39 protein-coding genes and 1 other RNA gene are annotated in these 42082 nt (G+C 40.5%); 28 read left to right on the forward strand and 12 right to left on the reverse strand.

Annotated elements, in window-relative coordinates:
* Positions 1–147: 147 nt before the first annotated feature.
* A complete protein-coding gene (locus tag F1E73_RS10855) occupies positions 148–1248 on the forward strand; it encodes a peptidylprolyl isomerase (RefSeq protein WP_086477366.1) in 1101 nt (366 codons plus the stop codon).
* 131 nt (positions 1249–1379) lie between these two features.
* Here F1E73_RS10855 and F1E73_RS10860 read toward each other — a convergent pair whose 3' ends face one another.
* Together F1E73_RS10860 and F1E73_RS10865 are read right to left on the reverse strand one after the other, a co-directional pair.
* On the reverse strand, positions 1380–1838 hold the full coding sequence (locus F1E73_RS10860) for a CBS domain-containing protein (RefSeq protein WP_086477367.1): 459 nt from the start codon (positions 1836–1838) through the stop codon (positions 1380–1382).
* Between the two features lie 128 nt (positions 1839–1966).
* Positions 1967–3427 (reverse strand): aminoacyl-histidine dipeptidase, encoded by a 1461-nt coding sequence (locus tag F1E73_RS10865; protein ID WP_150451912.1) that lies wholly within the window; start codon positions 3425–3427, stop codon positions 1967–1969.
* 72 nt (positions 3428–3499) lie between these two features.
* Between F1E73_RS10865 and F1E73_RS10870 the strand changes: the two genes are divergently transcribed.
* The 15 genes from F1E73_RS10870 (at position 3500) to F1E73_RS10940 (ending at position 24985) form a co-directional block, all read left to right on the forward strand.
* The gene (locus F1E73_RS10870) at positions 3500–4567 is read left to right on the forward strand and encodes a DUF3810 domain-containing protein (RefSeq protein WP_086477369.1); all 1068 of its coding nucleotides are present in this window, start codon (positions 3500–3502) and stop codon (positions 4565–4567) included.
* Between the two features lie 138 nt (positions 4568–4705).
* Complete coding sequence (locus F1E73_RS10875; RefSeq protein ID WP_150451913.1) at positions 4706–7657, forward strand: amidohydrolase family protein; 2952 nt, start codon at positions 4706–4708, stop codon at positions 7655–7657.
* Positions 7658–7670: 13 nt separating this feature from the next.
* Positions 7671–8969, forward strand: a complete 1299-nt coding sequence (locus tag F1E73_RS10880) for an amidohydrolase family protein (RefSeq protein ID WP_150451914.1) — start codon at positions 7671–7673, stop codon at positions 8967–8969.
* A gap of 189 nt (positions 8970–9158) precedes the next feature.
* Complete coding sequence (locus F1E73_RS10885) at positions 9159–9968, forward strand: TrmH family RNA methyltransferase (RefSeq protein WP_086477372.1); 810 nt, start codon at positions 9159–9161, stop codon at positions 9966–9968.
* Between the two features lie 59 nt (positions 9969–10027).
* Positions 10028–11260 (forward strand): M48 family metallopeptidase, encoded by a 1233-nt coding sequence (locus F1E73_RS10890; RefSeq protein WP_086477373.1) that lies wholly within the window; start codon positions 10028–10030, stop codon positions 11258–11260.
* A gap of 44 nt (positions 11261–11304) precedes the next feature.
* Positions 11305–13509: a RelA/SpoT family protein gene (locus tag F1E73_RS10895; RefSeq protein WP_086477374.1), complete on the forward strand. Its 2205-nt coding sequence runs from the start codon at positions 11305–11307 to the stop codon at positions 13507–13509.
* A 42-nt stretch (positions 13510–13551) separates the two neighbouring features.
* The gene (locus tag F1E73_RS10900) at positions 13552–14007 is read left to right on the forward strand and encodes a Fur family transcriptional regulator (RefSeq protein WP_086477375.1); all 456 of its coding nucleotides are present in this window, start codon (positions 13552–13554) and stop codon (positions 14005–14007) included.
* A 16-nt stretch (positions 14008–14023) separates the two neighbouring features.
* Positions 14024–15295, forward strand: coding sequence for an adenylosuccinate synthase (locus tag F1E73_RS10905; RefSeq protein ID WP_150451915.1), 1272 nt, complete (start codon positions 14024–14026; stop codon positions 15293–15295).
* Positions 15296–15408: 113 nt separating this feature from the next.
* Positions 15409–17136 (forward strand): OstA-like protein, encoded by a 1728-nt coding sequence (locus F1E73_RS10910; protein WP_150451916.1) that lies wholly within the window; start codon positions 15409–15411, stop codon positions 17134–17136.
* Between the two features lie 128 nt (positions 17137–17264).
* Positions 17265–18449 (forward strand): aspartate aminotransferase family protein, encoded by a 1185-nt coding sequence (locus F1E73_RS10915; RefSeq protein ID WP_150451928.1) that lies wholly within the window; start codon positions 17265–17267, stop codon positions 18447–18449.
* Between the two features lie 96 nt (positions 18450–18545).
* Positions 18546–19946 (forward strand): tetratricopeptide repeat protein, encoded by a 1401-nt coding sequence (locus F1E73_RS10920; protein WP_150451917.1) that lies wholly within the window; start codon positions 18546–18548, stop codon positions 19944–19946.
* Positions 19947–19974: 28 nt separating this feature from the next.
* Positions 19975–20892 (forward strand): DUF368 domain-containing protein, encoded by a 918-nt coding sequence (locus F1E73_RS10925; RefSeq protein ID WP_150451918.1) that lies wholly within the window; start codon positions 19975–19977, stop codon positions 20890–20892.
* Positions 20893–20906: 14 nt separating this feature from the next.
* Positions 20907–21926, forward strand: coding sequence for a DUF368 domain-containing protein (locus F1E73_RS10930; RefSeq protein WP_150451919.1), 1020 nt, complete (start codon positions 20907–20909; stop codon positions 21924–21926).
* Positions 21898–22650, forward strand: a complete 753-nt coding sequence (locus F1E73_RS10935) for a shikimate dehydrogenase family protein (RefSeq protein ID WP_150451920.1) — start codon at positions 21898–21900, stop codon at positions 22648–22650. The genes F1E73_RS10930 and F1E73_RS10935 overlap by 29 nt, the downstream gene beginning before the upstream one ends.
* Positions 22651–22801: 151 nt before the next feature.
* On the forward strand, positions 22802–24985 hold the full coding sequence (locus F1E73_RS10940) for a DUF349 domain-containing protein (protein ID WP_086477382.1): 2184 nt from the start codon (positions 22802–22804) through the stop codon (positions 24983–24985).
* Between the two features lie 392 nt (positions 24986–25377).
* On the opposite strand, the gene rny is transcribed toward F1E73_RS10940, so the two are convergent.
* From rny to F1E73_RS10960, 4 genes are all read right to left on the reverse strand, one after another.
* Entirely contained in the window at positions 25378–26943 is a 1566-nt protein-coding gene (rny, locus tag F1E73_RS10945) for a ribonuclease Y (protein WP_086477409.1), read from the reverse strand.
* A 53-nt stretch (positions 26944–26996) separates the two neighbouring features.
* A non-coding RNA gene (ssrS, locus tag F1E73_RS10950) (6S RNA) lies at positions 26997–27106 on the reverse strand.
* Between the two features lie 54 nt (positions 27107–27160).
* Entirely contained in the window at positions 27161–27457 is a 297-nt protein-coding gene (locus F1E73_RS10955) for a cell division protein ZapA (RefSeq protein ID WP_086477383.1), read from the reverse strand.
* Positions 27458–27472: 15 nt separating this feature from the next.
* A complete protein-coding gene (locus F1E73_RS10960; protein ID WP_086477384.1) occupies positions 27473–27763 on the reverse strand; it encodes a hypothetical protein in 291 nt (96 codons plus the stop codon).
* Positions 27764–27959: 196 nt separating this feature from the next.
* Here F1E73_RS10960 and F1E73_RS10965 point away from each other — a divergent pair, with 196 nt between their 5' ends.
* Together F1E73_RS10965 and F1E73_RS10970 are read left to right on the forward strand one after the other, a co-directional pair.
* On the forward strand, positions 27960–29651 hold the full coding sequence (locus tag F1E73_RS10965; protein ID WP_086477385.1) for a M23 family metallopeptidase: 1692 nt from the start codon (positions 27960–27962) through the stop codon (positions 29649–29651).
* Between the two features lie 207 nt (positions 29652–29858).
* Positions 29859–30512 (forward strand): hypothetical protein, encoded by a 654-nt coding sequence (locus F1E73_RS10970; protein WP_086477386.1) that lies wholly within the window; start codon positions 29859–29861, stop codon positions 30510–30512.
* Here F1E73_RS10970 and F1E73_RS10975 read toward each other — a convergent pair.
* Positions 30509–31657, reverse strand: a complete 1149-nt coding sequence (locus F1E73_RS10975; protein ID WP_150451921.1) for a cysteine desulfurase family protein — start codon at positions 31655–31657, stop codon at positions 30509–30511. The genes F1E73_RS10970 and F1E73_RS10975 overlap by 4 nt on opposite strands.
* Before the next feature lie 135 nt (positions 31658–31792).
* Between F1E73_RS10975 and F1E73_RS10980 the strand changes: the two genes are divergently transcribed.
* Positions 31793–32302: a hypothetical protein gene (locus F1E73_RS10980; RefSeq protein ID WP_150451922.1), complete on the forward strand. Its 510-nt coding sequence runs from the start codon at positions 31793–31795 to the stop codon at positions 32300–32302.
* Between the two features lie 25 nt (positions 32303–32327).
* Here F1E73_RS10980 and F1E73_RS10985 read toward each other — a convergent pair whose 3' ends face one another.
* Complete coding sequence (locus tag F1E73_RS10985; protein WP_150451923.1) at positions 32328–32870, reverse strand: Smr/MutS family protein; 543 nt, start codon at positions 32868–32870, stop codon at positions 32328–32330.
* Positions 32860–33069, reverse strand: a complete 210-nt coding sequence (locus tag F1E73_RS10990; RefSeq protein ID WP_086477390.1) for a hypothetical protein — start codon at positions 33067–33069, stop codon at positions 32860–32862. Before F1E73_RS10990 ends, F1E73_RS10985 begins: the two co-directional genes overlap by 11 nt.
* Positions 33070–33157: 88 nt before the next feature.
* Here F1E73_RS10990 and F1E73_RS10995 point away from each other — a divergent pair, with 88 nt between their 5' ends.
* The 4 genes from F1E73_RS10995 to F1E73_RS18125 are packed head-to-tail and all read left to right on the forward strand — an operon-like array spanning position 33158 to position 34502.
* Positions 33158–33430 carry a DUF2752 domain-containing protein gene (locus F1E73_RS10995; RefSeq protein WP_086477410.1) on the forward strand — a complete coding sequence of 91 codons (273 nt, stop codon included), beginning with the start codon at positions 33158–33160 and terminating at the stop codon, positions 33428–33430.
* Positions 33431–33439: 9 nt separating this feature from the next.
* A complete protein-coding gene (locus F1E73_RS11000; protein ID WP_086477391.1) occupies positions 33440–33778 on the forward strand; it encodes a CCC motif membrane protein in 339 nt (112 codons plus the stop codon).
* A gap of 36 nt (positions 33779–33814) precedes the next feature.
* The gene (locus F1E73_RS11005; protein ID WP_086477411.1) at positions 33815–34096 is read left to right on the forward strand and encodes a CD225/dispanin family protein; all 282 of its coding nucleotides are present in this window, start codon (positions 33815–33817) and stop codon (positions 34094–34096) included.
* Complete coding sequence (locus tag F1E73_RS18125; RefSeq protein WP_176328493.1) at positions 34086–34502, forward strand: DUF2752 domain-containing protein; 417 nt, start codon at positions 34086–34088, stop codon at positions 34500–34502. Before F1E73_RS11005 ends, F1E73_RS18125 begins: the two co-directional genes overlap by 11 nt.
* 59 nt (positions 34503–34561) lie before the next feature.
* On the opposite strand, the gene rocD is transcribed toward F1E73_RS18125, so the two are convergent.
* Positions 34562–35806 carry an ornithine--oxo-acid transaminase gene (rocD, locus tag F1E73_RS11015; RefSeq protein WP_150451924.1) on the reverse strand — a complete coding sequence of 415 codons (1245 nt, stop codon included), beginning with the start codon at positions 35804–35806 and terminating at the stop codon, positions 34562–34564.
* 369 nt (positions 35807–36175) lie between these two features.
* On the opposite strand from rocD, the gene rlmD reads away from it, so the two are divergent.
* From rlmD to F1E73_RS11030, 3 genes are read left to right on the forward strand one after another with little or no spacing between them, the layout of a single operon-like run.
* Positions 36176–37591: a 23S rRNA (uracil(1939)-C(5))-methyltransferase RlmD gene (gene rlmD / locus F1E73_RS11020; protein WP_150451929.1), complete on the forward strand. Its 1416-nt coding sequence runs from the start codon at positions 36176–36178 to the stop codon at positions 37589–37591.
* 10 nt (positions 37592–37601) lie between these two features.
* Positions 37602–38147 (forward strand): DUF6452 family protein, encoded by a 546-nt coding sequence (locus F1E73_RS11025; protein WP_150451925.1) that lies wholly within the window; start codon positions 37602–37604, stop codon positions 38145–38147.
* Entirely contained in the window at positions 38128–38934 is an 807-nt protein-coding gene (locus F1E73_RS11030) for a DUF6048 family protein (RefSeq protein WP_086477394.1), read from the forward strand. The genes F1E73_RS11025 and F1E73_RS11030 overlap by 20 nt, the downstream gene beginning before the upstream one ends.
* A 1-nt stretch (position 38935) precedes the next feature.
* Here the strand turns inward: F1E73_RS11030 and F1E73_RS11035 are convergent, their stop codons facing one another.
* Positions 38936–39166 (reverse strand): hypothetical protein, encoded by a 231-nt coding sequence (locus F1E73_RS11035; RefSeq protein WP_150451926.1) that lies wholly within the window; start codon positions 39164–39166, stop codon positions 38936–38938.
* A 32-nt stretch (positions 39167–39198) separates the two neighbouring features.
* On the reverse strand, positions 39199–40362 hold the full coding sequence (locus F1E73_RS11040) for a THUMP domain-containing class I SAM-dependent RNA methyltransferase (RefSeq protein WP_086477396.1): 1164 nt from the start codon (positions 40360–40362) through the stop codon (positions 39199–39201).
* Between the two features lie 90 nt (positions 40363–40452).
* On the opposite strand from F1E73_RS11040, the gene F1E73_RS11045 reads away from it, so the two are divergent.
* Both F1E73_RS11045 and F1E73_RS11050 read left to right on the forward strand, forming a co-directional pair.
* Positions 40453–41124: a ZIP family metal transporter gene (locus tag F1E73_RS11045; protein WP_086477397.1), complete on the forward strand. Its 672-nt coding sequence runs from the start codon at positions 40453–40455 to the stop codon at positions 41122–41124.
* Positions 41125–41553 carry a DUF4268 domain-containing protein gene (locus F1E73_RS11050; protein ID WP_150451927.1) on the forward strand — a complete coding sequence of 143 codons (429 nt, stop codon included), beginning with the start codon at positions 41125–41127 and terminating at the stop codon, positions 41551–41553.
* The last annotated feature ends 529 nt before the right edge of the window (positions 41554–42082 follow it).

The raw sequence follows: 42082 nt of genomic DNA on the forward strand, positions 1-42082 counted from the left end.
GAAGGGGAAAGCGCCACATTTTTAATACCCTCTTCCCTAGCCTACGGCTATCACGGGGATAAAAATAAAATTGGGACCAACGTCCCTATCAAAACCACAATTACCATCTTAAAAATCAATAAAAGTTCTAATTAAAAACCACAAGAAATGAAAAAAGCATACCTATTATTACTAATCCTATCCTTAGCACTCTCTAGTTGTAAATCTAGTAAGCACGCCGAATTGGGCGATGGGATATTTGCCGATATTAACACTACCAAAGGAGATATAATTCTAAAATTGGAATATGAAAAAACACCGATAACGGTTGCTAATTTCATATCCCTTGCCGAAGGAAACAGCCCATTTGTAAGTGACAGCCTAAAAGGAAAGAAATATTATGACGGTCTAATTTTCCATAGAGTTATAAAGGATTTTATGATTCAGGGAGGAGATCCAACCGGTACCGGTAGAGGAAACCCAGGCTATAAGTTCGTAGACGAGTTTAACGATTCCCTTAAACACGACAAAGCGGGCATCCTGTCTATGGCCAATTCCGGACCTACCACCAACGGAAGTCAATTTTTCATCACGCACAAAGAGACGCCATTTTTAGACGGAAGACACACCGTATTTGGAAATGTCGTTGAAGGCTTAGACGTTATAGATTCTATTGCCAATGTAGCAACTGGAGAAGCAGACAGACCTGTAACCGATGTTGTAATGAATTCCGTAGAAATTATTAGAAATGGCAAAGAAGCCAAGAAGTTTGACGCCGTAAAGGTAATGAGCGATTACTTTGCAAAAGAAGAAGAGAAAATTAAAGCCAAGGAAAAAGTAATTAGCGATATGGTGGCAGAGTTTTCCGAACAAGAGCCACAAGCCAAGGAACTACCCTCTGGATTAAAGGTATATACCATTAAGGAAGGCGAAGGGGAGAAACCTACCATTGGACAAAAAGTAAATGTTTTTTACGCAGGATATTTATCGGACGGTACTTTATTTGATAGTAACTACGAAGAGGTAGCAGTAAAATACAATGCTTTTAATCCTGCCAGAAAACAAGGTGGAGGATACCAAGCCATCCCTATGGATTACAGTCCAGAGGCACCGTTGATTGCCGGTTTTAGAGAAGGTTTATTAAATATGAAGGTTGGTGATAAGGTACGTCTTTTCATCCCCTCCCATTTAGGGTATGGTGAAGCTGGCGCCGGAAATGTAATTCCACCTAATGCAGATTTGGTATTCGATCTAGAAATTACCGAATAATCCAAATAGCCACTAGGCAAAAATATTAAACCGCCACTGGAATGTGATTCAATCCAGTGGCGGTTCTTTTTTATAAATTAATAATGATTCCTCTGGGTGAAAACATATCCCCATCAGGTTCCTAAACGCACTTACCAGTTTTGGGATTTTAATCTTAAAGTAGCTCTTAAAATATCTTTCTGCGAGATTTGCCCCACCAATTTTCCATTTTCAACAATGGGAAAACGCCTGCGTTTTTCATTCAAAAACTTATTGGCGGCATCAAAGATATTCATATCGCCATCAATGGTTTCCACATTTTTTATCATATGGCTTTCCACCGTTCTATTGGCGCTTGGTAGATTGTGGTATCGCTTCTCACTGATATGCTTTATGCAATCTCCTTCAGAAATAATCCCTACCAATTCATAGCGGTCATTTACCACTGGCCCTCCGGAAATCTTATATTTCAACAAAGCCTCAATCACCTCTTCCACGGATTGCTCCGGTTTAAAGGTAATTAACTTAGTGGTCATATAGTGGCGCACACGTAATAGCACCTCTTCCGGTGCTTTTTCGCTTCTAGGTCCTTGATAATTTTTAACTGCCATACTTAAAGTGTTTCTAATGTTACTACACAATATAGCAAAATTCGTCTATAAAACCTAGTTATTAATCGATAAAGGAGCCTCCATAGGAGCCCCCTTTATCATTTATCCTTACTAAGTCTAAACACCGTTTAGCTTTTTGGAATGTCCTCCAAAATACTCAGGGTATACTTCCAGAATTTCTGTACCGATGAAATACTGGCTCTTTCATCTGGGGAGTGGGCACCTCTAATGGTGGGTCCATAACTGATCATATCCACTTCTGGGTAGTGCTGTCCCAATATTCCGCATTCTAGTCCGGCATGGCAAGCCACCACATTGGGCTCTTCCTTAAATAGATCTACATACTTGGCGTGCATTACTTTTAAAATAGCAGAATCCGGATTGGGGTCCCATCCAGGATAGTCCCCACTTAACGTTACTTTATATCCAGCCTTTTCAAAAACCGATTTCAGAGATGCTGCCAACTCTTTCTTCCCAGCCTCTACCGAGGATCTGGTTAGGCATGCTATTTTCAGTTCCCCCTCCTTTACTACCACACTGGCAATATTATTGGAAGTTTCCACAAGGCCCTCCATGAACGAACTCATGGCATACACCCCGTTATGCGCCTCCTGTATGGCATGCAACAGTTGCTCTTGGGCCTTATTGCCCATTACCTTCTGCGGTGATTCTGCAGGTTGTGCAGTTATCGTTAAACTTGGCTCTGTTTCAGCGTATTCTTTGGAGAAACTTTGCACCCAACCTTGAAAATTCTCAGTAAAGGTCCCTACCTCAGCAGCGCTAAGGGTTACCAAAGCGGTGCTCTCCCTAGGAATAGCGTTTCTTAACCCTCCTCCATTTATTTCTGCAATCCTTACACCAACCGCATCGGCAGCTTTCGAAATCAGGGTATTCATAATCTTGTTGGCATTGCCTAAACCTTTATGAATATCCATACCACTATGACCTCCACTTAGCCCCTTTACCGTGATTATAAATGCTTTTGTGTCTTCGTTTACTTCCTCTTCCTTATAGTTGGCTTTGGCGGTAATGTCTACCCCTCCAGCACATCCTATATCTATTTCATCATCTTCTTCCGTATCCAGATTCAAGAGAATTTCACCTTCTAACAATCCTCCTTTAAGCCCTTTAGCCCCAGTCATGCCAGTTTCCTCATCTATAGTAAAGAGTGCTTCCAAGGCTGGGTGGGGAATATCCTTGCTTTCCAAAATAGCCATGATAGTAGCTACTCCCAAGCCATTATCGGCCCCTAGGGTAGTCCCCTGAGCCCTAACCCAATCGCCATCTACATACATCGCTATTCCTTGGGTATCAAAATCAAAATCGGTATCGTTGTTTTTTTGATGTACCATATCCAAGTGGGATTGCAAAATAACCGTTTTGCGATCTTCCATTCCCTTGGTGGCCGGCTTCCTTATAATTACATTGCCCACCTCATCTACAAGGGTGTTTAATCCTAGGTTCTTCCCAAAATCAACCATAAAAGCAATTACTCTCTCTTCTTTTTTGGAGGGCCTTGGCACTGCATTTAGATCTGCAAATTTATTCCATACCGCCTTTGGCTCCAATTCACGTATTTCTTTTCCCATAGTTATCTGTCTAAACCCCAAAAATACAGATAGAAAAATAACTAAGCGAGATTATTGGTTATTTTTGGGCAGATGGAACAGAAAATCAAAAACCTCATCGCCCTATCCCTTTTGCCGCAAATCCTTTTGGTTAAATGGGTGGGCAATTACCCCGGGGTTATAGAAAAATATTACAGTAAAGGCCTATACCCCATACTATCTGGTTTTTGGCGCACCCTTCTGGGATGGATCCCGTTTTCTGTGGGAGACCTACTCTACGCCCTACTCATCTTACTGGCCGTAGGATATCTTATTATAAAACGCAAACAGATCCGTAAAAAGCCACTCCTGTTCTTAAGGGATATAACCATGGTGGCCTCCGTAGCTTATTTTAGTTTTCATTTGCTATGGGGTCTAAATTATTACAGGGAGCCCCTGGCCAAAACTTTGGAGCTAAGAGAGCAACACAGCGAACAAGATTTGGTGGATTTTGTAGATAGATTGGTAGAAAAAACCAATGCAATACATTTTCAAATAACTGGTGACACCACCAAAATGGTAGCGATTCCCTATAGTAAAAAGGAGATTTTCGAGATCACTTTAGACGGCTACCGAACATTGGAAAAGGAATTCCCCATGTTCGCCTACCGCAGACCAAGTATAAAAGAATCCATTTTTAGCACTCCCCTAACCTACATGGGCTATGGAGGGTACCTAAACCCCTTTACCAATGAAGCTCAGGCCAATGGAAGACTACCAAATTTTAGATTCCCCATTATTAGCGGACACGAAATTGGTCACCAACTGGGATATTCTGCCGAAAATGAAACCAACTTTATTGGTTACTTAGTAACCGTTAAAAACGAGGACCCCTATTTTAAATATGCCGCCTATGCCTATGCATTAAGTTACTGCCTTAACGACTTAGCCAAACGGGATCGGGATTTATTTGACCAAGCCTATCAACAGTTAAATCCGGGGGTAATAAAAAACTACCAAGAGGTCTCCAATTTCTGGAATACGCATGAGAATCCCCTTGAACCTATTTTCAAAGCAATCTTTAACACCTTTTTAAAAGCTAACAACCAAACCAAGGGTATACAGAGCTACCATGCGGTGGTAACCCTTTTGGTAAATTACTATCAAGACACTCCCCTTTAACACTTCCTTGAAGTGAAAGAAAAAACTCCCTACCGGGATGGACAACCCCTTGCAAATGTTAAAAAAAACTAAACATTTGACTTTATCGTAAGGGATGGGCTATTTTTAGCGCTACTAATTTAACTAACACGCTTCATTATGAAATTACGCTTATTTGCCCTCGCCACGATGTGGTGCGGTATTTCCTTGTTTGCACAGGATTATTTCCCTAAAAATGATGGTGTTAAGGCAGAAGACCAAAATTATACCGCCTTAACCAATGCCAAAATTTACGTTACCCCTACCCAGGTACTTAACAATGCTACCTTACTTATCCACAAGGGGAAGGTGGTACAAGCGGGGAAATCTGTGAGTTTGCCCAAGAATACAGTATCCATTGATTTAGAAGGAAAGTCTATCTATCCATCCTTTATCGATATTTACTCCGATTTTGGAATAGAACAACCAAAAAGGGAATCTAGCCGCGGACGAACAGCACAATATGAGCCTTCTAGGGAAGGGTTTTATTGGAACGACCATATTATGCCCGAAAACAATGCCATAGGAGTTTTTAAATACGATGATAAAAAAGCTGAAGAACTTAGGAAGATAGGTTTTGGAACGGTTAACACCCACATTCAAGACGGAATTGCCCGTGGTACCGGCGCCCTCATCGCCTTAAACGGCAAAGGAAATGATGCTGAACGGATTTTGGACGACAAATCGGCTCAGTATTTCTCCTTAAAGAGAAGTGTTGAAAAATCGCAATCCTACCCTAGCTCCCTTATGGGATCCTTGGCCCTTTTGAGACAAATGTATTACGATGCAGAATGGTACGCCAAAGGAAACGTGACTACCAAAGATCGCTCCTTGGAATCTTTACTCAACAATAAAGACTTGGTTCAAATATTTGAAGCGGGAGATAAAGACCATATACTACGTGCCAATAAAATAGGCAACACCTTTAATATCCCCTACGTAATCTTAGCTGGGGGTAACGAATATGAGAACATAGCCGATATAAAGGCCACCAATGCCAGTTTAATTGTTCCCATCAATTTCCCAAAAGCTTATGACGTATCCAATCCTTACCAAGCCCAATTAATTAGCTTAAAGGATATGCGACTTTGGAACCAGGCCCCCTCTAACCCCAAAGTTTTAGAGAAAAATAAAATCACTTTTAGCTTAACCCTGCACGACCTAAAGTCACCCGCAGAATTCAAGAGTAAACTGGCCACTGCTATTGAGTATGGACTTTCTAAAACTAAGGCCTTAGAAGCATTGACTACTATACCAGCAGCCACCTTGGGAAAGTCTGCGGAAATAGGTTCCCTACAGCCTGGCAGTTATGCCAACTTCCTAATAACCTCTGGAGATATTTTTGACAAAGGTACTACGCTGTACGAAAACTGGGTACAGGGACAGCCACACATAATCAATGATAGAAATCTTAAAGACATACGTGGAGATTATAACCTAATTGCTGCAGGTAAGGAGTATAGCCTCTCTATTAGCGGTGAAACCAGCAAGCCTAAGGCAGAAATTAAGCAAGCCGGTGAAAAGCGCACCACCAGCATAGATTACGACCAGCAGTGGTTAAACTTAACCTTCCACAATAAAGAAGGAGACAAAGTACACAGGTTGGTAGCTAAGGTAGATCCAGCTTCCAATGATATTAAAGGCAAGCTTATATTGCCTAATGGAACAGAAACTAGCTTTACGGCCAACAGAACTGCGCCACACTCTGAAAAATCAAAAGAAGAAAAGCAAAATCCAAAACCAGAGGTACAACCCGTAACCTACCCCAATATGGGATACGGCTATGCCAGCAAACCAAAACAAGAAACCATCTTGTTTAAAAATGCCACGGTATGGACCAGTGAAGATGCTGGGATCTTAGAAGCCACCGATGTACTGGTTAAAAATGGTAAGATTGACAAGATTGGAAAAGATCTAAAGGCAAGAGGTGCAACCGTAATAGACGCCACTGGGAAACACCTCACAGCGGGGATTATTGACGAGCATACGCATATTGCGCTCTTATCCGTTAATGAAAGTGGACACAACTCTACCGCTGAAGTAAGCATGGAAGATGTAGTGGATCCAGAGCACATAGGAATCTACCGTAACTTGGCTGGAGGTGTTACCTCTGCCCAGCTATTACACGGTTCTGCCAATCCGATTGGCGGAAGATCGGCTATAATAAAATTAAAGTGGGGGTCTAGCGCCGAAGATATGATCTATGACAACTCCCCTAAATTTATAAAATTCGCATTGGGAGAAAACGTAAAGCAATCTAACTGGGGTAGCTACAGCAGATTCCCACAAAGTAGAATGGGTGTAGAGCAGCTATTCATCAATTATTTTGAGCGCGCCAAGGAGTACGACCGCAAGAAGAAAAGTGGGGAGCCCTATAGAGTGGATGAAGAAATGGAAACCCTAGCAGAAATTTTGAATGGGGAGCGTTTCATTAGCTGTCACTCCTATGTGCAGAGTGAAATTAATATGCTGATGAAAGTTGCCGAAAAATTCAACTTTACCGTAAACACCTTCACCCATATCTTGGAAGGATATAAGGTAGCAGATAAAATGAAGGCCCATGGGGCAGGTGCATCTACCTTTAGTGACTGGTGGGCGTATAAGTATGAGGTGAACGATGCCATCCCGTACAACGCAGCTATTCTACAGAGCCAAGGAGTGACCGTTGCGCTTAACAGTGACGACGCGGAAATGTCTAGAAGACTAAACCAGGAAGCGGCAAAAACCGTGAAGTACGGTGGAATGTCCGAGTTGGAAGCTTGGAAAACAGTAACCATCAATCCGGCAAAACTCTTACACATAGATGATAAAGTAGGTAGTATTAAGGAAGGTAAGGATGCAGATCTAGTGCTGTGGAGCCACCACCCATTGTCTGTTTACTCCAAGGCAGAGAAAACCTTGATAGACGGAGCAGTCTATTTTGACTTGGAAAAAGACAAGCAACAAAGGGAAGCCATTAAGGAAGAGAAAGCCAAATTGATCAATTTAATGCTTAAGGAAAAGAAAAAAGGCAACGCCACCCAAGAACCAAAGAAGAGCAATAAAGAAGAATTTCATTGTGACAGCCTTTAAAAACCGATACAAAATGAAAAATATTAAACTTACTATAATTATAGCACTCGTACTGTGTGCCATTCCCATTTATGCCCAACAAACACCAGCATCCGAGCAAAAAACAGGATTTAGCATTGAGGGCGCCGTTGCCCATTTGGGCAACGGGGAGGTTATTGAAAACTCCTTAATCATGTTTGAAAATGGCAAACTCACCTTTGTGGGCGACGCCAACACAAAAATTGCTAGAACCGGTACGGTGATAGATGCCAAAGGACAACACGTATACCCAGGATTTATCGCTACTAGCACTTCTTTAGGGCTAATAGAAGTAGATGCGGTAAGAGCTACCAATGACCGGGCAGAGATAGGGGATTTAACTCCGCACGTTAGAAGTCTTATCGCCTATAATGCCGAATCCAAGGTAGTAGAGAGCATGCGTCCCAACGGAATCCTCCTAGGGCAGGTTGCCCCTAGAGGAGGTACTATTTCTGGATCCTCTTCCGTTATGCAGTTTGACGCGTGGAATTGGGAAGATGCCGTTGTAAAAGTAGATGACGGCATACATCTCAACTGGCCCAACAGCTTTAAGCAGGGCCGTTGGTGGCTAGGTGAAGACCGGGCATATAAACCCAATAAGGAATACCCCACGGAGACGGCAACTATTGTGCGATTCCTCAAAAGTGCCGAAGCCTATGGCAAAAGCACCAATGCGGAGCACCATCCTGCCTATAGTGCTTCCCAAGGCTTGTTTGAAGGCACGCAAAAATTATATGTGAATGCCGATGGCGAGAAAGAAATTATGGACGCCATTACCACTCTTAAAGGATTGGGAATTAAACATGTGGTATTAGTAGGCGGATATGACGCATATAAGATCACTGATTTCCTTAAGCAACATGAGATTCCTGTTTTGGTAAGGGCAACCCACAACCTGCCCAGACACGATGATGATGACTACGACCTGCCTTATAGGATTCCAAAGATCTTGTCGGATGCCGGCCTCTTGGTAGCCATGCAAAACATGAGCGCCATGAATTTCCAAAACAGAAACCTACCGTTTTACGCAGGTCAATTAGTACAGCATGGTATGTCTCCAGAGGAAGCACTGAAACTTATCACCTCCAATCCGGCAAAAATTCTGGGAATAGATCAAGACTACGGAACCTTGGAAGTAGGTAAAAGCGCTACCCTTTTCATTTCTCAAGGGGATGCCCTAGACATGCGCACCAACCAATTGTCTCGCGCCTTTATAGACGGAAGGGACATCTCCCTAGAAACGCACCAGACCAAATTATGGAAAAGGTATATGGGGAAATATGAAAGCAAGTAATCTATTTAGATAGTTATTATAAAAAGGGCTTGGAGACCGTAGGTGATTCCAAGCCTTTTTTTATTGTTCCCTCCTTGCCTCCCCCAACCATTATTTGGCGTACTACTCCATTTCGGTTACCGTATTCTAGGGAATGGAGCGTGGGAATTTGGTCATGATAATTGCCATCAATAGCTTATTTTTGTCACAATGAGCTATACAAAGGAAATTAACAGCGTTCAGAATCCACTGGTAAAACAAACGCTGGTTTTATTGGAAAAATCGAGAGAGCGAAAGAAAAAGGGACGCTTTGTGATTGAGGGAATTAAAGAATTGGAGCTGGCCATAAAGGGCAACTATCAACTAGAAACTCTTTTTTATTATCCCGAATTATTTTCTAGGGAAACTGTTTTGGAACACCTAAAAACGATAGACTCCCCACCCGAATTAATATCCATTTCCAAGGAGGTTTTTAAGAAATTGGCTTATAGGGAAGGAACTGGGGGAGTTTTAGCCATTGGCAAAACTAAAGGCCATTCGCTAGAACAACTAAAGCTAGAGAAAAAGAATCCATTAATCTTAGTTGCAGAAGCCCCCGAAAAACCTGGGAACATTGGGGCACTCCTAAGAACAGCAGATGCTGCGGGATTAGATGCAGTGATTATTGCCAATGCCAAAGGTGATCTCTACAATCCCAACATTATTCGCTCTAGTGTAGGCTGCTTATTCACCACCCCAATTGCCCTAGGTACCACCCAAGAGGTAATTGAATACCTCAACAACAAGGACATCGGCATATACTGTGCAGCACTATCTGCCTCCAAGGCGTATACCTTAGTAGATTTTAAAACCCCTACGGCCATTGTGGTGGGTACGGAGGCTACTGGATTATCGGAGGAGTGGCTACAAAATTCTGACCAAAATATAATCATTCCTATGCAGGGTGAAATAGATTCTATGAATGTTTCCGTCTCGGCAGCAATACTTATATTTGAGGCCATAAGACAGCGAACGCCCTAACGGCAGCCATCAAAAGCTCCTATCTTGCGTTGCAATCCATAAAATTCCATTTAATTAAAATGAACACCCATATTCTTTTCTATAGTATCATTGCCATTCTAATCATCCAGTTTATCATAGACCGGGGATTGGAATATCTAAATGCAAAACGATCCAACGATAGTATTCCACCAGAACTGAACGATGTCTTTGATAAGGAGGAATACCGGAAATCCCAAGAATACAAAAAGACCAATTATAGGTTTGCGTGGATTACCTCCTCGTTCTCCCTAATAGTTACCTTAGCATTTTTAATTTTAGGCGGATTTGAATGGGTAGATTCTATTGCCAGAAGCATAAGTTCCAGCTCCATCGTCACCGCATTGCTATTTTTCGGAATTATTACCATTGGGAATGATATACTCACAACACCATTTTCCTATTACCGTACTTTTGTGATCGAAGAAAAGTTTGGTTTTAACAAGACCACCAAAAAATTATTTTGGTTAGATAAGGCTAAAGGATGGGTCATGACCATTATTCTAGGCGGTGGAATACTGGCCTTAATTATACTATTCTTTGAATGGGCTGGCACCAATTTTTGGATCTACACCTGGATATTGGTGGCCGCAGTGTCCCTCTTCATGAATTTATTTTATAGCAGACTCATTGTCCCTATCTTTAACAAGCAGACTCCCTTAGAAGACGGTAGCCTTAAACAGATGATAGAGGCATACGCCAATAAAGTTGGATTTGAGATAAAGAATATTTTTGTTATTGATGGTTCTAAACGCTCTACCAAAGCCAACGCCTATTTTTCGGGCTTTGGAAGGGAAAAGCGAATTACGCTGTACGACACGTTAATCAATGATTTAGAAGAAGAAGAAATAGTGGCCGTCCTGGCCCATGAGGTAGGTCACTACAAAAAGAAACATATCATTTACAACCTCATTATCTCCCTTTTGCTAACGGGACTAACCCTCTACGTGCTTTCCATATTTATTAATACACCTGGGATCTCGCTGGCAATTGGGGTTACCCAGCCTAGTTTCCACGCAGCACTGATAGGTTTCGGAATTTTATACAGTCCCATTTCGGAAATAACTGGTCTAGTAATGAATATGATGTCTAGGGCTTTTGAATATCAGGCAGACAATTATGCCAAGGAAACCTTGTCTCCACAGCCGTTGATTAGTTCCCTAAAAAAATTATCCAAAAATAACCTCAGCAACCTAACACCACATCCCGCCTATGTTTTTATGCATTACTCTCATCCTCCGCTAATAGCACGGATTAGAAACTTAAAGGCATAGATTTTGTTGTGTTTTGTTTCAGTTTGTATTAAATTTAAGATATGATGACCGAAGCTGCAATAGAACAGGAGAATAAAAAGATTGCCAAGCAATACAAGGAGTTGCTTCGCATAAGCTATCAGACCCTTACCGATGAGGATAAGAAACTGATACGCTCTGCCTTTGACGTTGCCGTGGATGCCCATAAAAACCAAAGAAGGAAGTCTGGGGAAGCCTATATTTTCCATCCCATAGCGGTTGCTAAAATTGTAGCCTCCGAAATAGGGTTAGATGCGGTCTCCATTGCTTCTGCCCTTTTGCACGATGTGGTGGAGGACACGGAGTATACCCTAGCGGATATTGAGCGTATGTTTGGGGAAACCGTAGCTCGTATTGTTGATGGACTCACCAAGATTGCCCACCTTAACAAGGACATGAACATCTCCCAGCAGGCAGAGAATTTTAGAAAAATGCTCTTAACGCTGAATGATGATGTACGGGTTATTATCATAAAAATTGCGGACCGTTACCACAATATGCTCACCATGGATTCCATGCCAGAGCACAAACAGGTAAAAATTGCGTCCGAAACCCTATACATCTATGCCCCCTTGGCACATAGAATAGGGCTATACAATATTAAGACAGAATTAGAAGACCTTAGTCTAAAGTATACGGAACCCGAGGTTTATGCCGATATCTTAAGTAAAATTGAAGAATCTAAGGAAGACCAAAAGGCCTATATAGACGCCTTTTCACAGACTATCAAGGATTCTTTAGACAAGGAAAACCTCAACTATCAAATAAAGGGGCGAATGAAATCTATCTTCTCCATTCGCCGCAAAATGAAGGTTCAGAATGTAACCTTCGATGAAATTTACGATAAGTTTGCCCTTCGAATTATCTATGAGTCGGACCGGCACAACGAAAAGTTTATCGCTTGGAAGATCTATTCCATCGTTACCGATCACTACACTCCCAATCCAGTGCGACTAAGGGACTGGATTTCCTCACCCAAATCTACCGGCTATGAAGCCCTACATATTACCGTCATGGGCCCTAAAGGAAGATGGGTAGAGGTACAAATTAGAAGTGAAAGAATGCACGAGATCGCCGAAAAGGGATATGCCGCGCATTTTAAATACAAACACGGTGATCAAAAGGAACAGGGAATTGAAGGTTGGCTAAATAAGCTTCAGGAAGCCTTGGAGAATGCCAATTCTAATGCGGTAGATTTTGTTGAAGAGTTTAAACTAAACCTATATTCCAAGGAGATTTTTGTCTTCACCCCACAGGGAGAGTTAAAATCGCTGCCCAAGGGAGCTACCCCACTAGATTTCGCATTTAACATCCATACGGAAGTAGGCATGCATACAAGGGGCGCCAAGGTAAACGGCAAATTGGTTCCGTTAAACACCACGCTTCAGAGTGGAGATCAGGTAGAGATCATCACCTCAAAATCTGCCTCCCCAAATCAAAGCTGGTTAGACTATGCTACTACGGCTAGGGCCCGGTCCAAAATTAAATCTTCTTTGCGCGAGGAGAAGAAAATTGCGGCCATGGAAGGGAAGGAAGTACTTAGGCGTAAACTTAAATCCCAGAAAATTAACTTAAACGAGGATACCATTAATAAAATGGTTATCTACTTTAAGCTAAAGACCAGCCTAGACTTGTTCTATAGGGTAGCTATAGGCGCAATAGATAATCAGATGATCAAGGACTTTGCTGCTTCTTATAGCAATGCCTTTATCAGCTTCTTCAAAAATAAGATTCGGAGAACCCCTGCCCCAGTCGATGTTAACAAGGAGGAGATTACCGATAAATTTGACACCCTTGTATTTGGAAAGGAAGAAGATAAGCTAGAATATAAACTTTCTAAGTGCTGTAACCCGATACCTGGGGATGAAGTGTTCGGGTTTGTAAGTGTTAACGAAGGCATTAAGGTGCATAAGAAAAATTGCCCCAACGCCATATCCCTTCAGTCCAATTATGCCTATCGGATCATCTCTGCCAAATGGATCGATTCTTCCCAGGAAGAATTTACTGTTGAGATTAAACTGACCGGAATAGACAACTTAGGATTAATCAGTGATATCACAGCTGTTATTTCAGGGAATTTACATGTCAATATGCGTAATTTAAACTTTAGCACGGACGGAGGTACCTTTACCGGACGGATAACTCTTGTTGTAAAAAACAATATTATACTAAAAAGGGTTATAGAAAAGCTAAAGCAGATCAACGGCATCGATAAAATATCCAGAATTTAAATTTTAACTGTACATTTGTATTTTAATGCAGGGTACTTTTTTATGGGGGACAATAATAATCAAGAAATTGTAAAAGGTGTGTTCACTGCTTTCCTTGAGGAAAACGGACACAGAAAGACACCGGAGCGCTATGCCATTCTACAGGAAATCTATAAAAGTGAGGATCATTTTGATATAGAGTCGCTCTACATCAAAATGAAAAATAAGAATTATAGGGTCAGTAGGGCTACATTGTACAATACCATTGAGCTTTTATTGGAATCCAAATTGGTAAGGAAACATCAATTTGGGAAGAACCAAGCTCAATATGAGAAATCCTATTTTGATAGAAATCACGATCATGTGATTTTAACCGATACTGGGGAGGTCATGGAATTCTGCGATCCCCGTATCCAAGCAATTAAACAAACCATAGAGGAAATTTTTGATATAAAGATCAATACACATTCCCTCTATTTTTATGGGACCCGAAATAAAGAAGAGAACACAAATAATTAATCCAATTACATAAAGAATGGCAGTAGATTTACTACTCGGACTCCAATGGGGAGACGAAGGGAAAGGGAAAATAGTGGATGTTTTAACCAAGGAATACGATATTATTGCACGTTTCCAAGGCGGACCCAACGCAGGTCATACGCTGGAATTTGATGGAATTAAACATGTTTTACACACTATCCCATCGGGTATCTTTCACAAGAACGCTATCAACATTGTAGGCAATGGTGTGGTTATCGATCCCGTTATATTCAAGAAAGAGCTAGACAACTTAAAGAGATTTAACCTAGACATTAAATCCAAACTTCTCATTTCGAGGAAGGCACACTTGATACTTCCTACCCACCGTTTATTGGATGCGGCCTCGGAAACTTCCAAGGGAAAAGCCAAGATAGGATCTACCCTAAAGGGAATAGGCCCCACTTACATGGACAAAACAGGAAGGAACGGCTTACGTGTTGGCGATCTAGAATTTTCTGATTGGAAAGAGAAATATAGAGCTTTGGCTAATAAGCACGAGGCTATGATTGCCTTTTACAACGTAGACATCCAGTACAACCTAAAAGAGTTGGAAACAGATTTCTTCCTAGCTGTAGAGGAGTTGAAAAAACTAACCTTTATAGACAGCGAGGAGTACATATTTAACGCCCAACGTGAAGGAAAAAAGATCTTAGCCGAAGGAGCCCAAGGATCCTTACTGGATATAGACTTTGGAACCTATCCGTTTGTAACCTCTTCTAACACTACTGCAGCAGGTGCCTGCACCGGTTTAGGAGTAGCTCCCAATAAAATAAAGGAGGTGAAGGGTATCTTTAAAGCCTATACCACTAGGGTAGGTAGCGGACCGTTCCCCACCGAGCTTTTCGATGAAAATGGAGAGAATATGGCCCGTATTGGAAACGAGTTTGGCGCTACCACCGGAAGGGCTAGACGTTGTGGTTGGTTAGACCTTGTTGCCTTAAAATATGCCGTGGAAATAAATGGAGTTACAGAATTGATGATGATGAAGGCCGATGTCCTCAGTGGATTCGAAACCTTAAAAATATGTACTGCCTATAATTATGAGGGAACCCAAATAAAACACTTCCCTTACAACATAGAACCAGAACATGTAACCCCGGTGTACACCGAAATGAAAGGTTGGGCACAAGACCTAACCAAGATGAGCAAGGCCGAGGAGCTTCCAAAAGCCCTGTTGGACTACATTTCCTTCTTGGAAAAGGAATTGGAAGTCCCCATCAAAATTGTATCCGTTGGGCCAGACAGGACCCAGACCATATACAGATAACACTAAAAAGCCATCCTAGAGATGGCTTTTTACATACTGCACTTTACTAAATCTATCCCAAACAATATCTTCCTCATTCAAAATATATTATTTTTGATCAAAATTTTAATGATTTGCACAAATATATTCTCTTATTAGTTGCCCTATCTGTCCTTGGGAATGGCTATACACAAGAAACGCCTTCCGATAGTAAACAGATAAATATTGTGTATGGAGGAACCTTTACTAAAAATGAGGACCGATACCCGGGTGCAGCAATTTTCAGCAAGGACGACCAACAGGTACAGTTTGAACATGAGGGCGCAGATCTCTGGTGCGATCTTGCTATTTATTACAGAAATGAGAATAAACTTAGGGCGGTAGGGAACATCCGACTTCAACAAGGAGATTCGGTTCAACTTACCAGTGGGTATATTGATTATAACGGCGACAGCAACCTCGCCAAAGCTTGGGACAATGTAATTCTTAAGCATACAAGTATGACCCTCACCACAGATACCCTTCGGTTTGACAGGAATAACCAGGAAGCCTTTTATCAAGATTATGGCACTGTGGTAGACAGTAGCAATACCCTAAAAAGTAAAATTGGCCGATATTTTACACAATTAAAAAAATCCCAATTCTTAGATAGCGTAAACCTTACCAACCCCCAATTTAAATTGGTCTCTAAGCAGTTGGATTACTATACCGAATCTAAGAACGCCTATCTATACGGCCCTTCCACCATTACAGGGGAAGGATACGAAATATACTGCGAACGCGGATTCTATGACACCAATGTGGAAAGTGGATACGGCATAAAAAACACTCGAATAGATTACAACAACCGCATTATCCATGGGGACAGTGTCTTTTTTGATAAAAAGACCGAGTTTGCCTCGGCCACTAATAACATTATCATCAAAGACACCATTAACAACGGGGTGATTCGCGCCCATTACGCAGAAGTCTACAAGGCGCAAGACTCCGTTTTCGCCACCAAAAGGGCAGTCGCTATAAATCTTGTAGAGCAAGACTCCCTGTACATCCATGGGGATACCCTTATGCTCACAGGAAAACCGGACGAACGAATTTTAAGGGCATTTAAAAATGCGAAATTCTATAAGACAGCGCTAAGCGGAAAATGTGACTCTATTCATTTTGACCAAAAAACCGGCATCACCCAACTGATTACCAGACCCATCATATGGAATGGGGAGAACCAGATGACCGGGGATAGCATCCATCTACTTACCAATACAAAAACAGAGAAGCTAGATTCCCTAAAAGTTATCAATAATGCCTTTATTATTGCCAAGGACACCATTGGAAAAGTTGGCTTTAACCAAGCCAAGGGCAAGGACCTATTTGGGCAGTTTATAGACAACGAACTGCGCATCATAGATCTGGTAAGGAACACGGAAGTAATCTACTACCTCTACAACGACGACCAAGAGTTAATAGGGATAGACAAGACCATATGCAGCGCTATACAGATGACCATGGCAGATAATGAAATAGAGGATATTACCTTTATCACCGAACCAGATGGCGATATCTTTCCCGAAAAAGAATTGCCCGAAAATAGTAGACAGCTGAAGGGGTTTGTCTGGCGAGGGGATGAGCGTATCCTAAGCAAGGATGATATCTTTGACGAAGATGACAACAATCTTATTCTCCCCATTATACAAGGGATCAACAACCCAATTGATGTTGATATTGACCCTACGGAAGCTCTGGAGGAAGAAAAGAAACGCGATTCCATAAATCTCTCTCGCCCAAGAGCTACCCCTCCAGTGGTAAACCCTAAACATCCAAGAAAACAACTAATCCCCATAGAAAAAGATTCTACCGTAAACTAAGTCGCCCCACTCCTTTTATTGGCATTATTAAAATGTCATAAAAGGAAGGTATACATAGAGTGTATAAAATTGAAGGGTATATTTAGAAACTAACGGTTATTGAAAAATGTAAAAAATTAAGTACGATGATGACGAAAGAGGATTTTTTTAAACATCAGGCACAAACGTCCCCACACCCATTGGCTTTGGAAGTTTCCCATGCCAAGGGTAGTTATATTTACGATACCCAAGGTAAGGCCCATTTAGATTTTGTTGCAGGAGTATCTGCTTGCACTTTGGGCCACTGCCACCCAAGAGTGGTAAGTGCTATCCAAGACCAGGCAGAAAAATACATGCACGTTATGGTGTATGGGGAATATGTACAGCAACCAGCGGTAGAATACGCCAAACTATTGGCAGACAACCTCCCCGCCCCTTTAGAGACTACTTATTTGGTAAACTCTGGAACAGAAGCCATGGAAGGCGCCTTAAAGTTGGCACGAAGGTATACGGGAAGGAGCCAAATAATAAGCGCTAAAAAGGCCTATCACGGCAATACCATGGGTAGCCTCAGCATCATGGGATACGAAGAACGAAAGAGTGCCTTTAGACCCTTGATTCCTGATGTGAGTTTTATCAACTTTAATGAGGAGGAAGACCTAAAAATGATCACGGAAAAGACCGCTGCCGTAGTTTTGGAAACCATTCAAGGGGGCGCCGGATTTATACTTCCAGAGAATAACTATTTAGAAAAGGTACGGCAGCGTTGCAACTCTGTGGGCGCCATGCTGATCCTAGACGAGATACAGCCGGGATTTGGACGTACGGGAAAGCTTTTTGCCTTTGAACACTTTAATTGCACTCCAGATATTTTGGTGATTGGAAAGGGAATGGCCGGTGGTATGCCCGTAGGAGCTTTTGTGGCATCACAGAAAATGATGCAGTCCCTACAAGACAGCCCAAAATTAGGGCACATCACCACCTTTGGGGGAAACCCAGTTATTGCGGCGGCCAGTTTGGCTACCCTTCAAGAGCTTACCGAGACAGACCTAATAGCGGAAACCTTGGAAAAAGAACGATTATTTAGATCGCTATTGGTGCATCCCCTCATAAAAGAAATTAGGGGTAAAGGTCTTATGTTGGCCCTGATATTGGAAAACGAAGAAGTGGTAAACAACCTGATCCTAAAATGTGCCGAAAATGGTTTAATACTCTTTTGGCTACTATTTGAACCCAAAGCGGTCCGAATTTCCCCACCATTAACCATTTCCAATGAGGAGATTAAGAAAGGTTGTAAGCTGATTCTTGACCTACTAAACGAATCCCAACAATAATTTGTTAACTATTTTGTTAATAATAAAGCCCCAGTCCATGGGGTTTCAAGTAGTGTAAAGACTATTTTAGTTCCAAATGAATAACAAGAAGATCCTATGCCGTTAGAACCAAATGAAAGATCTGGACAGCCGATTGCCAAGTTTGAATCCATGCTGAAGACCGATGATATCTACTTCTTTGATGCCGAAGACTTTCAGGATATTATTCACCATTATTTAAACAAGGGCAAAATAGCTTTGGCTAAGAAAGCCATAAAAATAGGACTGCAACAACATACCGATAGCGTCTCATTAAAACTACTTTCCATTGAGGTTATGGTTTTTGAAAATAACCTAGAGCAGGCAGAATCCATGCTCGATGAGCTACAGGCAGTGGACAGCAGCAATGAAGAGATTTTTATCCAACGCGCTAATATCTACTCCAAAAAAGACAATCACGAGGCCGCAGTATCTCTATTACAGCATGCCTTAAAGCTTACGGACGATCATTTTGACATTCATTCCCTCTTAGGCATGGAATACTTGTTTATGGACAAGTTTGAAGAGGCGAGGAATAATTTCATGAAGTGCGTTGCCTTAGATGAACACGATTACTCTTCCCTTCACAATGTAGTTTACTGCTTCGAATTCTTAGAGGATTATGATGGCGCCATAGCTTATTTAAACGACTACTTAGAAGGAAATCCCTATAGCGAAGTAGCATGGCACCAACTTGGAAAAATGTATTTCTATAAAGAAATGTACAAAGAGGCATTGGTAGCCTTCGATTTTGCCATTATTTCGGACGACAGTTTCATTGGAGCCTATTTTGAGAAAGGCAAAGTCCTAGAAAAATTAGGTCGCCACAAAGAGGCTATTGAAAATTATGAGACTACCATTGCCATGGAAGATCCCACTTCTTACGCCTATTTAAGGATTGGTAGATGCTACGAAAAATTAGGCGAGCACGAGCAGGCAAAGTCCTACTACTACCGCACCGTACACGAAGACCCTTTATTAGACAAGGGATGGCTGGCTATTACCGGATATTACTTTAGGAGGGAAAATTATGAAAAGGCCCTTCATTACATCAATAAGGCCATTAATATTGACGGTGAAAACGCCAAGTACTGGAAGAAGTGTGCTAAAATCCATGCCGCATTAAAAAATAACGATGAGGCATATTACGCTTATCAACAGGCAGTTGAACTAGGAAACTACGAGTTTGATACTTGGTTCCATTGGGCAGATGTAGCGGTACAGTCACTAGATGTACATGCAGCAATCCAGATCCTCCTTCAAGGACACGAGTTTTACCCGCATAATAGCGAAATGCAATACAAAATGGCAGGGTACTATCTATTGATCAGCGACTACCCCAGGGCGCAATACCGTCTAATAAATGCCTTAAAGATAGACATGGATAAATTACATTTATTCAAAGACGAATTTCCACAGTTCGCCGATTCTGAATGGGTTACAAACTTAATTGAAGATGTGAAAAAAGCTTCCAGATAATTACACTATTTTTGTGGTTTTATCATTTATGGAAAAGCGCAATTTTATCAGTTACCTTATCATCTCATTAAAAGGAATGGCCATGGGAGCCGCAGATGTTGTTCCCGGTGTTTCTGGGGGTACCATCGCATTTATCTCAGGTATATACGAAGAACTGATTACCAGTATCAATAATGTTAACGCCTCACTTTTTAAAACCTTAAAAACCGAAGGGCTAAAAGCGTTTTGGACCCAACTGAACGGCAACTTCCTAGTAGCCCTACTTGTGGGGATAGCCATCAGCGTGCTTTCCCTAGCAAAATTCATAAGCTGGTTACTAGAACACCAACCCATTCCCCTATGGTCTTTTTTCTTTGGATTGGTATTGGCCAGTATTTTTTTAGTGGGCAAGGAAATTAAAAAATGGAATCCGGCCACCATACTTATATTATTATTGGGTGCAGCCATCGCTTATTATGTGACCACTCTTCCCCCCTCGGAAAACATTGATTCCCTCCCTTACCTTTTTCTTTCTGGGGCCTTGGCAATCTGCGCCATGATCTTACCCGGAATATCGGGTGCATTTATCCTAGTATTACTGGGATCTTACAAAACGATATTAGATGCGGTTCACGAACGTGACCTTAAGATTGTCCTTACCGTAGGTTTGGGTGCCATATTTGGGCTACTGAGCTTTGCCAAACTTTTAAAATGGATGTTTACCCATTATAAAAACATTACCCTGGCCTTACTTACGGGATTTATCATTGGCTCTTTAAACAAAATTTGGCCGTGGAAACTAGTTCTGGAAACCAAATTATATGGGGAAAAGCTGGTTGTTTTAAAGGAGGAGAACATCTCTCCCTTTTCCTTTGAAGGCGATCCGCAAATAATATTGGCCATTCTCTTAGCCATCACTGGTTTTTCCCTTATTTTTATCCTAGAGAGATTAGCTGCAAAAAAGTAAATGGCCATCGCTACATGAAAAACCCCAGAACTTTTACGGATAAGTTGTTTTTGGTGATCAAAGGCCTTTTTATGGGTGCCGCCAATAAAGTTCCTGGAGTTTCTGGTGGTATTGTAGCCTTTGTGGGCGGGTTTTACGAGGAATTTATCTACTCCTTGCAAAAAGTAAACGGAAAAGCCTTTAAATTGTTAATAAATGGAAAATTTAAAAGCTTTTATCAGTACACTAATGGACAGTTTTTATCCCTGTTAATTATAGGTATGCTTATCAGTTATTTTAGCATTTCCAAACTACTGGATTATTTCCTAGAACATCAAGAATTATTTGTGTGGGCCTCTTTTTTCGGCATGATCCTAGGCTCTATTTATTATATATCCAAGGATTTTTCCTATTGGGGTAAAAAAACCGTACCAGCAGGTATCATCGGTCTGTTAATTGGGGTATCTATTAGCTTTTTAAATCCGGCGACAGAGAACGACAACCTATTGTTTATCTTTTTCTGTGGCATTATCAGTGTTTCAGGAATGACACTCCCAGGGCTCTCTGGCTCATTTATACTGATACTATTAGGAAACTACGTACTTCTTTTGGTAGACTCCGTAAACGCATTATACGACACTATTGCCGAAGTCTTGATGGGAGATTTCAGCTTCATAGACAATACAAAGCGACTAAACACCCTTAAGGTATTGGGCGTATTTACTGCCGGATCGGCCATTGGACTAGTAAGCCTTTCTCACCTACTGAGCTATGTATTAAAACATTTTAAACACATTACCACTGCAGTAATCATTGGCTTCATCACAGGCTCCTTGGGGGTTGTATGGCCATGGAAACGCAGTCTGTACAAGACAGATGGACAAGGGAATGTTCTTAAAGATAGCAATGACAACCCCATAATTACGAATTATGAACGCTATTGGCCAGATATGACCGATGGAGAGACCTGGTGGGCCATATTTTTTATCATTTTTGGAATTTTTATATTATTAGCTTTGGATTGGTATGGAAAAAATAAACAGAGAAAGGCATAGATACGGACTGATTGGAAGAAACATCTCCTATTCATTTTCCCGTGGATACTTTTCCAATAAGTTCTCGGAGTTAGGTTTGGAGTCCCATAGTTATGAGAATTTTGATCTAGATAGTATTGATCAATTTCCAGATATTCTGGAGCACACCAAAGATATTAAAGGCTTTAATGTCACTATTCCTTACAAGGAGAAGATTATCCCTTTTTTAACCCAAATAGATCTTGAGGCTAAAGCCATTGGGGCGGTAAACACTATAAAGCTAATAGAGGGTCAAACTGTGGGCTATAATACGGATGCCTATGGATTTTATAAATCCTTAGCGCCCCACTTGGAAAAACACCACAAAACAGCATTGATTCTAGGTACAGGAGGAGCTTCTAAAGCCATTGCCTATGTATTGGGGAAATTAGACGTCAAATTCAAGTTTGTGTCTCGAAATCCGCAAGAGGGCCAGTTAAATTATACCGATCTGGATGCAGCAATGGTGGAAAAATACAGCATTTTAATCAATTGCACCCCCTTGGGCACCCATCCCAATGTAACGGATAAACCTGCTATTCCCTATGAAGGGATTACGACCAAACACCTATTATACGACCTGATATACAATCCCGAAAAAACAGCGTTTTTAGCAGCTGGGGAACAAGCTGGGGCAAAAATCTGCAATGGGGCAAAAATGCTTCAGTTACAGGCAGAAAAAGCATGGGAAATCTGGAACTCTTAGCATTAATCGCCCTAACCCACTGATTTTCAATAGATGCATTTCATATTATTAAGGTCGCACTCTTAAACAGAAGTTTCCTTATCTTTGTTAATGAATAGGTTGTAATATTATTATTGTACATTACGGCCCAATAGCTATAAACATTCAGAAAATGTTAGAAGACAAAGAAAATAAACTACAGAACAATGTAGGGGAGGAAGATACTTCAGGGAACGTAACACCCTCGAATAATTTGGAAGAAAACCATCATGCATCCCCAAATTCCACAAACGGAAAAGAGGCGACAGATGCCCCAGACGGTTCAACGGACTCCAATAAAATAGCGGAACCTCAGCTTGATGATGTTAAGGGGGTAAATAGTAGCGAAGCTGAGGGAAATAATAAAGAAGATGGCAACAGTTCGGCAGCGGAAACAACAAAGGATATAAAGACACCCTCCGAAACATCGGACGCCAAGGACAGTGCAACTGAAAAGGAAGCGGATATACTGGACGAAATCGATGAATCTAACGCGGAGGATGCCGAAGATACAGACAATCAGCAACGTCACCATATTCCTATGCCAGACTACCACTCCATGTCCATGGAAAACTTGGTGGGAGAATTGCAGCGATTGGTACGTAATGAGAAAGTACAGGCTATAAAAAAACACGTAGATTCCATTAAATATGAGTTTGATCAAAAATTTCAGGAATTCCTGGAAGAAAAGAAGGAGGACTTCATAGCAAGTGGAGGAAATGAAATAGATTTCAGATACAACTCCGTAACCAAAAGACAGTTTAATGAGGTATACTCGGATTACCGAGAGAAAAGAAATGCCTATTATAAAAATTTAGAACAAGGCCTTAAATCCAATTTAACGAAAAGGCTAGAAATTATTGAGGAGCTTAAAGGTCTTATAAATGTAGAGGAGGATATAAACACTACTTATAAGAATTTTAAGGATATCCAAGAGCGATGGAAAACCGCAGGTCCTGTACCGCGCACCAATTACAATGATGTTTGGCGAACCTACCATCACCATATAGAACTTTTCTACGATTTCCTTCATTTAAATAGGGAACTTAGGGATCTGGATTTTAAGCACAATTACGAGGAAAAGCTAAAAATTGCAGAACGTGCCGAAGCTTTGGCAACGGAAAAAGACCTACATAAGGCCTTTCAAGAGCTCCAAAGCCTGCACAAAATGTGGAAAGAGGAAATTGGCCCCGTAGCCAAGGAGCACAGAGAGGAAATATGGGAGCGCTTTAGCAAGGCTACCAAGCAGTTGCACCAGCGTAGACAAGAATACTACAAGGACCTTGAAAAGGTATATGAAGCCAATTTGGAGAAGAAAAATGAAATAATCAACTCCATAAAGAAAATAGCTTCCTCCACCGCCAACAAGCATAAGGAATTGCAGCAACAGATACGGGAGATTGAAAGCCTTCGCGAACAATTTTTCAAAGCAGGGAAGGTTCCTCAAAAGGTAAATGAGCAAACTTGGGCTAGTTTTAAAAGTGCCGTTAGAGAGTTCAATAGAAACAAGAACAACTTTTACAAGAACCTCAAGAAGGAACAGCAGATTAACCTAGATAAGAAACGAGCCTTATTAGATCTAGCAGTTTCCCTAAAAGACAGTGAAGAATGGGAGCAGACCACACAGGAGATGAAAAGGATCCAAAGTGAATGGAAAAAGATAGGCCATGTTCCACGAAAGTATTCAGATAAAATCTGGAAGGAATTTAAAGCCGCGTGCAACCATTACTTTGATCGTTTCCATGCCTTGAAAAACGAGGCTCAAAAAGAGGAGTTAGAGAATTTTGAGAAAAAGAATGCCTGTTTAGACCGACTTAAGGAATTTGAATTAAGTGGGGATAAGGATAAAGACTTGGCTACCATCAAAGAATTCATTGCCGAATGGAAGGAATCTGGAAGGGTCCCTTACAATAAAATGAGCATCAATGCCAAATTCAATAAGATATTAGATGCTATTTTTAAAAAGCTCGATATTAGTAAACAAGAAGCCGAGCTATTAAAATACGGAAATAAGATTCAGCGCTTGGCTAATAATGACAACGATTACGCTATTGCCAACGAACGCACCTTCATTAAGCGAAAGATAGATGAGAGCAAAAACGAGATCAGACAGTTAGAAAACAACCTCCAATTCTTCTCCAATGCCTCCGAAGACAATCCGCTAGTTAAAGATGTGATCAAAAAAATAAACAAGCACAAGGAATCCTTAGCTACCTGGAAGGCGAAGTTAAAAAAACTGAATATTTTAGCCCATAATTTAACCAAGGAAGCCCAAGAGGCCGAAGAGGAGCAAAACAACGAGGAAAAAGAGGCCTAGTTGTAGTGTTTCTAAAAATCACCAAAACCCCATTTACCTAGCGGCAAATGGGGTTTTTACGTAAAAGGGTACTGCACAGCAACAGATAATTTTACCATCTATAACAAAGCGCTTCTATGGCACTTTAAATAGATATAGTACCTAGGGTATATTTTCCCGCTAATCCCAGCATGCAAGGTAGAGAAAGGCCATGGACTATCCTTTTAATCTTGGATATGAAGAAGCACAGATGCCAGCCAGTGAGATCCGTTTTACAACACTCTATAATCAGCACTATTTACCCCAACTAAAAAAGTCACTCTAAACACAGGGCAACCCCCTATATCAAGAATGACTTTTTAAAAGAAATCACTAAGCAGCCAAATGCCCCTAATGATAACTTCCCACTAAAATTATTTTGCAACGTTCACCGCCCTTGTTTCTCGGATTACGGTAACTTTAACCTGACCAGGATAGGTCATATCGGTCTGTATTTTCTGGGAAATCTCAAAAGATAACTGTGCTGCCTTATCATCGCTTACACGCTCACTTTCAACAATCACTCTGAGTTCCCTTCCTGCTTGGATGGCATAGGCTTTTTGAACCCCACCAAATCCAAGTGCAATCTCTTCTAAATCCCTTAGCCTTTGTATATACGAATCTAGCACCTGTCTTCTAGCACCAGGCCTAGCTCCACTAATGGCATCACACACCTGCACAATAGGTGCAATCAGGTTTTTCATTTCAATCTCATCATGGTGCGCACCAATAGCATTACAAACGTCTTCTTTTTCACCAAACTTCTCGGCCCATTGCATTCCAAGAATAGCGTGTGGTGTTTCTACTTCGGCTTCGGTATTGGGCACCTTACCAATATCGTGCAACAGTCCTGCTCGTTTCGCCATTTTTGGATTTACGCCAAGCTCGGCCGCCATAACCCCGCAGAGTTTTGCCACCTCCCTGGAGTGCTGCAATAAGTTTTGGCCATAGGAAGACCTATATTTCATTCTCCCCACCGCTTTAATCAATTCTGGATGCAATCCGTGTATCCCCAAATCTATTACGGTACGCTTTCCAATTTCTACGATCTCCTCTTCTATTTGTTTTTCGGTCTTTTTCACAACTTCCTCGATCCGTGCCGGATGTATCCTTCCATCGGTCACCAATTTATGGAGCGATAATCTTGCTACTTCCCTCCTAACGGAATCGAAACAAGAAAGAATAATGGCTTCTGGGGTATCGTCTACAATAATCTCTACTCCTGTAGCAGCTTCTAAAGCCCTAATGTTTCTTCCTTCCCTACCAATAATTCTACCCTTAACATCGTCTGACTCTAAGTTAAATACCGAAACACAATTTTCAACGGCCTCCTCGGTCCCAATACGCTGAATGGTATTAATCACTATTTTCTTGGCCTCTTGTTGTGCGGTAAGCTTGGCCTCCTCCATGGTAGTTTGTATAAACGACATGGCATCAGACTTAGCAGTTTCCTTTAGGGATTCTAATAGTTGGGACTTTGCATCATCAGCAGATAATCCGGAAATAACTTCCAATTGTTGCACCTGACTTCTGTGCAGTTTTTCTAGCTCGGCCTGCTTTTTATCAAAGAATTCACTTTTATTCTTTAACTCCTTTAATTTGCCTTCTAGCTGCTCGTTCATTCGCTTACCCTTCGCTAGCTCTCCACTAACCTGCGATTCCTTATCCCTGGTACGTTTTTCGGACTCGGCAATCTTCTTATCCTTATTGATGATCACCTTTTCGTGTTCGGCCTTCAGCTCTAAGAATTTCTCCTTGGCCTGGAATATTTTGTCCTTCTTTATATTCTCCCCTTCAATTTTAGCTGCCTTAACGATATTGGCTGCTTCCTTTTTTGCGTTGGCAATGATCTTGGACGCCTTGCCTTTTTCCATCATCTTGGCTATGGCAAAACCGATCACCAGTCCAACTAAACCCATTATTATTGCTATACTCTCCATATGTATGTTAAAAATTAGTAAAAAAAAAGCCCACATTGACGGAAGATTTGTACAAACCCCTATAAACAGGTTTAGGGCTACCAGACTGATCAAGGATCCTTATACTAGTAAGGCCTGCTTTTACAATCTAAACTCACCCTTTTCAAACAAATTAGTGTTGAGTTTGTCAAAAATTAATTACCAATGTGGGCAGTAACTATATCTATTTAAAAGAACGTTATTTTATTCCTAGCTTGGAATCTATCAAATCATTCAGTGCATTGAGTCGCTCTGTGGTCTCTGCAACCCCTTCCGATTGATCTATTCCTTGTTGCTCAATTTTAGAGGCAAATTGGAGTGCGCACATGGCAAGCACATCCTGTTTATCCCTAACGGCATAATTTTGCTCAAATTTTTTCGCCAACTGATCTATATTCTTAGCGGCCTTTCTTAGACCTTCTTCCTGAGAAGGGTCTATAGTTAACGGATATACCCTATCTGCTATAGAAAGCTTTATTTTGAGCTTTTCTGCCATATTATTTACATTACATTATTCCGAAAGTTGCACTATACAGTGGTCCAACTCGCGTATTAATGTATTTATCTTAAGCTTAGCTTCAGTCTTGTTTGTATCACTGCCCAGTATTGTATTTGCCAACTTCAGGGAATTGTATTTGTCCTGCCATTCCTCTACGGAAGCAGTCATTACTTCGTATTCGTTTTTTACGGCTATCAATTCTTCTTCCAACCTAATGTTTTGGTCTTGCAAAAGCGCTAACTGGTGCAATAACTTACTAACTTTATTTTCTAAAGAATCTACAATTTCAATCAATTCACCCATATGCAAATAGCAATGCATTTTACACAAAGTTAATATACCTCGTCTTACTTAGCAATTCTTTTTTCAATTATTCTAAAAGTAATGTATTCCCTACCGAAGCAGGCTGAACTCTTACAACACGTAACGTATTTAAAACTAAGACTTTTTTTTCAATTTGAACGGTATTAATTACTTTCGCTTCAATTTACGAATAATTATGAGAGGGATACAATTAGGATGCTATTTATTACTAACACTTATGGTTTATGGACAAAAAAATTATCCTACGGATGCCTTTAGACCTCCCTTGGATATTCCCCTTATTCTATCGGGTACCTTTGGCGAATTACGTGCTAACCATTTCCATGCAGGAATAGATATAAAGACCCAACAAAGGGAGGGGCTTCCTGTCTATGCCATTGGTGATGGTAGGGTTTCTAGGATAAAGGTGTCGCACTGGGGGTACGGAAAGGCCCTGTATATAGTTCACCCTAATGGTTATACCTCTGTGTATGCCCATTTACAGAAATTCTCTCCAGAAATAGAAGCCTATGTAAAAAAGGTACAGTATCAAAAGAAATCATACGAAGTAGAGATTTTCCCTAGCAGTACAGATATTCCCCTCAATAAAGGGGAACTTATTGCCTATACTGGAAACACCGGAGGTTCTGCCGGTCCCCATCTCCATTTTGAAATAAGGACCAGTGCATCGGAAATGCCCACCAACCCACTATATTATGGCTTGGAGGTTAGGGATGCCACCAGTCCCACCCTACTGGCTGCCTATGCATATCCCCTATCGGAAAATGCCCAAGTAAATCAGAGTCAGGAAAAAGTACAGCTAAAATACCACAGGCAGGCAGATGGTACTTTTTTGGCTGACAAGGTAACTGCTTCCGGACTCATAGGGTTTGGCATCAATACTTATGACCGACAAGATTTGGCGGCCAACAAAAATGGCCCCTATTCCATAAAAAAATCCGTAAACGGCAGGGTTTATTCCGAATATAGGTTTGAGACTTTTTCTTTTCCAGAGAGCAGGTATATCAACACCCTAATAGATTATCCGCACTATGCCACCTATGGTGAAAGGATTCAAAAGACCTATAAAAAGTCCAGCAACCTATTGGGGATCTATCAAAATTTATACAATGACGGAAAGGTGGAGATCAATGAAGGACTTTCATACAATGTAGAAATCCAAATCAGTGACCTAGCTGGCAACAACACCAAATTAATCATTCCAGTAGAAGGTAAAAGACAAGAAATACTGATCCCTAGAAAGGAAGAAAAGACCGATTACTACATCCTTGCTAAAAAACCGATGAATTTTGATCTTGGGGGAGCCAAGGTATATTTCCCCGCGAATACTTTTTATGACAACTTCTTTATAGACCTTAAAAAAGGACAAGATACTGTTACCATCCACAATAATACGGTGCCGGCACACAGAAATTTCACCATCACTTTTGATGTTAGCAAATACACCAATGAGGAAAAAGCGCAGTTATTTATAGGGAGATTGGATAAAGACCTAAAACCCAGTTATTCCTCTACCTATAAACGAGGTACTACCTTTACCACCAGAACCCGTAATTTGGGCACTTACACCCTGGCAAGAGATACAGTGGCCCCTAGCATAGAACCAAAGAACTTTAGGGACAAACAGTGGCTTTCCAACTACAATTACCTAAGCCTTCGGATAGATGATGACCTAAGCGGCATTAACACCTATACCGCTACCTTGAACGGTAAATGGATCTTAATGGAATATGAACCCAAAACCAAAACCCTAACCTATAACTTTGATGATTTAAAATTGGATCAGACACAGGGCGACCTAAAGGTTGTTGTAACGGATAATGTAGGGAATAGCAGCACTTTTACCAGTACCTTTTATAGAAAATAATCGCTATCCATTTAACAAGCTTATGTTTACATAGAATTTTAGCATGAACTATAATAAACTCCCACATTATAAGAATATTAAGAACAAGATTTTGGAAAATATGATATTTTTGTGTGAACATATTATAGAAGCCACTCTCAATTTCTACAATCAATTGGGCTTACCCATTCAAGGTTGTAATAATATCCAAAAAAACAGAAGCATCGGATGAAAAATAAACTCGCCATTTTATTAGCTCTCATAGGCCTTACCCTAAATGCCCAAAAAAATATATACGAGAGTGCCAAATTTGATGATTTAAGCAAATCTCACCAAACATTGGCCATCATCCCGTTTCTTACCAGCTTACAGTTAAAGGGCGAAGTTTCTGATGACGAATTAAAGCAATTAGAAGAAAAAGAAGCCTACGAGGTTCAAAACGCTTTGGAAACCTATTTTTCCAAAAGGAAGAAGAAAAAGAAATTCTCCGTAACCTTTCAGAACATCAAGAATACCAATGCCATATTGAGTCAGCAAAACATAACCTATGAAAATATAGACATCTATACGGTAAGGGAGCTATCCGAGATTTTGGGAGTAGACGGAATCATAAGTGGCAATCTAGATCTAAACGTGCTCTTATCCAACGGCGTACCCACTAAATTCAGCATTATGGACTATATTAATGGAGATGCCAACTACGGTAGGATAGGGGTTAAAATAAGTGACGGGACCAGCGGTAAATTACTTTGGAAGTACGAAAAACAGATCAATAAAAAATCTGGCAAAAACACCACCGACCTTATCGATAAAATGATGAAAATGGCATCTAGAAAGTTCCCGTACGACAGGGAACGTCCCCGCGACCGAAAAGACAATTAATCTTTTTGGTAGTCTTCCAATACTTGGATTACATAGTCCAAGTCTTCCTTGGTATTGAATTTAGAAAATGAAAACCTCACCGATGGCTTTTTTCTATCCGCTCCGGAAAGTATCTCCGTGAGCACATGTGAGCCTTGGTCACTACCAGATTGACAAGCACTTCCTGCAGAACAAGCAATTCCATTTATATCTAAGTGAAACAATAGCAACATGGCTTTTTCTGGATCAAATGGAAGTAGGATATTAACCAATGTATAAGTACTTTTCTCCATATCTCCGGAAAGCCCGTTAAACTGTACCCCCGGAATTCTCAGCTGTAATTGCTCCATAAAATAGCGCTTTAATTCGCTAACATATTTCTTCTCCTCCTCCAGATTTTCATAGGCCGAAACAAAGGCTTCCTCCAAACCTACAATATTGTGAAATGGTTCCGTTCCCGCTCTAAATCCGCGTTCTTGGGCGCCACCAAAAATTAAGGGCTTTAATCCAGAATTGCGTTTTATATAGGCAAACCCAATTCCTTTGGGACCGTGAAATTTATGGGCAGCGGCAGTGAGGAAATGAAGTTGCGTCTTTTTTAAATCCCAAGGAAAATGACCAATAGATTGTACGGTATCGGAATGAAACAAGGCCTGGTGATCCAAACACAGCTTGCTTACCGCCTCTACATCCAACAAATTTCCAATTTCGTTATTCACATGCATCAGGCTAACCAGCTTTTTATCATCCCCATCCCTTAATAAGGCCTCTAAATGTGTTAAATCTGGGTTTCCATAACTATCTAAGTCTACATATTTAAGCTGCACTCCATATTCTTTCTCTAACTCACAGGCAGTATGCAATACCGCATGGTGCTCTATACGCGAAGTAATCAAGGTTTTAATTCCAAGGTCTCTTACCGCACAGCGCAGTATCATATTATCTGCCTCGGTTCCTCCAGAGGTAAAAACTATTTCCGAGGGATGGGCGTTTAGGTGTTTTGCAATGGTTTTTCTCGCCTTTTCGATACCCGTTTTTGCCGATCTACCAAAACTATGGCTAGAAGAAGGGTTCCCATAGCAGGTAGACAAAGCCTCCTGCATTCTTTTAATTACTTCGGGTCTAACCTGTGTGGTGGCAGCGCTATCCAAATATACCTTTCTCATTAAAAAAACATTGTAATTATTTAAACTCCTAAACTAAAAATAGATCTGGCAAAAATACTTGAAATAAAGTTAATTTCCTGCAAAATACGGGGAAAGCTCTAGGTTTATGAGTTATTTTTCAATTAAATTTGAGGCATGAGAAATTTGCTATTATTTGTTTTTGTGATAAGCTTATATTCCTGTGATGACGGGGACTTACAGATTGAGACTATCAATTTTGATGACAGCACCATCCAGTACTGCGGGAGCTCCCCAACCACAGAAAGCACCCTATTTTTTAAGATATCGGGCAGTGAGGCGTTGATTCTCACTTTAGCAAGTGGCACCTTAAAAAATGAAGTATCTAATGGGGAAATTCAAATTCCGGTTACGGGTAACACCAAGGTTACGTATCGCATTTTTTCCGACAAAGTGAGTAAGGATTATTTTTGCAATCCCCTTCCTCCAGCAACCCCTACTGTAACCGAGGAGATTGAGGCCCAAGGTGGATTTGTTCATATTACTACCACGGCTAAAACGGAAGGCGAAACCACCTCCTATGAACACAATATTAGGTTAAGTGAAATATCGTTGGTAAACAAAACCAACGATCAGCGTATAACAGACTTAAGAATCAATAATTTTGGAACTGTTACCACCAAGTAAGACAGTTTGTATTTAACAACCTGACTTACTTCTGAGAAATATAAACTTCTGTGGCACCAGAGCCGTATTTTTGGTAATCGGCATCGTAATATTTTACCTGCTCGTATTTTCTGAATAAAAAATAGAGCTCCTCCTTTAGCACTCCTTCCCCTACCCCGTGAATAAACACTACTTTTTGTATGCGCTTACGGATGGCAAATTCCAGTTGCCGCTCTGCCGTTTCCATCTGGAGGTTTAATATATCAAAATTGGACATCCTTTTTGCTGTCTTGGTCAATTTCTCAATATGCAGATCTACCTCCATCTTAGGGGCATTACGTTCTTTGGGCTTGGGTGCTGGCCTATGGCGTTTTTTAGGGATTTCTTTTTCCGCTTTTACTCGGGCAACCTCAAAGTTGGTAACCGATATTTCCTGATTTGCCGGTATGGAAAGCAGCTCTGAAGGGGCATAATTCAATAAAAATCCATCGGTGCTTTCCACCGTAATTTCCTGGCCCTTAATTTTTACGATCACCCCTTGTATGGTATCGTCAATAGCTTCTACCCTATCGCCAATTTTAAAGTTCATCGTCCTCATTTTTTAGATCCCGATCTCGCTCCTCGGATTGCCCGATACTCCATGATTGCGTGGTTTTATAAATTCCGAACATCATCAACACAAAGCCTATCATTAGAGCAATTTCCTCTTCCATAAATCCATCTCCAAACCCCGCAATTAGGGCTCCGACTCCGATCAATATTAAATAAAAGTTTCGTTTCATTTTCATTGCCCAAAAATAATAGTAATTTACCTTAAACAATTATATTAGCACTTTAAAAGCGGATAAAATGTTCTTGCTCCAGTTGGAAAATTACATGTTACCTTGTTTAAATAAACAGATTTTCGGCATAGACTGTCCTGGCTGTGGTATACAACGCGCTATATCCTTTATATTAAATGGCGATTTTGTTGCCGCTTTTTACATGTTTCCTGCAATTTATACTATTATTCTATTAATTGCGTTTTTAGGACTTAGCCTTTTTATCGACATAAAAAACAGCTTCAAAATTAAATTATACCTGTTATATCTAAATGCAGGTATCATTATCGTTAGTTATATATTAAAAATGCTACAAATAATCTATTAAAATCAAACCATGGAACAACAAAAACTACCCAATGCAACGCTAATTTTAGTTTTCGGTATCATATCTATAGTAACTTGCTGTTGCTATGGTATTATTGGACTTATTTTTGGAATAGTAGGGTTGATACTAGCGAATAAGGCTACTAAACTCTATGCAAGTGCCCCTGAACTCTATGAGGGTTACAATAATGTAAAGCTGGGAAAAACCCTATCTATTATCGGGATTGTACTAAACATTCTGGTAGCTATATTTTTCATTTGGATCATTTCTATCATTGGGTGGGATGCCCTGCAAAATGAAGAGCTTATGAGAGAGCGCTTAGAAGACTACTTACAGAATATTGAATAACCCCTACCACAACTAACATCAATAACCAATACATTAATGGAAAACGTCCAACGCCCCAAACCAAGTAACTATTTAATTCTTGCGATATTCACCACTGTTTGCTGCTGTATTATCCCAGGTGTGGTCAGCATTGTTTATGCTGCCAAAGTAAATGAGGCCTATGCCCAAGGCAACTATGATGCCGCAGAAAGAGCCTCTAAGAACGCAAAAACATGGGCTTTTGTAGGCATCGGAATCGCCGCGCTCTTCTTACTTATTTATATTGCCATATTTGGATTTGCAATTGTTGGCGGCATATTGAGTGGTAGTGATTTCTAAAAAATACAATAAGCTATTCATACTTGCAATAGGAGTACTATTCTCAGGAATAGTACTCCTATACTATTTATTGGATCCCAGCAACTCCCCCTATTTCCCCAATTGTCCGTTTTACCAATTTACCGGGTATTACTGCACAGGATGTGGCAGCCAGCGGGCACTGCATGATCTTTTGCACTTGAATCTCGTTGGAGCTATTAAACACAATGCACTATTTATTCCGGCCCTACTATTGGGCACGTATCATTTTAGCATAAAATACCTCCCCATTAAGAATGCCGATACGTTTCCAGATATTGTTTATCACCCCAAAACTCCTATACTAATATTTACAGTTTTGATACTTTTTACCATTTTAAGAAACATTCCAAAATTCCCCTTCTCACTCCTTGCCCCTCACCTTTAACAAAAAAAAGCCTGCAAGGAAGATGCAGGCTATATATAATATATATCAATGTATCCGGTCTATTTCTGAAATTGTTCCAGAGTCCTGATAATTATCGATACACAGTCTAGTAATTGCTCACGTGTCATCACCAAAGGAGGTGCAAATCTAATGATGTTACCATGGGTAGGTTTGGCCAATAGTCCATTATCTCTTAAGGCCAAACAAATATTCCAAGCTGTTTCGCTATCTGGGGAATCATTAACCAAAATTGCATTTAGCAACCCTTTTCCACGCACCGAATTTACGAGGTCACTTTTTTCTATAAACTTATTAAGCGCTGCCCTAAAAAGCTCTCCCAATTCATGTGCATTCTCTGCCAACCCCTCTTCTTTAACCACTTCTAACGCAGCAATTCCCACAGCTGCCCCTACTGGGTTTCCTCCAAAGGTACTTCCATGGTTTCCAGGCCCTATCACCTCCATGATTTCATCATCTGCCAACACAGCGGAAACGGGATAGGCGCCACCGGAAAGTGCCTTTCCCAAGATCAACATATCGGGTTTAACACCTTCATGATCCACTGCTAACATCTTCCCCGTTCTTGCGATTCCCGTTTGTATTTCATCGGCAATAAAGAGTACATTGTACTTTTCACAGAGTGTTTTGGCCTTGGTTAGATACCCCTCGGAAGGCACATTAACTCCTGCCTCCCCTTGTATGGGCTCTACTAAAAACCCAGCTATATTAGGATCGCTCTTTAATGCCTCCTCCAAAGCCGTTAAATTGTTATACTCAATGGCAAGGAAGCCTTCTGTATAAGGACCAAAATTTTTCCTAGCCACCGCATCATTGGAAAATGAGATAATAGTAGTGGTGCGTCCGTGGAAATTATTCTCACAAACAATTATTTTTGCCTTATTAGAGGCTACTCCCTTTTTTTCATAAGCCCATTTTCTACATATTTTTAAAGCCGTCTCCACAGCCTCTGCTCCAGTATTCATGGGTAAGAGCTTATCATAGCCGAAGGTTTCGCAGGCATAATTCTCAAACTTCCCCAACTGGTCATTGTAAAAAGCCCGGGAGGTTAGGGTAAGGGTTTGTGCCTGACTCGTCATGGCATTTACAATTTTAGGATGACAGTGTCCCTGATTAACGGCCGAGTAGGCCGACAGAAAATCGTAGTACTTTTTTCCTTCCACATCCCAAACATACACTCCCTCTCCCCTGCTTAAGACAACGGGCAGCGGATGGTAATTATGGGCTCCATATTTATCTTCCAATGCGATAGCACTTGTGGATGTTATTTTTTCCTGTTGTAACATGTACATAAAAAATTTAAAATAAAACTAATGCAATTCCTTCTTAGGGGAGAGAAATCATCCTTTGTAGAATCGCTAAATTACTAAATTTTAAATTTCTATAATCTCATTATTTCCTATAAAAATAGAGCACAATGTTAATTTTGGTTCATCAGCTCCATATCTGGGCAAGACCAACGATTCCATAAATCACTAATACCCCCATAAAACTTATTCTAAAACACCTTTATTACTAGACAACTCTAGGAAAAGGGCCAACACCAGGCACCTTAATCTGCCAGCCAGGGATGGCAGCAACCACAAGCTTTCCACTTTGACTAAAGTTCCTTTAAAATGCGTTTAAATCCTGAAAAAATCCCCTATTTTTGCGCTATGCGAAGAAAGAAGAAACGACAGGTTTTTGAGAAGGTATCAGTAGTTGATGCCGGTGCAAAGGGTAAAACAATTGGAAAAGCTCCCGATGGAAGAGTAATTTTCCTTACCAATACCGTTCCAGGGGATGTAGTGGACGTACAAACCACCAAAAAAAGAAAATCTTATTTTGAGGGTGAGGCGACATATTTCCATACTCGATCCCCAAAAAGGGTAGATCCGGTTTGTGAGCACTTTGGGGTATGCGGAGGATGCAAGTGGCAAGATATGGGCTACGAACATCAGTTGTTTTACAAACAGCAGGAGGTAGAAAACAATCTTCGTAGGATTGGACATTTAGACCTCCCTGAAACCATGCCCATTTTGGGATCTAAAAAACAGTATTTCTATAGAAATAAAATGGAATTCTCCTTTTCGGACAGTCGTTGGCTTACTTTGGATGAAATAAATTCTGGGGAGGAAATTAAAGATAAAAATGCCCTAGGTTTTCATATCCCTGGTATGTGGGATAAAATTCTAGACATAAAAAAATGTCACTTACAAGAAGACCCTTCCAATGCCATTCGTTTGGAAATAAAAGAGTTTGCTGAAAATAATGGGCTCTCATTTTTCAACCCTAGAGATCAACATGGATTATTAAGAACCGTAATGATTCGTACTTCCTCTACGGGAGAAATTATGGTAATGATTCAATTTTTTGAGGAAGACCAAGAAAAGCGCTCCCTGTTAATGGATCACTTAGCGGCTACTTTTACCGAAATAACTGCCCTATTATACGTAGTAAACCAGAAGAAAAACGACACTATTTACGATCAGGAAGTGATCTGCTATGCGGGAAGGGATCATATTTTTGAGGAAATGGAAGGATTACAGTTTAAAATAACGGCAAAATCTTTCTACCAGACCAATTCGGACCAGGCCTATGAACTCTACAAAATAACACGGGACTTTGCCGGACTAACAGGAGAGGAATTGGTATACGACTTGTATACCGGAACTGGCACCATAGCTCAGTTTGTTGCTAAGAACGCTAAAAAGGTAGTTGGTATTGAGGCAGTTCCAGAAGCTATTGCCGATGCAAAAGCCAATGCCGAGAGAAATAATATTGCAAATGTCGATTTCTTTGTTGGGGACATGAAAAATGTATTCAATGAAACCTTCATTTCCACCCATGGTAAGCCAGATCTTATCATTACCGATCCCCCAAGGGATGGCATGCACAAGGATGTGGTACAACAAATCCTGAACATCTCTCCAGAGAAAGTAGTATATGTTAGTTGCAACAGTGCTACCCAAGCAAGGGATTTAGAATTGATGAAGGAAGACTATGAGGTTGTCCAAGTACAACCTGTAGACATGTTCCCTCAAACCCATCATGTGGAAAATGTTGTACTTTTGAGAAAACGTAAAAATTAGCCCTATCCCAATGAACCACACCAAACTTCCCTTTAAATTTCTCTTGGCCCTTATTGTAATTGCTACAATAGGAATCTTGGGATGTGAAAAAGACGATATCTGCATAGATGGGAGTACACCATTATTAATAGTGCGGTTTTACGACGCGGCTAATAGGACCGAATTAAAAAAAGTTCCGAAATTCCGAATCGTAGGCGTCGGTCAAAAAGTAACAGTCCTTGGCGTTCCCGATAGGACCGATTTAGATTCTATAGCCGTCCCCTTGAAAATCGCGGAAAGCAGTACCGGATTTTACTTTATCGCAAATTCTGTAGATGAGGAAGCCCAGAACCAAGCCGGAGACACCATTATAGTGGAAGGCGGGAACATAGACAGCCTATACTTTAATTATGACCGAATAGATAAGTTTGTATCCAGGGCCTGCGGTCATATCGCCAATTTCGAAAATTTAGCGGCCGATTTAAAACAGGAAAATGAACACTGGATAAAAGATATAGAAATTATAACTCCCTTGGTAGCTAACTCCACTGAAGCACATGTTAAAATATATCATTAGTAGTTTTTTATTTCTTGCGGTAATTGGGGGATATTCCCAAACAAAGCCCATAGACCTACAGCCTAAGGATACCGTAAAACGTACCGATCCCTATGGGATAAGACTGGGTTTGGACCTAAGCAAGCCGCTTATTTCTACCTTGAAGGATGAATATACCGGATTGGAAGTTGTAGCCGATTATCGCCTGACCAATAACTGGTATTTAGCAACAGAATTAGGAAACGAAAAGAACACCAAGCAAGAGGACCTTTACAATTTTACCACTTCTGGCAGCTACCTTAAACTAGGAGCAGACTATAATACTTATGGAAACTGGTACGGGATGCACAATTTAATCCATGTTGGAGGAAGATATGCCTTTAGCAGCTTTAGTCAGACGCTTAATAATTACCATATTTTTGATACCAACAGATATTGGACCGATCCCCAATATCAACTAAATCCGCCTACCACCACCCCCAGCGATTTTCCAGTGGGCGCCACCGATCCAAAAGAATTTAATAGCTTAAATGCCAGTTGGCTGGAAGCCGTGGTAGGAGTAAAAGCAGAACTTTTCGCCAATATCTATTTGGGTGCCAGTGTTAGAATAGGTTATTTGATAACCAATAAGGAACCAGAAGGATTTCGTAATTTATGGATACCTGGATTCAACAAGGTAACCGATGGCAGCAGATTTGGTGTGGGATACAATTACACGCTCACCTATTTCTTACCACTTTATAAAAAGGCTAAAAAAATTAAAAAGGAGGAGGAACCCGATACAGAAGAGACCTCCCCGTTAAATTAGTCTATAATTCGCGTACCCCTTTCAGGAAAATCCAACTCATCATCAATTTTTTTCCTTTTGGAGTTTTTACTACAGCGAATTTTGGTGCCAACACTATAGTCACAACTCCTGCTATTATAGCTAGAAAAATGGTCTTTAAGTCTAATAACATACCAACTAGGAAACGGATGGCTATAAACAGAATGGCAAATCCTAAAAAGTTATATACTAAGGCTTTGTTTTTTGGTTTCACGGTACAAATAGTATTTGATGTTAGGCAACAGCCTATTTTTCTTTATTGAACTTAGCTTTCTTACTTCCTTCGTACATCACATATTTCACTAGGCGCGATTCTAAGTGACTGTTGTAAACTTTTATCCTTCTAGAAGGACGAAGTCCAACAAATTTTAAAGCTTCCAAATTAGAGGTGATAAACCAGGCATCGGTTCCTGGATAATTTCTTTTTAAGGTATCTCCAATTTCGCTATAGAAATTTTCCATTTCTATATCTAACCGCTCACCGTAAGGCGGATTGAATACCATGTGCAAAGGCCCCTCTGACACTTTCTCTGTATCAAAGAAATTCTTTCTTTCAATGGTAATATAATCCGATAAATTAGCGTTTGCAACGTTCTCTCCTGCTTTTCTAACGGCAGAGGGGGCTTTATCATACCCAAGAATCTTATATGGAAAATCTTTCGTCCTATTGAGGCTACTATCAATAATTTTCTGGAAAAGATCTTCATCAAAATCGGGCCACTTTTCGAAAGCGAATTCCTTTCTATTAATATTTGCAGGAATATTACAAGCTATCATAGCGGCTTCGGTTAAAAACGTACCGCTACCACACATGGGATCTAGAAAATCACTTTGGCCTTCCCAACCACTTAACATCAATAAACCAGCAGCCAACACTTCATTGATAGGTGCAATATTGGTGGCGGTTCTGTAGCCCCTGTGGTGCAATGATCTCCCTGAAGAATCCAAGGATACATTACATTGATTTTTCTGTATATGGATATTAATTCGCATATCTGGAAATTTAATATCCACACTAGGTCTGCTGCCATCGGTATCCCTAAATTTATCTACAATGGCATCCTTGGTTTTTTGGGATACATATAAGGAGTGGGTAAAATTATCCGAATTTACGGTAGCATCAATAGCAAAGGTAGTATCCGTAGATAAGTAGTTGAACCAGTCCATGGAATAGATCTTTCTATATAGATCATCTTCATTTCCAACTTTAAAAGAATGGATAGGCTTTATAATTTTTATAGCCGTTCTTAAACATAAGTTCGCCTTGTACATAAATCCGGTATCCCCTTCAAAGGACACACTTCTAATCCCCTCTTCTATGTTACTAGCACCTAGCTCTTTTAACTCCTTGGCCAAAATTTCCTCGAAACCGAACATGGTTTTGGCTACCATTTTAAAATTATTGTTCATACCTACTCTTAAAATTACCGCAAAAATACATTAATTTTATACCCTATTAGGTAATTATCCCTAATAAGTACAACACCAAACCCATCGTACATGATCTATTTACTACCCATTCTTGCGGTTATGCTAAGCTTTCTATTTGTTTACGTCACCAAACCCAAGAATAAAGAGGGCTTTAAGCTTTTATTGGCCTTTAGTGGGGCTTTTCTATTAGCCATTACCGTTTTTGAACTATTCCCTGAAGTATACATGGAATCTGATTCGAAAACCGTAGGGGTGTTCATAATGTTGGGGATTTTACTACAAATATTTCTGGAGTTTTTTTCCAAAGGGGCAGAGCACGGACATGTCCACATAGACCCGGAGAACCAAGAATTCCCTTGGCTGCTATTCATTAGTTTATCCATACATTCCGTCTTGGAAGGAATACCTATAGATAATCACCACAACATTCTATATGGAATCTTGGTTCATAAGCTACCGATAGCCATTATTTTAAGTTTCTTTTTACTAGCTTCCAAAATTAAGTTGGTACCCGCCATATTATTTATTAGTCTTTTTGCGCTAATGACGCCCCTAGGCACGTTATTAGCCGCAAATCTCCCCATTATGGAAACCTATTCCGTATATTTAAATGCAGTAGTAATAGGGGTGTTTTTACACATTTCAACAGTTATTTTATTTGAAAGCTCACAGGCACATCAGTTTAATCTACGCAAACTATTGGTCATTATAATAGGTGTTGCGATAGCATATGTATTTTAAATGTTCAGTAAGGCCGAAGCAAAACAATTACGACAAGATTTTTGGATCTCTTTTGGAAAATCGTTTCCAAGGAAATGGATCTTACATCGCACGAATATAAAAGACTTTTCATTTAAGTTTTCTTTTGATGTAAAGTACGCCATGGTTTCCCTCGATATTGAAAATCAGGATTTGGAAAAGCGAATTGAGCTATGGGAAAATTTGATGTCCCTACGCACCATATTAACGTCGGAGTACCTACCCAAGGCCCAATTCGATGATAGCTACATCCTGAGTAATGGAAAGGAAATTTCTCGAATATGGGTTAGCTTACCTAATGTTTCTATCCATAACAAAAACACCTGGCAGGAGACCATGTTATTTTTAAGAGACTCCATGAATAAGTTAGAAATGTTCTATAAGGAGTACGAGGACGTAATTAAGCCTTAAAACCCCAACCAAAAACTCCCTATGCTAATAGTACGACTTTCCTAAAAAACCCTTGCCGTTAAGGCGATTCTATCATATTAACTCCATTTAGGAAGAAAATGTTTTGTATGCGTAGTAAGTTCCGTTTAACGGACCTAATGATTATACCTTTTTAGATCTTATAACAACATACCTTCTAATATGAGGTTTATCGTTTAACTATATAAGGAGGTACATGAGGAGGACATATGGAAGTCAATAATCTACGTAGCTCCTTAAAATAGGTGTTAATTTCCTAAGCTATCTTCCTTAAAATGGGTCAAAAAAAAAAAAAAAAGGCGGAAGCTTCTACAGTCATCAGTAGGCAGTAGCAGTTGTTTCAGCCATCAGTAAACAGTAATCGGTAATCAGTAGTCTTCAGTAGGCAGTTCAATTTAAGGCAAGTTATGGTTGATAAAGGCGGGAACGGCATCCCTGAAGTATAAAGGCCAGGGCATGGGTTATACCTGGAGGCAGCTGGTGTATTTTGGCCCCTTATCTGTGGTGATCG

The organism is Arenibacter lacus (assembly GCF_008711145.1).
GTDB lineage: Bacteria > Bacteroidota > Bacteroidia > Flavobacteriales > Flavobacteriaceae > Arenibacter > Arenibacter amylolyticus.

Excerpts from the sequence above, each read along its gene's own strand:
- F1E73_RS11030 (WP_086477394.1), top strand. The coding sequence starts at position 38,128 with ATGTTAAAATATATCATTAGTAGTTTTTTATTTCTTGCGGTAATTGGG.
- F1E73_RS11025 (WP_150451925.1), top strand. The coding sequence starts at position 37,602 with ATGAACCACACCAAACTTCCCTTTAAATTTCTCTTGGCCCTTATTGTA.
- F1E73_RS10955 (WP_086477383.1), bottom strand. The coding sequence starts at position 27,457 with ATGGCAGAAAAGCTCAAAATAAAGCTTTCTATAGCAGATAGGGTATAT.
- F1E73_RS10925 (WP_150451918.1), top strand. The coding sequence starts at position 19,975 with ATGGAAAAGCGCAATTTTATCAGTTACCTTATCATCTCATTAAAAGGA.
- F1E73_RS10880 (WP_150451914.1), top strand. The coding sequence starts at position 7,671 with ATGAAAAATATTAAACTTACTATAATTATAGCACTCGTACTGTGTGCC.
- F1E73_RS10855 (WP_086477366.1), top strand. The coding sequence starts at position 148 with ATGAAAAAAGCATACCTATTATTACTAATCCTATCCTTAGCACTCTCT.
- rocD (WP_150451924.1), bottom strand. The coding sequence starts at position 35,806 with ATGTTACAACAGGAAAAAATAACATCCACAAGTGCTATCGCATTGGAA.
- rny (WP_086477409.1), bottom strand. The coding sequence starts at position 26,943 with ATGGAGAGTATAGCAATAATAATGGGTTTAGTTGGACTGGTGATCGGT.
- F1E73_RS10960 (WP_086477384.1), bottom strand. The coding sequence starts at position 27,763 with ATGGGTGAATTGATTGAAATTGTAGATTCTTTAGAAAATAAAGTTAGT.
- F1E73_RS11005 (WP_086477411.1), top strand. The coding sequence starts at position 33,815 with ATGGAAAACGTCCAACGCCCCAAACCAAGTAACTATTTAATTCTTGCG.
- F1E73_RS10920 (WP_150451917.1), top strand. The coding sequence starts at position 18,546 with ATGCCGTTAGAACCAAATGAAAGATCTGGACAGCCGATTGCCAAGTTT.
- F1E73_RS10995 (WP_086477410.1), top strand. The coding sequence starts at position 33,158 with ATGTTACCTTGTTTAAATAAACAGATTTTCGGCATAGACTGTCCTGGC.
- F1E73_RS10940 (WP_086477382.1), top strand. The coding sequence starts at position 22,802 with ATGTTAGAAGACAAAGAAAATAAACTACAGAACAATGTAGGGGAGGAA.
- F1E73_RS10905 (WP_150451915.1), top strand. The coding sequence starts at position 14,024 with ATGGCAGTAGATTTACTACTCGGACTCCAATGGGGAGACGAAGGGAAA.
- F1E73_RS10975 (WP_150451921.1), bottom strand. The coding sequence starts at position 31,657 with ATGAGAAAGGTATATTTGGATAGCGCTGCCACCACACAGGTTAGACCC.
- F1E73_RS11040 (WP_086477396.1), bottom strand. The coding sequence starts at position 40,362 with ATGAACAATAATTTTAAAATGGTAGCCAAAACCATGTTCGGTTTCGAG.
- F1E73_RS10990 (WP_086477390.1), bottom strand. The coding sequence starts at position 33,069 with ATGAAAATGAAACGAAACTTTTATTTAATATTGATCGGAGTCGGAGCC.
- F1E73_RS10895 (WP_086477374.1), top strand. The coding sequence starts at position 11,305 with ATGACCGAAGCTGCAATAGAACAGGAGAATAAAAAGATTGCCAAGCAA.
- F1E73_RS10860 (WP_086477367.1), bottom strand. The coding sequence starts at position 1,838 with ATGGCAGTTAAAAATTATCAAGGACCTAGAAGCGAAAAAGCACCGGAA.
- F1E73_RS10965 (WP_086477385.1), top strand. The coding sequence starts at position 27,960 with ATGAGAGGGATACAATTAGGATGCTATTTATTACTAACACTTATGGTT.
- F1E73_RS10870 (WP_086477369.1), top strand. The coding sequence starts at position 3,500 with ATGGAACAGAAAATCAAAAACCTCATCGCCCTATCCCTTTTGCCGCAA.
- F1E73_RS10935 (WP_150451920.1), top strand. The coding sequence starts at position 21,898 with ATGGAAAAAATAAACAGAGAAAGGCATAGATACGGACTGATTGGAAGA.
- F1E73_RS10915 (WP_150451928.1), top strand. The coding sequence starts at position 17,265 with ATGACGAAAGAGGATTTTTTTAAACATCAGGCACAAACGTCCCCACAC.
- F1E73_RS10900 (WP_086477375.1), top strand. The coding sequence starts at position 13,552 with ATGGGGGACAATAATAATCAAGAAATTGTAAAAGGTGTGTTCACTGCT.
- F1E73_RS10980 (WP_150451922.1), top strand. The coding sequence starts at position 31,793 with ATGAGAAATTTGCTATTATTTGTTTTTGTGATAAGCTTATATTCCTGT.
- F1E73_RS11050 (WP_150451927.1), top strand. The coding sequence starts at position 41,125 with ATGTTCAGTAAGGCCGAAGCAAAACAATTACGACAAGATTTTTGGATC.
- F1E73_RS10890 (WP_086477373.1), top strand. The coding sequence starts at position 10,028 with ATGAACACCCATATTCTTTTCTATAGTATCATTGCCATTCTAATCATC.
- F1E73_RS10930 (WP_150451919.1), top strand. The coding sequence starts at position 20,907 with ATGAAAAACCCCAGAACTTTTACGGATAAGTTGTTTTTGGTGATCAAA.
- F1E73_RS10970 (WP_086477386.1), top strand. The coding sequence starts at position 29,859 with ATGAAAAATAAACTCGCCATTTTATTAGCTCTCATAGGCCTTACCCTA.
- rlmD (WP_150451929.1), top strand. The coding sequence starts at position 36,176 with ATGCGAAGAAAGAAGAAACGACAGGTTTTTGAGAAGGTATCAGTAGTT.
- F1E73_RS10885 (WP_086477372.1), top strand. The coding sequence starts at position 9,159 with ATGAGCTATACAAAGGAAATTAACAGCGTTCAGAATCCACTGGTAAAA.
- F1E73_RS11045 (WP_086477397.1), top strand. The coding sequence starts at position 40,453 with ATGATCTATTTACTACCCATTCTTGCGGTTATGCTAAGCTTTCTATTT.
- F1E73_RS10875 (WP_150451913.1), top strand. The coding sequence starts at position 4,706 with ATGAAATTACGCTTATTTGCCCTCGCCACGATGTGGTGCGGTATTTCC.
- F1E73_RS10865 (WP_150451912.1), bottom strand. The coding sequence starts at position 3,427 with ATGGGAAAAGAAATACGTGAATTGGAGCCAAAGGCGGTATGGAATAAA.
- F1E73_RS11000 (WP_086477391.1), top strand. The coding sequence starts at position 33,440 with ATGGAACAACAAAAACTACCCAATGCAACGCTAATTTTAGTTTTCGGT.
- F1E73_RS10985 (WP_150451923.1), bottom strand. The coding sequence starts at position 32,870 with ATGAACTTTAAAATTGGCGATAGGGTAGAAGCTATTGACGATACCATA.